Below are 57,671 nucleotides of genomic sequence, written 5' to 3' on the forward strand. Positions count from 1 at the left end.
AGGCGGCGCAACGTCTGCGCAAGGAATTGCAGGCTGGCAATGAGCGGACGGCGACGCTCGAGGCCGAATTCCGGGCGCAGCGCGATGCCTTGCGCGATGAACTTGCCGTGGCGAAAGCCGGGTTGGTCGCGTCCAATACACGGCATGCGGCAACCAGCGCGCAACTCGCGGAAAAGGACGCGTTGCTGGCCGAACGCGTGGCCGCAACGGATCTGCTTCGTCAGCGCATCGAAACGATATCGCGGCAGTTGGAAACGGCGCGAACGGCAAGAACGCCGGCGCGCCCTGCCCGCCGCTCGCGTGAAAAAGCCGCCTCGCAAAGCCGCGCGGCGGCAGGCTTTTCCGGCGCGCCGTTTATCTGGCGAAAGTTGAATCCAAAGAAGTGACGGCGCGTGATGGCGGCAGTGTTCACTGCTACCTGAAACCGCCTGCGCTTCGATGCGCGTGCAACGATGTGCGTTTGCGCGTCAGCGCGCGCATTTTAAAACCGCGGATGACACTCGAAATCGACCGACGAACCGTGTTCGCTCATCCCGCTTACACCGCTGACGGTTTCCATCGTCACGCTGCTTTGCATGCCGCGGCGCTCGCAGTAGTCGCGCGCTTCGTTCATCGCGTGTTCGTGCGCGCGGGCCCATGCCATCCGGCCGCCTGTCGCGCTCGCCGCGACCGTGTAGGTGCCGGGTTTGCCGGTGGCGGCTACATCGGTGCTCGACGCGCATCCGACGAGACTCGCGCACGCGAGCACCGCCGCGGCGAAACCGCGCATGCGGATCACGAGCGGCGCACTCTTCTTTCCCGCCACGCGTTCGCGCGCCAACCCAATAGATGAAACGCCCCGCGCATGCCCTCTTGCGAGCCTGCCGCGAATACCGTCCGAATCCAGATCAACCATAGCGCAACACCTGCATTTTTAACCGATTACAAGCCCTCAATTATCCGTAATCATTCGCGCGAGATCAGCCGCTCCATCCGAAAACACTGTTGCGTGCACCTTAACAATGCCGCCATGCAAGGCGCGGATGAGCGGACCCTACCGTTGACAAAAGAGCTTCCGGAATCGCATTTCAGCGTCTAGTCTGTAACGACGCTTTTTCAATGCACCGGCAAACATACCGGCATGCGCCGGACGCCGAACCGGAGGAGACATCGATGGATCTCGAGGCACGCACCCTGCGACGCGTCACGGCCCGGCTCGTGCCGTTCCTGATTCTTTGCTATTTCATCGCCTATCTCGATCGCGTGAACGTCGGCTTCGCGGCACTGCAGATGAACAAGGCGCTCGACCTGTCCGCGAGCGCGTTCGGTTTCGGCGCGGGCGTGTTCTTCATCGCCTACTTCTTTTTCGAAGTGCCGTCGAACCTGCTGCTCGAACGCTTCGGCGCGCGCCGCTGGATCGCGCGAATCATGTTTACGTGGGGCATCCTCGCGGGCGCCATGGCGTTCATCCCCGACATCGCGCGCTTCACGGGTTTCTCGCCCGCACATGTGTTCTTCGGTCTGCGCATCCTGCTCGGGGTGGCCGAGGCCGGCTTCTTCCCCGGCATCATCTTTCTGCTCACATTGTGGTTTCCGGCCGCCTATCGCGGCCGCGTGGTCGGCTACTTCATGGCGGCGATTCCGCTGTCGACGGTAATCGGCGCCCCGATCTCGGGCGCGCTGCTCTCGCTCGACGGCCGCGGCGGTCTCGGCGGCTGGCAGTGGGTGTATCTGATCGAGGCGCTGCCCGCGGTGCTGCTGTCGTTCGTGGTGCTGTTCTATCTGACCGACAAGCCCGCCGACGCCACGTGGCTCGCCGCCGAAGAACGCGACTGGCTGATCGCGCGCCAGAAGCAGGAGCGCGAGCATCGCGAGGCGGTGCGCAGCTTCAGCGTGAAGGAAGCGCTGATCAATCCGCGCGTGCTCGCGATCGCGCTGATTTATTTCGGCGCGAACGCGACCAACTACGGGTTGAGCTTCTTTCTGCCGCAGATCGTCAAGTCCTTCGGCCTGACCAATCTGCAGACGGGCTTCGTGACCTCGCTGCCGTATGTGGTCGGCGTCATCAGCATGGTCCTGTGGGGACAGCATTCGGACCGCAAGCTCGAGCGCCGCTGGCATGTGGCGATCGCGCTGCTGGTTGCGGCCGGCGGTATCGCGGCGGCGGCCGGGCTCGACAATCCGGTGCTGAAGATGATCGCGCTATCGATTGCCGGGTTCGGCATTTTCGGCTGCCTGCCGGTGATCTGGACCTTGCCGGCCGCGTTCCTGTCGGGCGCGGCGGCTGCGGGCGGCATCGCCGCGATCAATTCGCTCGGCAATCTGGCGGGATTTTTCGGACCGTTCGCGATGGGCTGGATCAAGGACAGCACCGGCGGCTTCGGCGCGGGGCTGCTGTGCCTCGCGGGCGCGGGGCTGGTCGGCGTCGCCGCGGTGTTGCTGCTGCATCACGATGCGTCGCTCGAAACGACGCATGGGCATCCGGATGCCCATGCGGCGGGTGACGCGGGCGTCGCGCGGTATTAGCACTGGCTGCGTGAAGAGCTTGCGCCCGCATTCGAGGCGCCCCAGATCCGGTATCGACGCGCCCCCCATGCCGGCGTACCGTACTGCGAGGCCCCGTCAGTTCGACGCACCGCCGTTGGCCGTCCCTTCCCCACCCTGACCTGCATCCGGCGGCGCGGCGTCGTCCGGCGTTGGGGTCGGCGCGAGGGCCGGTGCGCCGCCGCCATGCGTTTCACCGTCGACCGCATCGCCCACGGCGGGTGCCGCCGCCGATCCTGGCGCCGATCCGGACACTGAGCCCGGCACCGGCAGCAGCGGCGGCAACGCGCGCGGTTCGGCAAGCACGGCTGAAGCGCCAGCCGCCTCCGGCACCTCGGACACAGGAGCCGCCGTGCCAGCCGTCTCAGCCGGCTTGACCGACGCCACCGGCGAGCGCCGCGTCTGCCCGCGCGCCACGACCGGCTTCTGCGGCTGCACGGGCGCCGGCGCAAACAGATGCTGGAACCAGTCGCTCAAGCGCGCCGAGCGCTCGGCGAACCAGCCCGGCTGCTGCTCGGTGTCGAACTTCACGTGCGTGTCGACGAGCCGCGAGCGCTGCGCGCGCTGGAAGAAATCGCCGACGATCGGCAGCGCGCTATGCGCCCCCTGCCCCCAGTAATCGCTGCGCAGCGTCACGCGGCTGTCGTTGAAGCCGACCCACGCGCCCGCCACCAGTTGCGGATGAATCAGGATGAACCAGCCGTCCGCGTTGCCCTGGGTCGTGCCGGTCTTGCCGGCGACGTCGCCGCGCACGCCGAAGCGCGTGCGGATGCTCGCGCCCGTGCCGCGGCTGACGACGTCGCGCATCACGTCGACGAGCGTGCGCGCGGTGTCGGCGGGCAGCTCTCGTTTTGGCGTGGCCGGCGCGAATTGCGCGAGCACGTTGCCGTTGCGGTCCTCGATGCGCGTGACCATCAGCGGTTCGACGTAAGTGCCGAGGTTCGCGATCGTGCCGTAGGCGGAGACCATTTCCTTCAGCGTCACCGGGCTCGTGCCGAGCGCGAGCGACGGCACCGGATCGAGTTCGCTGTCGCGCACGCCCATCGCACGCGCGAGCTTCGCGACCCGGTTCGGGCCGACCTTCTCCATCACCTGCGCGGTGATGCGGTTGCGCGAATACGCGAGCGCGTCGCGCAGGCTGATCGAGCGCCCGCTCGGCTCGTCCTCGTCGCTCGGCTTCCAGATTTCGCCGCCCGTGAGCTGGATTTCGACGGGGTTGTCGGGCAGCTTGTCGTCCGGCTTCGCGCCTGCCTCGAACGCGGCCGCGTAGACGAACGGCTTGAAGGTCGAGCCCGGCTGACGGCGCGCCTGCTGCACGTGGTCGAACGGGTCCTCGCTGAAGTCGCGGCTGCCCACCCACGCCTTGATCTCGCCAGTGCGCGGGTTCATCGCGAGGAAGTCCGCCTGCACGCGTGTCTTCGTGTTGCAGACGTTCTGCACGAGCTGGCGGTCGGCGAGAAGGCGCTTCAATGCATCGTCGTCGGAAAGGCCCGTGTCTTTCGCGGCGCGGAAGTCGGGCGTTTCGCGCAGGAACGTGCGCAGCAGATCCTTGTCCGCCGAGCAGCCCGCGCGCGTGCCCCACGCCGAGTTCGCAATGCCCTGCAACTGGTTGCCCTGTAGCGTCACCGCCTGGGTCGCCATGGTTTGCAGACGCGAATCGATCGTGGTGCGCACGACGAGGCCGTCCGAATAGATGTTGTAGTCGTTGCGGTCGGCCCACGCGACGAGCCACTTGCGCAACTGCTGCGTGAAGTGCGGCGCGGGTCCGGGCGGCTCGACCTGGCGCTCGAAATCGAGCCGCAGCGGCTTGCGGCTCAGCGTGTCGTATGCGGCGGGCGTGAGCTTGCCGTACTTGACCATCTGCGCGAGCACCGTGTTGCGCCGCTGCAGCGCGCGCTCGGGATTGAGCACCGGGTTGTAGTAGCTGTTGCCCTTGAGCATGCCCGTGAGCGTCGCGCTTTCGAGCACGTTCAGGTCGGACGCCGACTTGTCGAAATAGGTGCGCGCGGCCATCTCGATGCCGTACGCGTTATAGAGGAACGGCACCGTGTTCAGGTAGGTTTCGAGAATCTCGGGCTTCGTGTAGAGCATCTCGATCTTGACCGCGGTGATCGCCTCCTTGAGCTTGCGCGTGAGTGTCGGCGCGCGGCCGATTTCGTCGGGATAGAGATTGCGCGCGAGCTGCTGCGTGATCGTCGAGCCGCCCTGGCGGTCGCCGGAAAACGTGTGCAGCGCGGCCGACGCGGTGCGCCGCCAGTCGAGGCCGAAATGCTGGTAGAAGCGGTGATCTTCGGTCGCGATCAGCGCGTTCACGACGTTCGGCGAGATGTCCTTGAGGCTCACCCACTCGCGGTTGGATGGCTTGAATTCGGCGAGCAGCTTGCCGTCCGCGGAGAGAATCCGCGCGGGCTGCTCGATTTTCGCCTTGCGGATGTCGCGGATGCCGGGCGTGAACGGAATCAGCAGCAGCACGTACAGCACGAACAGCACCGGCAGCGCGGCGAACCCCCACGCCACGGTGCGGCGGGTCGGATGGCGCAGATGCCGCCAGAGCTTTGCGACGAGCGGGTTCGCGAGAGTCAGCCCTTTGTCGAGGGCCGCCAGAAGTGAGGAGATGAGGCGATTCACGCTTGCTGTCGTCTGCGGGGAAAGGCGCAATCGTACCAAGATGTGGGGCGGGCGCCGATTTTTGCGGTGCCTGTGCCGGGTGCGGCGGGCGTGGCGGGCGCAGCGGGGCCACTATAATGTCGGCAATTCCGACAAGAGGTGCTTCATGATCATCAAACCGCGTGTGCGTGGCTTCATCTGTGTATCGACTCATCCGACCGGCTGCGAGGCCAACGTCAAGGAACAGATCGAGTATGTGAAGGCACGCGGCCCCATCGCCAACGGCCCGAAGAAGGTGCTCGTGATCGGCGCATCCACCGGCTACGGTCTGGCCGCCCGCATCAGCGCCGCGTTCGGCTCGGGCGCCGCCACCCTCGGCGTGTTCTTCGAGCGCGCCGGCAGCGAAACCAAGTCCGGCACGGCCGGCTGGTACAACACCGCCGCATTCGAGAAATTCGCCACGGCCGAAGGCCTGTACGCGAGCAGCATCAACGGCGACGCATTCTCCGACGAAGTCAAGGCGCGCACGATCGAAGTCATCAAGCGCGATCTCGGCCAGGTCGATCTCGTCGTCTATAGCCTTGCCGCGCCGAAGCGCCAGCATCCGAAGACCGGCGAGGTGTTCAGCTCGGTATTGAAGCCGATCGGCAAGTCCGTCAATCTGCGCGGCATCGACACCGACAAGGAAGTCATCAAGGAAACCGTGCTCGAACCGGCCACGCCGGAAGAAATCGCACACACGGTCGCGGTGATGGGCGGCGAGGACTGGCAGATGTGGATCGACGCCCTCGCCGACGCCGGCGTGCTCGCCGACGGCGCGAAGACCACCGCGTTCACCTACCTCGGCGAGAAGATCACGCACGACATCTACTGGAACGGCTCGATCGGCGCGGCCAAGAAGGACCTCGACCAGAAGGTGCTCGGCATCCGCGCGAAGCTCGCGGCCAAAGGCGGCGATGCGCGCGTCGCGGTGCTGAAGGCGGTCGTCACGCAGGCGAGTTCCGCGATCCCGATGATGCCGCTCTATCTTTCGCTGCTCTTCAAGGTGATGAAGGAGAAAGGCACGCACGAAGGCTGCATCGAGCAGGTCTACGGCCTGTACAAGGACAGCCTCTACGGCAGCCAGCCCCATCTCGACGCCGACGGCCGCCTGCGCGCCGACTACAAGGAGCTCGATGCGCAGGTGCAGGCCCGCGTGCAGGAACTGTGGAACCAGGTGACCAACGACAACCTCTACGAACTCACCGATTTCGCGGGCTACAAGACCGATTTCCTGCGTCTGTTCGGCTTCGAGATGAAGGGTGTGGATTACGACGCGGACGTCAATCCGGACGTGCGGATTGCGAATCTCATGCAGGTTTGATGGTTTCTGTTTGACGAGGAGCGGGTTCGCCCGCCTCTCGCCCCTGCTACACCCGGCCGTCGCAGGGATTGAATGCACGCGGGCGGTTCATCCCTTCGCCTCCGGCTTCAGCACGGATACGCCCCCTGCAGCGCACGAAGAATCGCAAGGCCGATCGGGAAATCGTCCGAAATACCCGGATGGTTTGCAAAAAATGCGTCGAGCAACGGATAAACCGTCTGGTTGCCGATCGCGAGCGTTGGCGGCGGGCAGAACAGCGCTGGACGCTTCTGCGATACCAGGTCCCCGTTCGCCCAGCCGAACGCGTTGATCGTGCCGGTGATGTACGCCGCGTAGATCGAGTCGTTGTCGGCGTGCGCCCATTTCTTGTACTGCGCGGCCGTCATCTCGGCGTGCGCGCTCAAGGTGAAGAGCGCTGTCAGCGCAGCCAGCGCGAATTTCGGTACCCGCATCGTCAAACCTTCAAGATTGCAAAAATCCGCCATTGTAGGGGACGTGGAGTGCGCCGCGCAGAAGCGCGGCGCGTGTACGAATTCGTCAGGATTGTTGAGGGATTTTTGTAAGGGTTGCGCCCCTCAACGTGCCCCTCAGCGAGCCCAAATCAGGGCGTCCCGTTGCGGCAATACTCGCGGTATCCATCGCGTCCCGCGAGCCGCGTCATATACGCGGCGAGCGCCGGAAAATCGTCGTGCTGCAGCGGCGTTTCGAGCCAGCGGTTCGCCGACAGCGCAATCGGAATATCGGCGAGCGAGAACGCCTCGCCCGCGATGAACGCGCCGGTATGCGCAAGCTGCTGTTCGACGATCGCCATGTGCTTCGCCCAGTTCACGCGCGACAGTTCGATCTGCCGCGGGTCCTGATGCGCGGGCGAATGCCGCACCAGCGCGAGAAACGCGTAGCTCCACGAGCGATTCAGCTCGCTCGCCTGCCAGTCGATCCACTGATCGCAACGCGCGCGCTCGCACGGATCGGCGGGATAAAGCCACTCGCCGCGATAGCGGCCCGCGAGATAGCGGATGATTGAGTTCGACTCCCACAGCACGAAGTCGCCGTCGCGAATCACGGGGACTGTCGCATTCGGATTGAGCGCGCGGAACGCCGCGACGTCGGTCGTGCGAAAGCCCGCGCCCCAGTCTTCCTGTTCGAACGAAAGTCCGAGTTCCGCGCAGGTCCACAGCACCTTGCGGACGTTGATCGAGGTGGTCTTGCCGAGTATCTGCAGCATGAGGTGTCTTGTATCGGGTGGGTTGAATGGAGCAAAGACAAGAAGTAAAGACTAGGAGTAAAGGCAGCAAGTAACGACAACGGGAAAGGCAAGGCAGCAAAGACGCCGGCAGCAGCCAGTTTGCCTCGCGCGCGGCATGGCGTCATCAGACTTTGAGCGTCGCCTGCTCGCGGATCATGTCGTAAAGCGCCTGCGCCGCGGGAGACAACTGCGCGGTCTTGCGCGCGACGAGCACGAGCGTGCGCGACACGGTCGGCTGGATCAGCGCGACGGTGCGCACGCCCGGATACGCGCCCTTCTGCAGCGCGAGCGCCGGCACGACCGCCGCGCCCACGCCCTGCGCGACGAGTCCGACCGCGGTCGAACTGCGCTGCACCTCGTAGAACGAGCGCAGCGCGAGTTCGCTCGATTCCAGCGCGACGTCGAGCAGCGCGCGGTTGCCGCTGACCTCGCCGGCAAAAATCAGCGGAAACGGCTGCAGTTGCCGCCACGCGATGCGCCGCCGCTTCGCGAGCGGATGATCCTCGCGGCAGATCAGCACGTAGCGGTCTTCGGTGAGCGGCACACTCGCGAGATCGGGGTGATGCTCGCGCGCGATGTTGATGCCGAATTCGACCTCGCGGCGCAGCACGGCCTCTTCCACGGCCGACGACGCGTGATCGAGAATCTTGATGCGGTTATGCGGATAGCGCGCGGAATACGCCTGCAAAATACGCGGCAGATACTGGACACCGACGGTCGGCACGCACGCGATCGACACGTCGCCGCGCTGAGCCATGCCCGTTTCGCGAATTTCGACGAGCGCGTCGGCGAGTTCGCCGAGCAGACGCCGCGCCTGCGGCAGAAAACTGCGGCCGATTTCGGTGAGCGCCATCGAGCGCGTGGTCCGCTCGATCAGCGTGACGCCGAGAAACGTTTCGAGCTTGCGCAGCCGCTGCGTGATGGCCGTTTGCGTGACGTGCAGCGAATCGGCCGCGCCCTGGAAGCTGCCGCGATCGGCGATCGCGACGAAAGCCTGCACGCCGAGAGTATCGATTTTCATTAGAAAAATGCAGGAATCGGAATCATAAATTCATTTTACTCTGCGATCAGTGACGCCGAGAATGGACGCACCGAATCCCGCGAAGGAGCGAAGCATGACGGAAAAAACCACGGCTGCATCAACGGATAAAGACGCGAACAGACACGCGGATAACCACGCCGACTGGCACGCAAAGCAGTACATGCTGTTCGAAAACGAGCGCACGCGCCCGGTCAGGGATCTGCTCGCGGCAGTACCGGCGGAGGGTGCGCGGCTCGCGGTGGACATCGGCTGCGGACCGGGCAACTCCACCGAGGTGCTTGCCGCGCGTCTGCCGGGCGCGACGGTGAGCGGCATCGACAGTTCCGCCGACATGATCGCGGCCGCCCGTCAGCGCCTGCCGCAATACCGCTTCGACGTGAGCGATATTTCGACGTGGGATGCGCGCGGCCCGTACGACGTGATCCTCGCCAACGCGGTGCTGCAATGGGTGCCGGACCACGAGCGGCTGTTTCCCGCGCTGATCGGAAAACTCGCGCAAGGCGGCAGCCTCGCCGTACAGATGCCCGACAACCTCGACGAACCGGCGCACCGGCTGCTGCGCGAAGTTGCCGCTGACGGACCGTGGGCGCACAAGCTCAAGGGTGTCGAGCGCACCACGCGCCACGGCCCCGGCTGGTACTACGCGCTGCTGAAGCCGCTGTGCGCGCGCGTCGACGTGTGGCGCACGGTCTATCACCATCCGCTCGCGGGCGGCGCGGATGCGGTGGTCGAATGGTTCAAGGGCAGCGCGCTGCGGCCGTTCCTCGCCGCGCTCGACGACACCGAACGGCAGGCGTTCCTGCAACGCTACCGCGACGAGATCGCCAAAGCCTATCCGGCGCTCGCCGACGGCACGGTGCTGCTGCCGTTTCCGCGGCTTTTCATCGTCGCGACGCGCGAGGTTCGCTGAAGCCGCCAGAGGGCTGCGGCACGGGCGTTTGGCGTCTCCTTGCCGCCTCTTTGGCGTCTCCTTTACCGCCCCCGTCCGGCAAGCGCTGGCGACTGCGCCGGTGCTTGCCCCGCGCTTGCCCTCCGTACCGCCCGTACCCCGCTCGCTCCCGCTCACGGCCACGCCGCGCGCCAGGGTACGTCAGGCATTGCCGCCCGGGAATGGAGCGTGCTAATGTTTGATGAAAGCGGAGGATGGCGCACCGCCGTCCTCACCGGGAAGCCATTTACTGCAGCGAGCGTCGCCATGAGTGATGTACGCCAACATCTGAGTCCCCGTGACCGCCTTGAGCTGTTGTGCTGGCTCACATGCGGAAGCCTCGGCGCCTATTACCTGAACGAAGACTGGCCCGACGCGGCGTTTCACGTGCAGGCCGCGCATAAGTGGCTCGATCGCCGCGCGCGCGAGGCCGACTGGCTCTGCATCGCGAAGCTGTCGGCCACCGCGGTGGAAATCGCCCGGCGTCACGCGAAGTTCGTCGAGACCGACTGGGCGCGCGACGCGGTCGAAGAAATCCTCGATACCGACGAAATCGACCCGCAAGCCCGCTTGCTCAAGCAGGTGCTGGCCGACTGCCAGAACGCGCTCGCGGACAAGCGGCTCGCGGATTAAGAGCTCACCACGCCCATCGCACGCCAGCGTCGCCGCCAATCACGCGCTGATGCTGACCGCCGAAGTTCGTCAGGTAGCTCGCAGTAGCGAATACGCTGCCGCGCTTCGTCAGTTGCGCGACGATTCCCACGCCTACCTGCCCCATCGTCTGGCCCACCGGGGTACCTAGCGTCGTCACTCCGCCGAAGGTGGTCTCGTCGTCGGCGCCGAACGAGCGCAGCACGTTCACGCGCAGGTACGGCTTCCAGGCCACGCCGCTCGCATCGAATGCCCACTGCAGGCGCGCGCCTATGCGGCCGAGAAACGTGTTGCCGTTATTCCAGTTCACCTCCGAGATGCCGTCGCTGAACTTGTCCAGCGCGAGCCATTGCCACACGAGCTGCGCCTGCGGCTCCAGCGTCAGTCCGTATGCCAGAGCAATCGGCAAACCCGCTTCGATCGAGCCCGTAAACGCGTTGCCATCCGTCGAGCCGCCCACGTTGTCGTTCGAGTGGGTGCGTACCGTGAGCGCGCTGCCCATCGCGACCGCATCGGTGTACCAGCCGCCCGCGCCGATGTGCGTCCAGTAGGCGCCGAGGTTGTACGAGTTGACCTGGAGCGAGCCGGCGCCGTAGTCGTACTGCCCCATCGCCAGGCCGTTCACGTCACCCACCGCGCGCGCGAAGCCGAGGAAGAAGCCATAGTGATTGCGCGCGCCGCCCGGCTGGTTGTCGGCGTACAGGTCCTGGCCGACCTGCATGCCCCACACCGTGCCGTCGAACGACGGCTTCACGTCGCCGCCTTGCGCGATGTTGCTGTTCGCGCCCCAGGCGCGCGCCCATGAGGCGGGGACGCGGCCGCTTTCGGTCAGCAGGCCCTGCTCGCCCTGGCGGTCATGGAACGTGTCGATCTGCAGCAGACCCAATTGACGCGCAACGCTTGGCGCCTCCGTATAGAGCGGTACTTCGGGACGATAAACCGGCACGCCGGACGTGCTCACGCTCTCAGTGGCCGTCGGGCCAGTGCCGGCTTCCGCGCTCTCGAGCGCCTGGACGATCGACTCCGGCGTGCCGGGGGCCGCGACGATCGGCGCATGCGTGGAAGGCGAGCCCGGCGACGATGGGCTCGTCGGCGAAGTTGGCGTGGACGTACCGGGTGACGACGGATTCGTCGGCGCGGTTGGCGTGGACGTTTCCGGCGTTTGCGTCTCCGCCGGAATCGTATTGCGCAGATACCAGCTGTCGCTCGTCCCGGCGCTGACTCCACCCTTTGCGAGGAAATACGTGTAGGCGCCCGCCTTGATCGTCCCGCCCGCGAGCGTGAACGCGCTCGCGCTTGTCGTCGCCCCGTTCGCGGCCTGCACCACCTGAATGCCGTCGATGAGCGTCGTCGCGCCCGGGCCGCCCATGTTCGTCACATGCAACGTGCTCGTGCCGCTCGCCGTGCCACCGCTGACGACCAGCTTGTCCGATGGCGCGCCGTCGCCCGCCAGATACGTGTTCAGCGCGATCGCCGCGTTCTGGCCGACGTAGTTGCCCGCCACCGTCAGCGTATTGCCCACGCCGCTGCCGCCGAGCTGCACGAGCCCCGCGTTGGTGAGATTGCCGTTGATCTGGAAGTTGCCGGTGGGGCCGCTCGCGAGACTGGCGAGCGCGTTCGCCGCCGCGATCGTGCCATTATTCGTGACCTCGCCGGTCACGCTGCCATAGCCGCCGAGCGTCGCGCCCGCCGCGACCGCGACCGGCCCGCCGCCGGACAGCGCGGCCGGATCCGCGACGCTGCCCACGATCAGCGTGCCCGCGTCGACATTGGTGCCGCCCGCGTAGCTGTTGTCGGCGCCATTCAGCGCAAGCGTGCCGGAACCGAGCTTCGTGAGCGAACCCGCGCCCGTGATGTTCTGCGCGAACGTGGAATCGAAGCCCTGGGTGTCGATGGTGCCGTTGTTCGCGGTGATGGACACCGCGCGGCCGGACGCGGGATCGAAGCTGCTGCCGAGTTGCAGCGTGCCGCCGTTGAACGTCAGCGCGCCCGTCGGCGTGCCCAGCGCATTGTCGGCCGCGACGGAAAGCGTGCCCTGCGTGATCGTCGTGCCGCCCGAGTACGCGTTGCCGCCCGACGCGGCGGGCGCGAGTGTCAGCGTTCCAGCGCCTGTCTTCTCCACCGCGCCCGCGCCGGAGATGAGCCCGGTGTAGGCGCCGTCGCTGTCCTGCTGGAAGCGCACGAGCCCATTGTCGGTCACGGAAAGCGGCAGGTTCGACGCATTCGCCTGCAAGGTCGCGCCGCTATTGACGGTCGCGACGACCGTGGCGGTCGTCGTGCCGAGCGTGCCGGTGAGGTTCAGCGTGCCGCTCTGCACGAGCGCGGTCGAAAACGTGCCGGTGCCGGCCCACGTCCAGTAGTCGCCCTGCATCGTCAGACTCTGGTAATTCACGAACGCATTCGACGCCGTGCCGCTGCCTTGCAAGCGCACGACATTGGCGCCGCCGCCGCCATCGGCCGTGCCGATGATCTGCGAGCCCGTTTGCAGGATCAGCGTGTCGTTGCCGTTGCCGTTCTTGATCGCCGTGCCGCCGCCGCCCTGAATCAGACCCGCGTTAGTGATCGTCGTATTGCCGTTGGTCGAGCGCACGCCGATGCCGTTGTTGCTGATGATCCTGCCGCCCGCCTGATTCGTGATGGTCGCCGTGAACGAGCTGCCGAGCGTGTTCGACACCACGGCGTCGACGCTGCCGCTACTCGATGCCGTGCCGGTGGTCTGAATCGTGCCGCTGTTGACGAGCGTATCGTTGTTGCCCTGCAGGTAGACCGCCGGACTGTCCCTGCCCGCCGAAGTCAGCGTGCCGCTATTGTTGATGGTGCCGCTGCCGCCGAGCAGCGACGCCGCGCGCGCATTGCTGCCCGAGGTCGAGACGGTGCCCGTATTGACGAGCGTATTGCCCGATGCGCCGGCATTGCTTTGCCCCCACGCGGCCGTCATGCCATACGAGTTCGCGCCGGTTGTGGTGATCCGGCCGTTGTTGACGAGTGTGTTGTTGTTGCCGTTCGCGGCGAGACCGTCGTTGTAGGCACCCGTCGTCGAGATGACGCCCGTGGCGCCGTTGGTGATCGTGTTGCCGTTGTTCACGCCGATCAGCATCGCGCCGCGGTTCGCGACGCCCGTGCCGTTGCCCGACAAGGAGAGACTGCCGTTATTGGTGATCGCGCTCGACGTGTCGACGGAAAACGGCGTTGGCGTGCCGGGGAGCGCATAGCTGCCCGTGGCGGTGCTATCGAGATTGATCGTGACATTGGTGCTGCCCGTCACCGCCACGACGGACGGCACGCCCGTGCCGGTGCAGGTCACGGCGGTATTGCTGGCTGGTGCCGTGGACGAGCACGCTGCCCACGCACACACCGGCATGCTGCCGGTCAGGACAGCCCCTCCCCACACGCTCGCGCTCCACATGCTTCTTTTCATTCTCTCGTCCTCGACGTTGAGCGATCCGGTTGCAATCTGGCACGTGTTCGGGTTATAGCATCCCTTTACGCGATCGCAAAACGGCTCCGGCGCGCCGTGCAGGGGCAATCGACGACCACCGGTAAAATAGACCGCCCTTGCCATCGCGCGTCATTTTTTCCTCGACCCCATACCTTGAAACGTAAAATGCCGGCGCTCAACGCGCTGAAAGCCTTCGAAGTGGCGGGCCGCACAGGCAGCTTCACGCGCGCCGCGGAACTGCTGAACGTCACGCAAAGCGCGGTCAGCCGGCAAGTCCGGCAACTCGAGGCGCAACTGGGCGAGACGCTGCTGCTGCGTCACCATCATCATCTGGAACTGTCGGCGGCCGGCCGCGTTCTGCTGCAGGCGCTGCAGCAGTCGTTCGACCGCATCGAACTCACGGTGCGCGGCCTGCAGGAGAAAACCCACCGCAACCGGCTACGCCTGAATGCGCCGCCGACCTTCACGAGCCGCTGGTTGATGCCTCGCCTCGGGCGTCTGCGCGATGCGCATCCGCATCTCGAACTGAGCTTGTCCACGCGGCTCGACGACAAGCTTGCCGAGTCCGGTGTGCTCGACTGCGCGATCCGTTTCGGCAATGGGGAATGGGAAGACGTCGACAGCCAGTTGCTGATGCACGAACGACACATTGCCGTGTGCGCGCCCGCGCTGCTCGCGCGCGAATCCGGACGCGCGGGCATCGATCTGAACCAGTTCACGCTGCTGCACGTGCTCGCGAGCGCCGATCAGCGCTATCTGACCTGGCAGCACTGGCTGAAGGCGGCGGGCATCGAAAACGTCGACACAGACGGCGGCTATGAATTCGACCTGCTCGATCATGCGATCCGCGCGGCGGTCGACGGGCTCGGCGTGACGATCGCCGATCGTCACATGATCGCGCACGAACTCGCGACGGGCCAGCTCGTGCAGGTGCTCAACGTGCACGTCGACGGACATCAGTCGTACTGGTTCGTCACGCGCGACAAGCAGGACGTGCTGCCGCACGTCGCGCTGTTTCGCGACTGGCTGCGCCAGGAGATCTGGCTCACCACGCGCTCGCTCGATGTGTCGGAGCCGGCGCCGCTCGGGGTGGTGAAGTGAGGTGAAGTGAAGCCCGCTAGGCGGCCGCGGCCGCGGCCAGCTCCGCCGCGCTCGCCTCGCGCGCGGCTTCGGCTGCCACATCCTCGAGAATCATGTCGGCGCCCTTCTCCGCGACCATCATCGTCGGCGCATTGATATTGCCCGACGTGATGTTCGGGAAGATCGACGCGTCGACGACCCGCAGCCCCGCGATGCCGTGCACGCGCAAACGCGCGTCGACGACCGAGGTGCGCGGATCGTCGCCCATCGCGCAAGAGCCGCACAGGTGGTAAATCGATCCCGACTGCTCGCGGAAATACTGCAGAAAACCTTCGCGCGTATTCACCTGCGGCCCCGGCGAAATTTCCTCGAGCGTAATCGCCTGCAAGGCCGGCGACGCCATGATCTTGCGCACCAGTTCGCAGCCCTGAACGACCTCATCGAGATCCTTCTGCGTCGTCAACGCGTTGATGCGGATTTTCGCGGCGTCTTCCGCGCGATTCGACGCGATCTCGATCGAACCGCGGCTCGTCGGCCGGCACGGGTTGAAGGCCAGCAGAAAGCCCGAGTACGGCTCGGGTTCGAGGCTCGCCTTGCTGCTCTTCGGAATCCGGTAGGACAACGGATTGAAATACAACTGCAGGTTCGGCAACGCCTCGCCTTCGCTGCCCTTGAAGAAGCCGCCCGACTGGTTCACGCTCATCGCGAGCGGTCCCTTGCGGGTCAGCAGATATTGCAGACCGAGCTTGAGCTTGCCGAGAAGCGGCCGCATCTCGTCGTTCAGCGTCTTCACGCTCGAGCGGTAGTAGAAGCTCACGCACAGATGGTCCTGCAGGTTCTGACCGACCGCCGGCAGTTCCTTCACGAGCGCGATGCGATGCTGCGTGAGCAGTTCGCTCGCGCCGACGCCCGACAGTTGCAGCAGCTTCGGCGAATCGACCGCGCCCGCCGCGAGGATCACTTCGCGGTTCGCCATGAATTGCCGTGCAACGCCGTTCTGCGTCACGCTCACGCCGATCGCTCGCTGCTGTCCGTCGAACAGCACGCGCTGCACGAGCACCTCGCGCTCGACGCTCAGATTGCGGCGCGACAGCACCGGATGCAGATATTCGAAGCTGCTCGACGAACGCTGCCCGTTGCGCGTATTCACGTCGTAGATGCCGGCGCCTTCGAATTGCGCGCCGTTGAAATCGTCGTTGCGCTGGTAGCCGGCCTGGTCACAGCCTTTCAGGAACACGCGACAGATCGGATGCACGGTGTCCTTCATCGGCGAAATGCGGATCGGACCGTCCGCGCCGTGATGGTCCGTGTTGCCGAGCGGATGCGATTCGAGCTTGCGGAAGTACGGCAGCACGTCGCGAAACGCCCAGCCCGCATTGCCGGCGGCGGCCCAGTCGTCGAAATCGCGCGGCTGGCCGCGCACGAAGATCATCGCGTTGATCGAGCCCGAGCCGCCCTGCACCTTGCCGCGCGGGCAATAGATCGGCCGGTTGGCGAGTTCCTTTTCGGGCTCGCTGTAGTACATCCAGTTATAGGTCTCGTTGTAGTAGGTCTTCGTGAAGCCCACCGGAATCCTGAACCAGAACGAGTCGTCCTTGCCGCCCGCTTCGAGCAGCAGCACTGAATACTGGCCCGACGCCGACAGGCGATTCGCGAGAATGCAGCCCGCCGAACCCGCGCCGACGATGATGTAGTCGTAATTCATGCTCTATGTCGCCACACGGCGCTCTATCGATTGAATGGGTTTGCACGCGTGCGAACGCGGGCAGGAGAAATCCTCACCCCCTCGCCGGCGCGAGGTCTTTCACGTCGGCCGGTTGCGCGGCCATCTGCAGATGCAGCCGCTCGCCCGTGTACGGCGTGTGCTGCCTGACGACTTCCATGTTCAGTTCGACGCCGAGCCCCGGTTCGCGCGACGGAATGATGTAGCCGTCTTCCCATTGAATCGGCTTTTTCAGCACGGCCGCGTGAAAGCCGTCCCACGTGCCGATGCTTTCCTGAATCAGGAAGTTCGGCGTGCAGGCCGCGAGCTGGATGCTGGCCGCCGCGCCGACCGGCCCGTTGTACAGATGCGGCGCGATCTGCGCGTAATAGACTTCGGCCAGCGTCGCGACTTTCTTCGCTTCGAGCAGGCCGCCCACGCGCGCGACGTTCAGTTGCAGGATCGAGGCGGCGCCCGCTTCGAGCAGCTTGAAGAATTCGTACTTGGTGGTGAGGCGCTCGCCCGCCGCGACCGGAATGCTCGTGTGCCGCGCGACCTGCGCCATCGCGCCTTCCTGCCCCGGCGGCACCGGCTCCTCGAACCAGAGTGGATCGTATTTCTCGAGCCGCTTCGCGAGCCGGATCGCCGAGGACGGCGCCATCTGCCCATGCGTGCCGAACAGCAGGTCGGCCTTGCTGCCGACGGCCTCGCGCACGCGGCGGCAGAACGTCTCGCAGCGATCGAGCACGTCGAGCGAAAGCTGATGGCCGGAATACGCGGTGTACGGCCCCGCCGGATCGAACTTCACCGCGGTGAAGCCGAGCTTGACGTTTTGCGCCGCGCATTCGGCGGCGAGATCGGGGTCGTCGTAGTCGTATTCGCCGCGGCTGTTCTTCGGATACAGGTAGGTGTAAGAACGCAGGCGCGGATTCACGATGCCGCCCAGCAACTCATACACAGGCTTGCCGGCCGCCTTGCCGATGATGTCCCAGCACGCCATTTCGAGGCCGCTCACGACGCCCATCATGGTCAGATCGGGGCGCTGCGTGAAGCCGCTCGAATACGCTTCGCGCCACAGACGCTCGACATGATGCGGATCGTGGTCGAGCAGGTAGCGGCTGAACACGTCGTCGATGATGTGGACCATCGCTTTCGGATGGAACGTCGCCGAATAGATTTCGCCGACGCCTTCGATGCCGCAATCGGTCTTGAGCGTGACGAAGATCCAGTACATGCCGCCGACGTGCGGCGGCGGTACGGCGACGATATGCGTTTCAAGCGAGACGACTTTCATTTACACACCTTCCTTTCGTTTGAGCATGTTTCTGAGCGCGAGCCCGGCCACACCGCCCGCCGCCGCCATGACGGCCACATAGCCGAAGTACAGCTGGTAGCCGAAGACGCCCGGGAACGTTTGCGTCAGATAGCCGTTGATGAGCGGCAGGAACACGTCCGGCGAATAGCCGAGCACCGAGATCAGACCGATCGCGAGCCCCATGGTCGCGGCCGGAACATTGCAGCGATCGAGCAGCGACCAGTAGAGGCCGCGAATCGCGTACGTCAGGATGCCGATGAACAGCACGAGCACAACCAGCAGCACGTGGCTCGCGATACGCGGCGCCGCCATCAGGCCGACGAGCGACAGCGCGGCGAGAAAGAGCGCGATCACGAGCACCGAGATTTTCGAATAACGGTCGCCGAGAAAACCGCCGCCAATGCCGCCGATGGGCCGCATCCACAGCTTGAGCGTGGTGATCGTGCCGGCCATCACGACGGAGAGCCCCACTTCGCCTTCATGCAGATAGGCCGAGAAGCTGTAGGTCGCCCAGAACACCTGATAGCCGCAGAACACGATTGCGGCGACGAGCCACAGTTCGGGAATCTTCGCGAGCGTCGCGAGATCGACGAGCACGTTGTTGCGCTGGCGCGTGGCGCCGCCAGGTTCGCCATGACCCGGGGCATCATCTGCGGCATGACCTGTAGCCTCTTGCGCGCCTGACTGATCCTTGACGAGCGCCAGCAGCACGCCGAGCGCGATGCACAGAAACGCGTACAGATAGACCACCATCCTGAAGCCGACCGCCACCGGTTCGCCGCGCGTCTGCGTGATCCATGCGAACAGCGTGATCGCGATCGTCGCGAGCATCGCTTCGATCAGGCCGCGCCCGCCGTCGAGCAGGCCGAAGAAGCGGCCCTGCTCGTCCTTGCCCGCGATCATGTTGACGCGTTTGATGACGGCGGCCCAGAACGTCAAGCCGGTCGACAAACCCCAGCCGCCGAAGATCAGCATCAGCATGGAGAACGACGGCGCGGTCGAATACCAGAGCCCTAGCGCGCCGGTCGCGATCAGCGAAAAGCAGATCAGAAGACGCGGTGCGATCCTGTCGGCGAGCCAGCCGCTCGGCAGATAGCTGAGCAGAAAGATCGTGCCGAGCGACGAGTACAGATAGCCGAGCTGACTATCGGTGATGTGGAACACTTCGAGCATCGTCGGCTGATAAACCTGCCGCAGATACAGGATCGGATAGATCGCGCCGGCGGCGAGCACCAGCAACGCGAGTTGCAGATAGCGCCGCCCTTTGCTGTTTTGCGCGGCGGCCAAGGCGTCGTTCGATGCGAGCGGCGCGGCGGTTTGAACAGACTGGGATGACACGTGAGCGCTCCTCGGAGACGCAGCACCGGTCCGCCGGACCGCCGGGTCTCCATCATGTTGTTATGGGTTGTGATGAATCGGGCAAAGACGCGTGTTGCGCGCGTCCTCAATACTTCATGACCACGAGACGGGTCTGCGTGAATTCGAGCATGCCGTGCTTGCCGTCGTCGCCGCCGAGCCCCGAGCGTTTCCAGCCGGCATGAAAGCCCTGATACGGATCGGCCGGCGTGCGGTTCACGTACAGCTCGCCCGCTTCGATGCCGTTGGCGATCTTCATCGCGGCGCGATAGTTCTCGGTGTACAGCACCGACGACAAACCGAACTGATGATCGTTAGCCATCTCGAGCGCTTCGTCGAGCGTGCGGTATTTGACGACCGGCATGATCGGGCCGAAGGTTTCTTCCTGGATGATTTCCATGTCCTGACGGCAGTTCGTGAGCAGCGTCGGCGGATAGAAGAAGCCGTCGCCAGCGGGCACCTTGCCGCCGGTTTCGAGCGTGGCGCCATCGGCCACCGCGCGCTCGACCATCGCGTGAATCGACTGGCGCGATGCTTCGTTGACGAGCGGACCCATCAGCGAAGGCTGCGTGCCGCGATCGCCGCACTCGACCGCGCTCATGTGTTTCTTCAGCAACGCGACGAAGCGGTCATGCACGCTCTCCTGCACGTAGACGCGTTCGATCGCGGTGCAAAGCTGGCCGCAGTGGGTGGTTTTCGACGCGACGAGTTCGCGCGCGGCCTTCTCGAGATCGGCGTCGGCTTCGATGATCGCGGGGGTCTTGCCGCCGAGTTCGAGCGACGGCTTAGCGATATTCGCCTTGCAGTAGTCGAGCACCTTGCGGCCCGCGCCGACGCTGCCCGTCAGCGTAATCATGCCGACCTTCGGATGCGTGCAGAACGCCTCGGCGGTGGCGTGGCTCATCGCGAGAATGTTCACGACACCCGCGGGCATGCCGGCCTGCTGCACGGCCTTGGCGATTTCGAACGCCGAGCTCGGCGTGTTGTTGCTCGGCCGCACGACGACGGTGTTGCCGGCGATCAGCGCGGGCGCCACCTTGCGCATGAAGGTATAGACCGGGTAGTTGAACGGAATCAGGCAGGCGACGACACCGATCGGTTCGCGATGCAGCACGAGGTTTTCGTCAGGCGAGTCGCTCGGGATCACTTCGCCTTCGATGCGCCGCGCCCATTCCGCGTGATAGCGCGTGATCTGGCCGGCGTAGATTGCCTCGTTCGTGGCGTCGGCGACGCTCTTGCCCGATTCGAGCGCGAGCGCCGCGCCGATGGCCGGCGCGCATTCGGTCAGCGCGTCGGCGAGCTTGTGCAGGTGGACCGCGCGCTCGACGGCCGGCAGTTTGCGCCACGCTTTCTGCGCGCTGGCCGCGGCGTCGACGGCGGCCAGCGCCTCGGCCTCGGTCGCGCCGCTCACGTGCGCGATCACGGCGCCGGTGGCTGGATTGAGTACGGCAATCCGTTCGTCGCTCGCGGGTTCGATGAAGCGGCCGTTAGCAAAATTCCGGTCGAGTCGCATGCCTGTCTCCTGAATGCCCGGTGCTCGAACCGCAGGTTTGCGGCTATCGCATCGATGCCAAAGTTGCATGAACGGAATTTTTCTCCGGGTCAATATCGGCCGCAAGCGAGGAATTCGCGGGACAAACATGCGAAAAAATCATGTTTATCCAGGGATCAGCCGTATACGCGATCCCCATCCCAAATTGCAGAATCCGGCCTTCTCGCCAACAGTCCGGAGCATCCAATGACAAAAAATCGACTCTCCACCGCCACCTTCGCCGCGTTCTCAGCGTTCGCCGCGCTCACGGCGCCCAGCGCGTTCGCGCAAAGCAGCGTGACGCTATACGGCGTGCTCGACGAGGGCATCAACTACACGAACAACGCCGGGGGCGGCGCGGTCTGGGAAATGGCGAGCGGCTATGCGCAAGGCAGCCGCTGGGGCCTGAAGGGCGAGGAAGATCTGGGCGGCGGCACCAAGGCCGTGTTTCAGCTCGAAAACGGCTTCGACATCAGTTCGGGGCGGCTCGGCCAGGGCGGCCGCATGTTCGGCCGTCAGGCTTTCGTGGGTCTCGCCGATAACCGCTTCGGCACGCTCACGCTCGGCCGCCAGTACGACTCGGTGGTCGACTATCTCGCGCCGACCACGGCGAACGGTAACTGGGCCGGTTACCTTTTCGCGCACCCCTACGACAACGACAACACCGACAACTCGTTTCGTCTCGGCAATAGCGTCAAATACGCGAGCCCGGATCTCGCGGGCCTGCAGTTCGGCGGCGTCTACAGCTTCAGCAACGACACCGGCTTCGCGAACAATCGCGCGTACAGTTTCGGCGGCCAGTATGCGAACGGCGGCCTGCTGATCGCCGCGGCCTATCTGCAGGCGAACAATCCGGGCGCGGGTTCGGTCGGCGCGATCACCGCGAACGACGCGAGCTTCATCGCCGGACGCATGCGGATTTTCGGCGGCGGCATCAACTACACGTTCGGTTCGGCAACCGCGGGCTTCGCGTATACGAACTCGAACTACAAGGACCCGACCGGCAACGGCTATATCGGCTTGCCGCTCGCGGCGCCGGGCGTGAGGCTCGATACGCTGAAGTATCAGAACTTCGAGATCAACGGCAAATACCAGTTCACGCCGGCGTTTTTCGTCGGCGCGCAGTACGTGTACACGATGGTGAATTACGAGGCGTCCTCAGGCAGCGTGACGCCGAAGATTCACTCGGTCGGCCTCATGGCGGATTACAACCTGAGCAAACGCACCGACGTGTATGTGCAGGGCGTGTATCAGAAGGTGGCGGGCGACTCGACGCAGTCGATTCTCGACAACGCGTTCATTCCGGGCGTGCAGGCGCCTTCCTCGACGGATACGCAGGTCGCCGTGCGGGTCGCGTTGCGGCACAGGTTCTGAGTACGTCACTGATAACGTGACTGTGCACTTAAGCTGGGCACCTAAGCTGAGCACGTAACTGGGCACCCAGGCAGCGCAGCGGCGTGGCGGATTCATTCCCGCCGCGCCGTTCACTCCTCCACCACCGCCTTCAGCTTCAGCAACGCCTGGTCCCACTGCTGGGAAATCGCGTCGAGCGCGCGGCGCGCCGCGTCGAGATGCGCGGGCTCGAACGCCCACAGGCGCTCGCGCCCCACCTTCACGTCGCGCACGAGGCCTGCGTCGGCCAGCACCTGCAGATGCTGCGTGACGGACTGCCGCGTGATCTCGGTGCCGGCGGTCAGTTGCGCGATCGACATCGCGCTGCCCGCGCACAATGCCGCGATCAGGCGCAGGCGCGTTTCATCGCCGAGCGCCGCGAAGACCAGCGCGGACCCACGCAGCGTCGCCGCCTTGAGGCCGGCCTTCGCGGGCGCGGCCCTACCTCTCGGTGACATATCGTTCGATGTTGCCCATCTGCTCGGTCCAACCGCCATCGTTCATGCGGAACGCCTCCGTGCGGCGCGCGAGCGGCAGTTGATCGAAGCCCGATTCGACGACGCGCAGCAGCGTGCCCGACTCGACCTCGCTCAAATCGAACTCCACGAGCGTGGTCGGCTCCGGCGTGTAGTCGACCGAGACATCGATCGCGGCCGGATGCCAGCGCCACGACAGATGATGCTCGGGCTCGACGCGCTCGACGAGCACGTCCATGACGAGGTGCTCGTAGCCCGGATAGGTGATGTGCCCCTGCACGGACTGCCCGGCGACGAACTGCTTGCCGGTCAGATTCACGCCGAACCATTTGCCGAACTCCTCGGCGTTGGACAGTGCGCGCCACACGCGCGAGCGCGGCGCGTTCAGCAGAATCTGTTTTTCGATACGATCAGTCGATGTGTTCATATGCAACCTCCTGACTGCATATTAGAGACACCGCCCTCGATATGCAAGCATTCGACTGCACTTTTTTTGCGTCCGCGCAGAGCCCGCTGACGGGCAAGCCCTGCCCGCATCGCACTACTCCGTCGCATGCGCGTGCATGACGCCCGCCTGCATCGACCATGCCATCCACGGCCGGCGCAGCGCGACGATCGCGAGGAACGCACACGCGGACAGCGTGCCGAACGTCGCGAAGCCCATCTGATAGCTGCCCGTGCTTTCCTTCGCGATGCCCATCACGACCGGCAGATAGAAGCCGCCGATACCACCCGCCGCGCCGACGATGCCCGACATCAGTCCCGTGCGGCCCGCCCAGCGATGCGGCACGAGCTGGAACGTCGCGCCGTTGCCGAGACCGAAGGCCACATACAGACACAGCAGCAGCGCGATACCGCCCGTGAGCGACGGCATCGCGGCGGCGAACATGAAGTCGCACACGGCGATGACCGCGAGCAGCACGGTCAGCGCGCGTACGCCGGATACGCGGTCGGCGATCAGGCCGCCGAGCGGACGCACCATTGCGCCGGTGGCGGCGAGCAGCGCCATGAACAGCCCCGCGTCGATCTTCGAGAGCTGATAGAGGTTCGTCAGCAGCAGCGATACATATGAGGACATGCCGACGAAGCCGCCGAAAGTGATGCTGTAGACCAGCATGATGACCCACGTATCGCGCTCGCCGAGCACGGAGCGATAGCGTTTGGGCAGCACCGCGATCGCGAGCAGCGCGCCGATCACCGGCAACAGCAGCACACCCGTCTTGCCCGCGCCGAACAGACCCGCTTCGACGAGCAGCACGAGCACGATCAGACCCGCGAGCGTTGCCGCGAAGCTGCCGGAGGCGCGCAGCACGCTGCCCGTTTTGAGGCCGGCGTCGTTGGCCCAGAAATACAGCGTGATCGCGGCAATCGCGAGCAGCGGCAAGGCGCCGCCCGCGGCCATCTGCCACCCATAGCGCGCGGCCAGTTGCGGAAACAGGAAGCCGTCGAGCACCGCGCCGATATTGCCGGCGGCCGCGAGACCCAGGACGAGCCCCTGCACTTTCGGCGGATAGTTGCTGCCAGCCATCGGCAAGGCCACCGCGAAACTCGCGCCGCCGACGCCGAGAAATACGCCGAGCACCAGCAGCATCTCGTACGACGGCACGGAGCGCATCAACGGCAACACGATAGTCGGCACCGCGGACAGCAGCACGCCCATCAACGCGATGCGCTTGCCATGCGCGGATTGATACAGATTGCCGAGCGTCACGCGCAAAATCGCCGCCGACAACACCGGCACCGCGACGAGCAAACCCTGTTGCGCGGGCGTCATCGCAATGCTCTTGCTGATGAACGGCGCGAGCGGTCCGTAGAGCACCCAGACGGTAAAGCCCGTGTCGAAATAGAGAAAACAGGCGACGAGTGCGCGCCAGTCTCCGCTTGCAAGAGAGTTCATCACTTTTTTCATCAGAGATCCTTATTAAGCTGATTGCCCGCCATCGAATTCATTGCACTGCGTACAGCTTCACCTGCATGTCGCCAGCGTTGAAAATCAATACACATCACGCGCATAACGCTTTTCGCGCGCGAGACGGCTCACGTATTCGAGCGCCCTCTCCTCGCTCATGCCGCCGTGCGTTGTGATCACGTCCTTGAGTGCCGCATCGACATCGCGTGCCATCCGGCTCGCGTCGCCGCACACGTAGAAATGCGCACCTTCTTCGAGCCATGCCCACAGTTGCGCACCGTGTTCGCGCATACGGTCCTGCACGTAGATCTTGTCGGCCTGATCGCGCGAGAACGCGACGTCGAGCCGCGTCAGCACGCCGCTCGCGCGCATCGCCTCGAGTTCGTCGCGATAGTAGAAATCGGTTGCGGCATGCTGCTCGCCGAAGAACAGCCAGTTGCGTCCACGGTCGCCGCGCGCGCGGCGCTCGTGCAGAAAACCGCGAAACGGCGCGATGCCGGTGCCGGGACCAACCATGATCGCCGGTGCGCCAGCGTCGCGAGGCGCACGGAAATGCGCGGACGTCTGCACGAAAACAGGCACATCGACTTGCGCGGCACGGTCCGCGAGAAACGTCGACGACACGCCTTTGCGATGACGCCGCCCGTTGCTGTAGCGCACCGCCGACACCGTCAGATGCACTTCGCCCGGATGCGCTTTCGGGCTCGACGCGATCGAATAGAGACGCGGTTGCAGGCGCTTGAGCACGCCGGTCAGCTCGGTTGCGGTGAGGCTCACCGGAAATTCGTGCAGCACGTCGGCAAGCTGCTGTCCCCACAGCCATTGCTTCAGATCGGCCTTGCGCGCCGGCGCGAGCAGATCGCGCAGCGCGCCGTTGCGGCTGCGTGCGGCGACGAACGCGAGCGCTTCCGCGCTCGGCCGCGCGATCTCGTAGTGTTGGCCGAGCGCATCGGCAAGCCGTATCTCGCCGACACCGGAGACGTGCACCGGCGCCTCCGCGGAGAGACCGCTCAGCGTAATCAGTTCGTCGACGAGTTCGGGGCAGTTGCTCGGCCACACGCCGAGCGCATCGCCGGCTTCGTATTCGAGCCCGGCGTCGGCGGTATGCAGCGAAACGTAGCGCGTGTCTTTCGCGGCGCCCTGCCGGTTCAGACGCAGGTTGCCGGCGAGGCGCGACGCGGCCGGCCGCGCTTTGGTCGGCACGGCGCCGGGCACCACCGCGTGGATCATGCCGCCGGGCGGCACGGCATGCAGCGCCGCATCTTCTTCCTTGATGCGCACGATCACACGTTCGAGCCATGCATCGGCAACCGGCGGGTAGTCGGTATCGCAATCGACGCGCTCGGCAAGGCGCCGCGCGCCCCGCTCGGCGAGCCGTTCATCGAGACGGCGGCCGTGGCCGCAGAACTGATCGTAGTTGGGGTCTCCGAGCGCGAGCACCGCGAAACGCACACCGTCGAGGCGAGGCGCCGTGTCCGCGCGCAGTTGCGTCCAGAAATCCTGCGCGTTGTCGGGCGGATCGCCGTCGCCGAACGTGCTCGTCATCAGCAGCACGTATTGTGCTTTCGCGAGCGTCGCGAGCGGATAGTCCGCCATGCACGCGGTGCGGATCTCGAAGCCCGATTCCATCAGACGCGTGGCGTAACGCTCGGTCAGCGATTCGGTGTTGCCGGTTTGCGAAGCCCACAGCAGCGTGACCTTGGGACGCGCGCGCACGATACGTACGTTGGGCACGTTCGGCACGCTGGACATGCCCGCTTCGCGTACCTGCGCCGCCTGCGCGATGTCGGGTAAAGCCGCAAATGAAGCCATGCCCGTCTTGCTGCGGCTATAGAGACCCGCGAGCAATCCATCGACGTAAAGGCGCTTCACGCTATCGAACGGCGCGCTGTGCGGCAGCACCGGCACGGAATCGATGCCCTGCGCCTCGGCGGAGCGCAAGCCGCTGACGAAGCCGGCCAGATACGCATGCTCGGCGTCGCTCAGCGGCGGCACGGGCTCGGGCCGAAGTTGCAGCAGGCTCGTGAGGGCGTCGATACGGGGCATGGGTTGATCCTTGGCGCTGGCGCCGGGCGTCGCAGCGGGGATGTCCGCGTGGGTGCCGGCAGCGACGGCGGCGGCGTGATTGAAGGCATCTGCAACGTCATCGGCCATCGCCGGGAATGCCACCGGACTCAGCGCGACCGCGCAGAATTTCAGTTCGGGCTGCTGGGAAATGGGATCGGTCGCGTCGTTCGTTACCGCGTTGATGCAGAGGTCGTCGCCGAATACATCGTTCCAGTGCATCGGCGCGAAGCAGTTGCCCGCGCTCACGCGCTCGGTCACCACGGCGGGCAGGATCGCGCGGCCGCGGCGCGAACGGATCTCGACCGGGTCTTTCGCGCGGATGCCGAGCGCGGCCGCATCGTCCGGATGAATCTCGACGAACGGCCCCGGGTTCAGCTTGTTGAGCATCGCGACCTTGCCGGTCTTCGTCAGCGTGTGCCATTGATGCTGCACACGGCCCGTGTTCAGCACGATCGGAAATTCGTGGTCGGGCAATTCGGCGGCGGGCGCATACGCGCGCGCGAAAAACATCGCCTTGCCGCTCGCCGTCGGAAAAGCCAGTCGCGCATGGCTGCCGTCGGCTGACTGTCTGAGCGTCTGGCTCACGCCATCATTCAGATAGCGAACCGGATTGCGATCGGCCGAGTCCGCGCAGGCAAGCGGCCATTGCAGCGGCGTGTCCTTCAGGCGGCGATGGCTCGCACCACGCAGGTCGTAACCGGTCGCCGGGTTCGAGGCGCGCGTGATCTCAGCGAACACTTCGTCGGCGCTCGCATAGGTGAACGCATCGGCGAAGCCCATTTCGCACGCGATACGCGCGATGATCCGCCAGTCGGGCAAGGCCGCGCCCGGCGGTTCGATCGCCTTTTGCATCAGCGTCAGATTGCGCTCGGAGTTGATCATCACGCCTTCGGCTTCGGCCCACAACGCGCCGGGCAGCAGCACGTCGGCGTAACGGTTGGTCTCCGTGTCGAGGAACGCGTCCTGCGCGATCACGAGTTCGGCCGCGCGCAAACCGGCGATCGCGCTTTGCCGGTTCGCGACGCTCGCCACCGGATTCGTGCAGATGATCCAGCAGGCCTTGATCTCGCCCGCGGCCATTCGCTCGAACATGCCGATCGTGCCGGTCGTGCCGTTACCTGCGTCCGGTTTCAGCGTGCCCGGCGCAATACCCCAGAGTTCTTCGACAAACGCGCGGTCTTGCGCGACGAGCGCCGAGCGCTGCCCCGGCAAACCCGGTCCCATGTAGCCCATTTCGCGGCCGCCCATCGCGTTGGGCTGCCCTGTCAGCGAGAACGGTCCGCTGCCGCGCCGGCAGATGCGCCCCGTCGCCAGATGCAGATTGCAGATCGCGTTCGTGTGCCACGTGCCGTGCGTGCTCTGGTTGAGGCCCATCGTCCAGCAGCTCATCCACTCCTGCGCCGCGCCGATCATCCGCGCGGCGTGGCGGATGTCGTCGGCGGCAAGGCCTGTGATGCGCGCGACGTTTTCCGGCGTGTAGTCCGCGAGAAACGCGGGCATCGCGTCCCAGCCTTCGGTGAACTCGTCGATAAAAGCGGCATTCGTCGCGCCATTTTCGTGCAGCAGATGCAGCAGCCCGTTGAGCAATGCGAGATCGGTGCCGGGTTTGATCCGCAGGAACAGATCGGCCTTTTCGGCCGTCGCGTTGCAGCGCGGATCGACGACGATCAGCTTCGCGCCCGCCTTCACGCGGTCCATCATGCGCAGGAACAGAACCGGATGGCAGTCGGCCATATTCGCGCCGCTCACGAAGAACAGGTCCGCGTGATCGAAGTCCTCGTACGAGCCGGGCGGCCCGTCCGCGCCGAGCGAGAGCTTGTAGCCGCTACTCGCGCTCGCCATGCACAGGCGCGAGTTCGATTCGATGTTGTTCGTGCCGATAAAGCCCTTCGCGAGCTTGTTGACGAGGTACTGCGCTTCGAGCGACATCTGCCCGGACACGTAAAACGACAACGCATCCGGACCGTGTTCGTCGAGGATCCGCCGCAAACGCGCCGCGGTGCTGCTGAGCGCCTGCGCCATCGGCAACGGCGCCGGGTCTTCATCGCGCGTATGGCGCACGAACGCGCCTTCGAGACGGCCGGACTTGCGCAATGCGACGTGCGCCGACTGCCCTTTCGTGCACAGCCTGCCGAAGTTGGCCGGATGCTCGCGGTCGCCGGAGATCTTCACGACCTGGCCGTCCTCGACATGCAGCACCATGCCGCAACCGACGCCGCAATACGGACACACGGTTTTTACGTTCGTGGAAGACATGCGCGGATGACGTGGCCCTGAAGTCAAGCCGCGACCCACACCTGGCCGTTTTCCACGCGCGCGGCAAACGCGCTGACGGAAAACGACGGCGTCTCGATGCACTCGCCGGTGCGCAGATCGAAGTGATGCTTGTAGATCGGCGAGGCGACCACGATGCGTTCGCCGAGACTGCCCACCAGTCCGCGCGAGAGCACCGCCGCGTGCGAGCCCGGATCGAAGTTTTCGATGGCGTAGACGGTGCTATCGGTCGCGCCGCCATCCACGTGAAAAACCGCCACCTGTTCGCCGTTAATCAAGGCGCAAACACCGGTGTTCGGCACGATGTCGTCGAGCGCGCAAATGGCGGTCCAGGCGCGCGGCAAGCGTTCGTTTTTCATGGCTCGGGTCCTCGTTAAATAAGCGGAAAAAATCGGCGTCAAGGTGGACGACATCAAAGCGGGTGGCCTCAACCCGTCTCGACAACAACCGGAATCCCGACGACCTTCGTCTGCCGCTCGGCCTGCGTCGCCGGGCGGATCTGGCCGCGTTGCTCGACGAACGCGACGTTGCCGTCGGACTCGCCGCTGTTGACGAAATGGCGAAAACGCTTGCGCGTCTCGGGGTCGGTGACGGCCTTCTTCCATTCGCACTCGTAGGTGTCGACCACGTGCCGCATCTCCGCTTCGAGTTCGGCGGCGACACCGAGGCGGTCGTTGACGATCACGTCGATCAGATAATCGAGCCCGCCCTCGAGGTTGTCGCGCCACACGCTCGTGCGTTGCAGGCGGTCGGCGGTGCGCACGTAGAACATCAGGAAGCGGTCGATGTAGCGCACGAGCGTCGCGCGATCGAGGTCGGCCGCGAGCAGTTCCGCGTGCCGCGGCTTCATGCCGCCATTGCCGCACACGTAGAGATTCCAGCCCTTCTCGGTCGCGATCACGCCGACGTCCTTGCCTTGCGCTTCCGCGCATTCGCGCGTGCAACCCGATACGCCGAACTTGATCTTGTGCGGCGTGCGCAGCCCCTTGTAGCGATTCTCGAGTTCGACCGCGAGGCCCACCGAATCGCCGACGCCATAGCGGCACCACGTCGAGCCCACGCACGACTTCACGGTGCGCAGCGATTTGCCGTATGCGTGCCCCGATTCGAAACCCGCTGCGATCAGTTCTTCCCAGATGAGCGGCAGTTGCTCGACACGCGCGCCGAACAGATCGACGCGCTGACCACCGGTGATCTTCGTGTAGAGGCCGTATTTCTTCGCGACCTGCGCGACCGCGATCAGACCGTCGGGTGTCACTTCGCCGCCCGCCATGCGCGGCACGACCGAATAGGTGCCATCGCGCTGGATGTTCGCGAGGTGGTAGTCGTTGGTGTCCTGCAGCGACGCGTGCTCTTTCTTCAGCACGAATTCATTCCAGCACGACGCGAGAATGCTCGCGATCGCAGGCTTGCAGATATCGCAGCCGAGGCCGCGCCCATGCTTCGCGAGCAGCGTGCCGAAACTGCGCAGACCCTCGACGCGCACGAGGTGGTACAGCTCCTGGCGCGAATACGGAAAGTGTTCGCAGACGTGATTGTTGACCGCGAGCCCCTGCTTCTTCATCTCGGCCTTCATCACCTGCGTGACGAGCGGCACGCAGCCGCCGCACGAGGTGCCCGCGCCGGTCGCGCCCTTCAATGCGCCGAGATCGGTCGCGCCCGCGCAGACCGCCGCGCACAGCTCGCCCTTCGACACGCTGTTGCACGAGCAGATCTGCGCGGCGGCGGGCAAGGCCTCGACGCCGAGCGCGGGTTTCGCCTTGCCGTCCGCTTGCGGCAGGATCAGGAATTCGGGCGCTTCGGGCAGCGCGATGCGGTTGAGCATCATCTGCAGCAGCGTGCCGTATTCGCTTGCATCGCCGACCATCACCGCGCCGAGCAGATACTTGCCGCAACCGGACACGACGAGCTTCTTGTAGATCTGTTTGCGCTCGTCGCTGAACTGGTAGGCGCGGCTCTCCGGCGTGTTGCCGTGCGCGTCGCCGATGCTCGCGACGTCGACGCCCATGAGCTTCAGTTTGGTGCTCATGTCGGCACCCGCGAATGCGGCCGCGCTGCCGCGCAACTGCTTCGCGGCCACGCGCGCCATCTCGTAGCCGGGCGCGACGAGCCCGAACAACTGGCCGTTCCACAGCGCGCATTCGCCGATCGCGTAGATGTGCGGGTCGCTCGTGCGGCATGCGTCGTCGATCACGATGCCACCGCGCGCGCCGAGTTCGAGCCCGCAGGCGCGCGCGAGATCGTCGCGCGGACGGATGCCCGCGGAGAACACGATCATGTCGGTGTCGAGATGGCTGCCGTCCGCAAACTGCATGCGATGCGTGCCCGCTTCGCCGTCGACGATCATGGCTGTGTTCTTCTGCGTGTGGACCGTCACACCGAGTTCTTCGATCCGGCGGCGCAACACGCGAGCGCCGCCCTCGTCCACCTGCACCGCCATCAGGCGCGGCGCGAATTCGACCACGTGCGTTTGCAGGCCCATGTCGCGCAGCGCCTTCGCGCATTCGAGACCGAGCAGGCCGCCGCCGACCACGGTCCCGGTCCTCGCGCGCGCACCGCATTCGCGCATGGCTTCGAGATCCTCAATCGTTCGGTAGACGAAGCAATCGGCGCGCTCGCGGCCCGGCACCGGAGGCACGAACGGATAGGAGCCGGTCGCGAACACGAGCCTGTCGTAGGGCAGCGTTTCCCCGCTCGCCACCGTCACCGTGCGCGCCTCGCGATCGATAGTGAGGACTCGCGCGTTGAGCTTCAGCCGCACGCCGTGGCGCTCGAAGAAACCGGGCTCGACGAGCGAGAGATCGTCGGCGGTCTTGCCTGCGAAAAATTCGGACAGATGCACGCGATCGTAGGCCGGCCGGGATTCTTCGCCCAGCACCGTGATGTCGAGGCCGTGCGCGCCATCCTGCGCGAGGCATTCGACCAGCTTGTGGCCGACCATCCCGTGACCGATAACGATGATTTTCATGAACGCGATGTCCTCTGGTATCCGGCGAAAGCGGTTGCGGAAACAAAAACGGCGTCCCGCGAATCCAGTCGATGACTGAATCCAGGGGACGCCGTTGTCCTGACCCGTGCTGCTAAAACGCTGCTGGAACGCACGCTGTCGTGCCGCATGCGCCGCGGACCCACGCTGGTCCGTTGGCGGTGCTTAACGCAAAGGCTGTGCCAGTCGCGCGAAATGTGCCGTCAAGCGCTGTGTAGTATGGCTTTGCGGCGGATGAACCATGCGTGAGCCGCCGCGATCTCGCGACGCGTTTTGATGCGGCGAAGCACAGCGATGGTGCGACGCAGCACTGTGCGCGTGCGAAATGCGCACGCCGTTCTCAATCACCAAACCCCAACTCCGCCTCGATCTCCTGCCCGACCCGCAGCCACGCCCCCGTGCCGCTCGCGACGAGCGCGTTGTTGCCGAACGTGACCGCGCCGTCGAACCGCGCGTTGACGCGATAGCCGAGCATCGTGTCGGTCGGCTCGTTCGGCCATTCGGGATCGGGCGCGCCGCGCGCCTGATCGATGGTCGGCATCGGGCAACGCGTGCACAGCTTGACGAGCCGCAACTCGACGCGCGGCGCGCCGCTCGTCGGTGCATCGATGCTCAGCGTCTCCATGTAGTCCTCTTCGTAGGCATCGAGACCGTCCAGCACGAGGTTCGGGCGAAAGCGGTCGATCCCGATGGCCGGCGCGCCCTTGCCGTTCAGGCGCGTGTTGAGGTCGTCGAGCGAGGCCTGGCCGATCACGAGCAGCGGAAAGCCATCGGCGAAAAACGTCGTGGCGCCGCCGGTGCTCGCGGTGTAATCACGATCGACGATGCGCTCGCGCTGCGGATCGAAGCGCAGCAGGCGCACAGGCACGCCGAGAAACGCCGTGAACCATGCGGCGGTCTCGGCGCCCGTATCGAGTCCATAAGCCGCATCGCGCCAGACCGCGGTATTCACCCGCGGCGCCGCGGCGAGCCGCGTGGCATCGAGCGGCGTGCGCAGCTCGCTCATGTCGGGCGCGCGAATCACGAGGTCCTGCTCGCCGATCTCGACGCGAATCAGCGCCATGCGCGGATACGCGCGCTGCGTGAGCATCGCGCCATGCGGATCGGTGAGCATCCAGTAGCGGTCGTATTCGAGGCCCGTCGCCAGCAGACGCGCCTCGGTCAGCGCGATGCCCGCGCAGGATTTGATCGGATAAACAAACAGCTCGCGGATGGTAGGCATGATCGGGGCGGCGCATTGGCAGCGCATTTTCTATGGTCAAGCCGCGATTGTAAGGCGCTTCGCGCCGCGGCCCAGGGAAGCCGCCGTATCGTCCTCACGCGCTTGGACGTAAAATCCCAAGGGATAGCACCTGCCATTACCGCGCGCACGAACGGCGCCGCCGCGGCACCCGTCGCTGGATAAAAACTGTAGAAACCTTCCAACCATCACCGAGACAGGACATTCATTATGCTGAGCAAACTCGTGTTGACCGTGGCTGAAACGACCCGCATTCTCGACGCCGCGCGCGCGGAAGCCGAGAAAAACAAGTGGGCCGTCGCGATCGTGGTCGCCGACGACGGCGGCCATCCGCTCGCGATGCTGCGCCTCGACGGCAGCGCGCCGTCGAGTGCGTACATCGCCACGGAAAAGGCACGCACCGCGGCGATCGGTCGGCGCGAAACCAAGGTGTATGAAGACATGATCAACAACGGCCGCACCGCGTTCCTGAGCGCGCCGTTGCTCGGCACGCTCGAAGGCGGCGTGCCGGTGATCGTCGAGGGCCAGGTGATCGGCGCGGTCGGCGTGTCGGGCGTCAAGTCGGAACAGGACGCGCAGATCGCGAAGGTCGGCATTCAGGCGCTCGCGATCTGAATGGCCGAGGCGGCCTGCCGGGTTGCGCAGGCCGCGGTGAAGCAAGTATTTGAAGCAGGCCTTTGAAGTACCGCTTTGAAGCAACCCGTAGCGCAACTTTATCAAGCACGGACCGGTGCCCCCTCACCGGTCCCATTCAAACTGATGGAGCAGTCGATGACTCAGATGAACCCGCGCGGCGGACTGCAAGTCGCCGCCAACCTCGACCACTTCGTCGAAACCGAAGCCCTGCCCGGCACCGGAATCGACAGCGCCGCATTCTGGTCGGGTTTCGACGCCCTCGTGCACGAGCTGGCGCCGAAAAACCGTGCGCTGCTTGCCGAGCGCGACCGCCTGCAAACCGAACTGGACCACTGGCATCGCGCCAATCCGGGTCCGGTGCGCGACCTGCGCGCGTACCGCGCGTTTCTCGAAGGCATCGGCTATATCGTGCCGCCGCCCGCGCGCGTCCAGGCCACGACCGACCACGTGGACACCGAAATCGCCGAGCAGGCCGGCCCGCAACTCGTCGTGCCGTTGTCGAATCAGCGTTATGCGCTGAACGCGGCGAACGCGCGCTGGGGCAGTCTCTACGATGCGCTGTACGGCACCGATGCGATTCCCGAAACGAACGGCGCCGAAAAACGCAAGGACTTCAACCCGGTGCGCGGCGCGGCGGTCATCGCCTATGCACGCAGGTTTCTCGACCAAGCCGCACCGCTCGCGAACGGCTCGCATGCCGACGCGACGCGCTATAGCGTCGAGGGCGGCAAGCTCGTCGTCACGTTGAAGAACGGCACGAGCGCGCTGCAAACGCCCGCGCAATTCATCGGCTATCAGGGCGAGCCGGGCGCGCCGTCGGCCGTGCTGCTCAAGCACAACGGCCTGCACTTCGAGATCCAGATCGATGCCAACGATCCGATCGGCAAGACCGATGCCGCGCATGTGAAAGACGTCGTGGTCGAAGCGGCGGTGAGCACGATCATCGATTGCGAAGACTCGGTCGCGGCCGTCGATGCGGACGACAAGGTGCAGCTCTACCGCAACTGGCTCGGCCTGATGAACGGCGATCTGACCGAAGAGGTCACGAAGAACGGCAAGACCTTCACGCGCCGCCTGAACGAAGACCGTGTGTATACCGCCGCGAACGGCGCGGCGCCGGTCGTGCTGCATGGCCGCTCGCTGCTGTTCATTCGCAACGTCGGTCATTTGATGACCAACCCGGCCGTGCTCATGAAAGACGGCCAGGAAATTCCGGAAGGCATTCTCGACGCGGTCATCACGACGCTGTGCGCGCTGCGCGACCGCAAAAACAGGCTGAATTCGCGTACTGGCTCGATCTATATCGTCAAGCCGAAGATGCACGGCCCGGCCGAAGTCGCGTTCGCGAGCGAGCTGTTCGCGCGCGTCGAAGACCTGCTCGAACTGCCGCGCAACACGATCAAGATGGGCATCATGGACGAGGAGCGCCGCACGAGCGTGAACCTGCTCGCGTGTATCGCCGAAGCGTCGGAGCGCGTCGCGTTCATCAACACCGGCTTCCTCGATCGCACCGGCGACGAGATGCACTCCGCGATGGAAGCGGGCCCGATGATGCGCAAGGGCGACATGAAGTCGAGCAAGTGGATCACCGCCTACGAGCGCAGCAACGTGCTCGTCGGTCTGAACGCGGGCCTGCGCGGCCGCTCGCAGATCGGCAAGGGCATGTGGGCGATGCCTGACCTCATGCACGCGATGCTCGAACAGAAGATCGCGCATCCAAAGGCCGGCGCGAACACCGCATGGGTGCCCTCGCCGACCGCCGCGACGCTGCATGCGCTGCACTATCACCAGGTCGACGTGCAGGCGATTCAGCAGGAACTCGAACGCACGGACTACGCGACGGTGCGCGACGAACTGCTCGACGGCCTGCTGACGATTCCAGTCGTCGAGAAGGCGCAATGGAGCGACGAGGAAATCCGCAGCGAGGTCGACAACAACGCGCAGGGCATTCTCGGCTACGTGGTGCGCTGGATCGACCAGGGCGTCGGCTGCTCGAAGGTGCCGGACATCCACGATGTCGGCCTGATGGAAGACCGCGCGACGCTGCGCATTTCGAGCCAGCACATCGCCAACTGGCTGTATCACGGCGTGATCAAACGCGAACTCGTCGAAGAGACGTTCAGACGAATGGCGAAGGTCGTCGACGGGCAGAACGCGGGCGATCCGCACTACAAGCCGATGGCGCCGGGCTATGACACGATCGCGTTCAAGGCCGCCCAGGCGCTCGTGTTCGAAGGACGCCAGCAGCCGAGCGGCTACACGGAGCCGCTTCTGCACAAGTTCCGGCTCGAGGTGAAGCAGCAAGGTTGAGGCTTTCTGCTGTCACCTCGCTGCTGTCGCCTCGCCGGGCCTCGCATGAATGACGCGCGGCCCGGCTGAAACGTCAACGGGCGCCGCATGATGCGGCGCCCGTTTTTCATTCAGCTTTTATGCGAGGCCCCTCGCTTGACACCTGCAAGGGCCTGCTGAGGCCACTCAGGCGGCCTGTGCCGTGTACTGCACCGCCGCGCTGCTTTGCGCATCGTTCTGCTGCATATAGGCATGCAGATACGCTTCGAAATCCGCCTTCACCTCGGGATGGCGCAGCGCGAATTCGACCGTCGCTTTCAGATAGCCGAGCTTGCTGCCGCAATCGAAACGCGTGCCGAAGTAGCGATATGCGAGCACCTGCTCCTCGGTCAGCAGCGACTGGACCGCGTCGGTCAGTTGCAGTTCGCCGCCCGCGCCCGGCTTGAGCGCGCGGATGTGCTTGAAGATGGTCGGCATCAGCACGTAGCGGCCCACCACGCCGAGGTTCGACGGCGCCTTGTCCGGCGCCGGCTTCTCGACGATGCCCGACATCTTGATGACGTTATCTTCCCACTCGCGGCCGTCCACGACGCCGTACGAGCGGCTGTCTTCGCGCGCGATCGTTTCGACGCCGATCACCGAGCTGTGATAGTGGTTGAACGTATCGACGAGCTGGCTCATCACCGGCTTCGAGCTGTGCAGCAGGTCGTCCGCGAGAATCACCGCGAACGGGCTTTCACCCACGAGCTTTTCGGCGCACAGCACCGCATGGCCGAGGCCGAGCGCTTCGGCCTGGCGCACGTAGAAACAGTCGACGTTGGCCGGCTTGATGCTGCGCACGAGATCGAGCAGCTTCTGCTTGTTGCGCGCTTCGAGTTCGGATTCGATCTCGTAGGATTTGTCGAAGTGATCTTCGATCGCGCGCTTGCTGCGGCCCGTCACGAAGATCATCTCGGTGATGCCAGCGGCAATCGCTTCCTCGACCGCGTACTGGATCAGCGGCTTGTCGACGATAGGCAGCATTTCCTTGGGGCTTGCTTTGGTAGCCGGCAGGAATCGTGTCCCGAGGCCCGCAACGGGAAACACGGCTTTGGTGACTTTCAGCATGGTAGGCATTCCCACATCGGTTAGAAGTTGGTGTGTTCGCGGACCTGGCGGCCAATCGATGTCGGCGCAAGACTAGCAAAAAAACCTGCGAAGTTCACGGGCGAATTTTTCTCCAATTAAATTAAATAATCCGGCCAATTATCGATATGTCATATAGTGGAAACAATCAGGAAACTATTACGTATTCCACTTGGGGAGATAGCCGGATAAAGCCGAAAATTTTACACGCCCGCGCCGTGTCACTCCGTCTCGTCGACCGGCGGCAGCTTGCCGGGGTTCGTCCGGTAGCGGCGGATAGGCTCATTGCGCAGGGCGTCACGATAAGCGGAGGCGGCGACCAGGATCAGCAGCACGGCAATGCCGGCGAGTAAATGCAGGTTCATGACTTCACCTCGGGTCAGAAAATCCGTACTTCAAATTAGCATGACAAAAGCGGTAAATAATTCGAATTCGTATATTCATATACTCAATTACAATTCGTCACAAAATGAAAGTCTCATTTAATCCGAAATGCAATTTTTTATCGATTTTTTGACGCCGCCGTGCTCTAGCATGTGATGTATCGCGGGCGCTCGCAGGTGCACTCACAGGTGCACGAAGCGCCCGGCTATCTTCCGTTCAGCTTTTCCTGCTTCAGCTTCAGATAAGGACCACGCATGAGCGACCCAGCACTGGATGCCGCCGGCTCATCCCTGCCCCTCTCTTCCACGCTTGCTCCCGCGAAAGCCGCGGCCGCGCCGCCTGCACGCGGCGTGCTGCACAACGAGGCGCACGATGAGGCGCGTGCCGAACGCGCCGGCAAGGAGCACGCAATCGACGCATGGCGCGGCTTCGCGGCGCTGCTCGTCGCGTATTTTCATTGCCGCCAGGTCGTGTGGGTCGGGATGCAGGCGTTTCATCAGAGCGTCGGCCACTCGTTGAGCCCCAACGCGCTTGCGGCCTATCTGACGTTTCCCATTGCATGGGGTTCGGCGGGCGTGCCGATTTTCTTCGTGATCAGCGGCTACTGCATTCATCGCGGCGGCGCGCTGCGGCTCGCGGGCAATCCCGCTTACCGGCTCGATACGGGCAATTTCTGGCTGCGGCGCTTCGCGCGCATTTATCCGGTGCTGCTCGCGGCGCTCGTGCTGACATTCGCGCTCGATTCGCTGAGCCTGCAATTTCCGCCGGTCAGCCACAAGATTCGCGAGATCGGCCTGCACGCGTTTCTCGTCAACCTGTTTTCGTTGCAGAGCGTGGCGGGCAAGACCTATGGATCGAACGGCGCGCTGTGGACGCTCTCGCTCGAAGTACAGTTCTATGCGATCTATCCGCTGCTGTTTGCGCTGCGGCGGCGCATCGGCATGACGGCCGTGCTGGCGATCGTCGCGGCGATCAACGTCGTGTCCGCGTACGTGCTCGAGAGGCACGACATCCAGTTCTTCACGTCGTACTGGTTTTCGTGGACGCTCGGCGCGTGGATCGCCGATGCGAGAGCCCGCGCGACCGATGCGCGCGCGCCGGGATGGCTTTATGGACTCGCTGCCGCCTTTGTCGCAGCCGGTTGTGCGGCGTTCCATTTCGGCCAGTACGGTGCGTTCCAGTTGTGGGCGCTCGGCTTCGCGGTCTATCTGTACAAGGTGCTGGAGCCGCGCGATCCGGCGCGGCGCGAGGCGGCTGGCATGCCTGCGTTGCCTCGGACGTCGCTGCAGACCTTGCTTCATGGCGTGTTTCGCCCACTGTCCCGCGCGCTGTCCTTCTTCGGCGACTTCAGTTTCTCGCTCTACCTGATCCATCTGCCGATCTTCGTGCTGCTGTCGTCGTGGCTGTTCCGCTCGTCGCTGCAAATGTCGATCTGGCCGTCGTTCGGCTACATGCTGGTGGCCGTGCCGGCCGCCTATCTGTTCTACCGGCTCGTCGAGTTGCCGGCGATGAGGTGGTCGGCGAGTTTTAAACCTAAAACCGCACCTAAGACCTCGCTCACGCCGCGATGAAAACGGCACGAAATAAGAAGCGGAGGGAAGGCTGTTCGGCCTTCGCTCCGTTATGCCAACGACTGAGGTTGGCCTAGGGGCATAGCGTTAGCGTGAACGGCCCCTAGTCACTCAGGAGGCGCTTCAACTCGTCAAGAAATGAGGCTGTCGTGTGGCCCCATAGTGGCGGATCGAGGCAAAGCCCGTAGGCAGCCTCAAAGGCAGCATCCAGATCGCTGGCGTTGTCACGGCGGAATCTGTCAATTTCGCTCACCAGTGTTGAACGCTCGGCCGGATTACTTTCGCTTCTGTACAAAGCAAGGATGTCCGCCATGGTGTTTCCCCATAGCGCGAAGTCCTCTCCGAAATAGACCTGAATGAATTCAGTTAGTCCAGGGTACTGGTCTGTCTGCTCCATGAAGGTCTAATCAATCAGATAAGCGGTAACGATGTAATACGGCACGCCGTCTGATTCCCGTTGATACGACATTCCGAACTCCTCTGTAGTTGTTGAGGCCAGCTAACCTAGCAGGCCACTACAGGGATATGGAATGGGCGATGGATGATTTTGGACGATTTCAGGCTTTGCAGCGCTGCGACTCACGCGCCTTGATACGCCCGCAGCGTATCTGCCTTTTCGCGGGGCCGCCCGGCTATGGGGAAGGCAGCCGCCAGCGCGTTCATCTGTTGGACGCGCTCGGCACACATGAGGTTGCGCCCTGATTTCGTGATCGCCGAGCCGCGTTTGCGCGCGCAGGTTGGCCCCTGCAAACGCATAGGCACCCACACATCCCCATCGAGCCGCGCTTCAACGCCCCGCCACCCCCTTCAGAATCCGCGCAACCCCCTCCACATAGCTCTGCGTGCCGAAGCGGCTCAGCGCGGTCTGATAGCCATTCCTGACGAGTCTTTCGCGCAGTTCGTCGTTCGAGCGCAGTTCGGCGAGCGTATCGGCGAGCATATGCGCGTCGCCGGGCGTGCACAGCACGCCGTTTTCGTGATCGTCGATGATCTCGAGCACGCCTCCCGCGCGAGCCGCCACCACCGGCCGGCGCGCGAGCATCCCTTCGACGATCACGCGGCCGAACGGCTCCGGCGTGATCGACGTATGCACGACCGCGTCGACCGCGCACATGCAGGCCGGAATATCGTGCTGAAAACCGAGAAAATGCACGCGCTCGCCGAGATTGTGCGCGGCGACGAACGCGTGCAATTCGATCTCGTACTGGTCCTCGCCGAACAGCGGCGCGCCCACGAGCACCGCATGCATCTGCGGATTGAGCACCATCGCCTCGAGCAGCACGTGCTGGCCCTTCCAGCGCGCAAGGCGGCTGAACGAGCCGACCAGAAACGCATCCTGCGGCAGATTCAGGCGTTCACGCAACGCCGCTCGCGGCACCGCGCGCAGCGCATCGAACGGCTCGGCCGAAATGCCGTTGAACACGACGTCGACACGCTTGCTATCGAACTGCGTCAGATCGGCGAATGCGCGCGCCGACGCCGCCGAATTCGCGATCACGTGCGCGAGACCGAAGCGCGCGCACCATTTGATAATCGCAAGCTGCTTGCCGCCGAAATGTTCAGGACTCACGATATCGCGCAGATGCCAGACCACCGGCCGCCTCGCGAGCTTGCCGGCCAGCGCGCCTATCACCATCGCGCGCTGCGTGTTCGCGTAGATCACGTCGACGTTGCGCGCGCGTTTCGCGGTCGCGCGCACGAGCGAGACGAGTCCCTTCAACGCCTGCCCCTTCGGCAGCGAGCCGCCCTGCTTGCGAACATGACGCAGCGCGCCCGCATCGAGCACGTTGACATCGACGCCGGTCTTCGCGAGCGCGGTGCGAAACGGTCCGTCATCGAACAGCACGACCTCGATGCGCGAGCGCAGCGCCTTCACGATTTCGAGCAGCGACAGTTCGGCGCCGCCGAGCACACCGCTCTGATCGACCGCGAGAATGCGCGGCGCGTCCGCCACGGCCTGCGCGCCGGGTTGCGCCTGATACGGCACATAGGGCGGCAGCTTCGCCGCGCGCAATGCGGGCACCGAGGCACGCACATGCGCGAAGAAACGTTCACGGAAATTCGCAGCGGAAAACTGCTCGGCGTTGCGGCGGCAATGGGCCGGCGAGAACTGGTGCGCGTGATCGTCGAAGCGGCCGACCGCGTCGATGATCGCATCCGCATTCTGTTCGTCGAAGAACATGCCGGTCGGCGCCGACAAGGACAGATCGCGCACGGTTTCGAGCGCGCCGCCCTTGCCGAACGCGATCACCGGCGTGCCGCACGCCTGCGCTTCGACGACCGAGATGCCGAAGTCCTCTTCGGCCGCGAAGATGAACGCCTTCGCGCGGCTCATATGGTCCTTGAGCACCTTGAACGGCTGATAACCCATGATCTCGACGTTCGGCCCCGCCTTCGCGCGGATCTTCTCCATATCGGGACCGTCGCCGATCACGACGAGCCTGCGCTCGGGCATGCGCGCGAATGCCTCGACGATCAGATCGATCTTCTTGTACGGCACCATGCGCGAAGCGGTCAGATAAAAATCCTCTTTCTCCGTGCAAAGCGAAAACGCTTCGACGTCGACCGGCGGAAAGATCACCTGCGCCTCGCGCTGATAAACCTTCTTGATGCGCCGCGCGATGAACTCGGAATTGGCGACGAAGCCGTCGACCGAATTCGACGTGCGGATATCCCAGTTGCGGATGTAATGCAGAATCAGCCGCGCGAGCGCGGACTTCGGACCGCTGGTCAGCTTCGACTGCTGCAGATACTGGTGCTGCAAATCCCACGCATAGCGGATCGGCGAATGCACGTAGCTGACATGCACCTGGTCCGGGCCCGTCAGGATGCCCTTCGCGACCGCGTGGCTGCTCGAGATCACGACGTCGTACGCGGACACGTCGAGCTGCTCGATCGCGAGCGGCATCAACGGCAGATACGAACGGTACTTGCTGCGCGCGAACGGCAGCTTCTGGATGAACGAGGTCGTGACCGGCTTGCCGCGCAGAAAGCTGCGGTCGTCGAGAAAGTCCACGAGGCTGAACAGGTCCGCATCGGGAAAGCACGCGATGATCTGCTCGAGCACTTTCTCCGCGCCCGCATAAGTGACGAGCCAGTCGTGCACGATCGCGATGCGCACCGTCCGGTTCGCGCGCAACGCGGCGGGACGCCGCGCGGGCGGCGCACCGGGAACGCTCGTCAGTTCATCGAGCGCACTGCGCGTCGCGGGTCGCAGCATGTCTTCTTCAAGGACGTCGTGGTTCATGCGCTTTTCCTCGGATTCAGTCGCAACAGCAGTGAACGCGCAAGATTGCGCAAGGCGGGCGTCATCGTGAGCGACCATGCGATGTTCGCGCCGACCATCAGCACGCCGGCCGTGATGGCGAGCGCGAGGCTCGGCAGGAAGCTCGCGAGCCAGAGGCTGGCAAGCAGAAATGCGAGGTGGGCCAGCATGTCGAGCACGATCTGGCGCGCGCGGATCGCGGAGAAATGCAGCAGCACCGCGTAGTCGAACAGCGCCCGGCCCGCGACCGCGACCGCCGCGCCTGTGAGGCCGAAATGCGTGATGCCGAACCACAGGGCGCCCGTGAAAAGCGGCAATTCGACGAGGCCGACGCGCGCGGCGGTGGCCGGATTGACCTGCGACTGGATCAGGATGCGCGTCACGTTCGCCTGACCGACGAGCCACACGGCGACGATCATGATGCGGCCCACCGGCGCCGCGACCGTCGCGATCTCGTTGCCGACCCACAGATGCAGGAACGGTTCGAGCACGAGCATCGCCACGAGCGCGACCGGCGTGAACACGCCGTTGAGAAATTCGAGCGACTGCTGCGTGATCGTGTCGGCATCGGCGCGGCCCACTGCCGATAGGCGCGGGAACAGCGTGCGCACGAGCGCGGTCGGCACGATGTTCAGGCGCGTCACGAGATTCTGCGGCACCGTGTAATAGGTCACGAAACGCGCGCCGAGCCGCGAGCCGAGCATCACGCGGTCGAGCGAATCGGCGACCATCGTCGTCACGCTCGCAATCAGCATCCAGCCGCCGAAGTTGAACAACCCCTTCGCGACACCGAGCCGCGGCGGCAGAATACTGCGTATTTCAAGCACTTTCAGCGCATAGCGGCCAAGCAGCAGCGCCGCGAGAATGCGCGCGATCACCGCCGCGGCGAGCACGTTCTGCAAGGTCGGGCCGAGCCACACCGCGGCGCCGAGCGGCAGCAACTGGAACAGAAACGTGCCGATCGTCTGATTCGTGTTGTAGACGCCGAAGCGTTCCGCGCCATTGATCGCCCCCGCGAACACCCAGGACACGTTCGCAATCGGAATCGCCACCGCGAGCCACGGCAGCGCCATATACACCTCGTGCTGCAGTTCGGGCGACACCTTCGTGAAATACGCGGTGTACAGAAACGCGCCGAAGTAGATGATGAGACCGCCAATCACGCCGGTCGTCAGATTGAGCCACGTCGCGCTCCAGAACACGCGCGCGCTTTCGTCCTGATCGCCCGAGGCGAGCGCCTTCGAAATATGGTTCTGCGCGGCCATGCTCATGCCGAGATCGAGAATCCCGAAGTAGCCGATCAACGTCCACACGAGACTGATCACGCCATAGCGCTCGACGCCGAGCAGCCTGATATACGACGGCACGGTGACGAGCGACACGAATGTCGGCAGCACGAGTCCGAAAAAATTGATCGCTACGTTCCTGAGAATGCCTTTATCCATCGAATGCCCTGGGTTATGCGAATGTTTTGCTGCGTGTCCTGCGTGTCCTGCGTGTCCTGTGCGAGCGGCGCGAGCCGCGCTCAAGGTTTCCAGCGATACATGAGCACCTTGCCGCGCGCGTCCTCTTCGACGAACACGAGGTACTCGCCGTCGCTGCGCTTTGCGGCGCTGATGCCGTTCGGCACATCGACCCAGCCCGACGCGCGCCCCACTTCCGGGCCCGGACGGATCACGCCGAGTTCCTTGCCGCTGTCCTTGTCCCACACGTGCACGGCGCCGACCGGTTCGACGCCGAAGATGTATTGCCCCTCGACCGTCATGCCGATGATCGTGGCGATCGGTTTGCTCTGCGTTTGCCACGGCAGCGTGATCGCGTAGCGCTGCACGGGGTTGCCGCTCGACCATTTGTCGTAGCGCACGAGCACGCGGCCCACTTCCTTCCAGAAGCCGCGATCGAACGGCATGTCGGCCGTATAGCCGCTCACGTACATCGTGTCGGTGGCGGGCTCGTAGATCGCGCGATGCAGTTCGGTGAACGGCTGCGGCACCGGGTAGTGCGTGAGGTTCGAATACGAGTAGACCGGATTGCCCTTCGCATCGAGGCCGCCGAAACGGAAGCGATAGATGCCCTTCGTATCGCGTGTGCGCCAGATATCGCCGGCGGTGTCGACCCACCAGCCCCAGCCGCCCGCGAGCTTCGTGCCGCTCGTGTTGAGCGTGAACTCATCGGCATCGAAGCGGCCGTCGCCATTCGTGTCGCGCCAGATCCAGTCGCCGCCCGGCGGCGCATTCGGCACCTTCGCGACCGCGCGCTCGCGTCCCGCGATAAAACCGGAAGGAATCGCGGTCTCGCCGTCATGCTGCGCATCGAAGCGATAGATCTTCAGATGGTCCGCGTACATGTCCGTCAGGAACAGGAACGTGCGGCCCTTGAGCCTGCGCGCGATCGGCAGGCCCGGATACTGGTCGGTATGAAACACGGGGTCGTCCGGATACTTGAAGCGGTTCGACAGAAAACCCGCGTATTTCCAGTCCTGTCCCGGCGGTTTCGAGAGATCGAGTTCGAAGCGTTTGTTGCCGGTATAGACGCTGTTGGGACGCGCCGGATCGATCCACGCGCCGTCGACGAACAGCAGCCCCTCGACCTGCCAGTTGCGCCTGCCGTCCGGCGCATAGCTTTCGAGCGTGGCGCCAAGACCCGCGCCGATCGGCGCGTAGCGCGGGCCGATGCCGTTGGTCGACACATAGACGTTGCCGCGCGCATCGACGCCCACGCCCGTGAGCCCATTGAAACGCTGCGGCCCCGGCTTGCCCGCGACGCCGCTAAAAATGCCGCCGCGCTCACCGAGCGCGCCCGATTCCGTCCAGCGGCCGTCGCGCTTCGTGAAGAACAGCACCTGCTGGCGCGGACCGTTGTCGGCGATCAGGATGCGGCCTTGCGCATCGACGGCGAGATCGACGGCGACCGTATCGGCCGGCAGCGTGAAGTTCTCGTCGATGCGCTGCCCCGTCGCCGTGTAATGCTCGATGCCCGGCGCGCGTTCGCTGCGCGTGCCGCTCAGCACCCACAGCGTGCCATCGGGCGCGAGCGCGATGCGCCCGGGTTCGTGCACGTCCCACGCCGTTTTCCGTTGCATCGATTCGGCGTCGTACACTTCGATGCGATTGCGTTCGGTGTTGGCTGCGAAGAGCGTGGTGTCGTTCGCGGCAAGCCCGCCGATTTCGGCGCTCGTGCCAGTCGGCACTTCGTTCATCATCAGAAAGCCGGCGGCGAGCTGCGCGTGCGGGTCCGCGTTTTTCACGGCGGGCTGGAACGGCGCAACGCGTTTCGGATCGGCGAGCGTGCGGCGCGAAATGCCGAACCATTGCTTGCCCTTCTCCGGCCATACGCCCGGCTCGACGAGATGTCCCTTTTCATTGCCGACCGCGACCGCGACGAACGCGTACTTGCGATTCACCGCAATCGCGTTGCCGCCGCCATTACCCCAGCCATGCGTGCCGCCCGCGAAGCCGAGCATCTTGCCGTCCTGATAGACGCTGGCTTCGGCGCCGCTCTCATCCCACGGCGTGTTCGTGTACACCTTGCCGTCGGGACTCACCGCGATCGCGGTGATATTGATCTGCGTCCACGTGCCGTCGCCGAAACCGAAGCTATTGCCGATCCATGAGGTTGTCGCATTCAACGCCGTTTCCGCGCGAGCCGGCAAACTGACCGATAGCGTGACCCATGCGGCGGCGCATGCGATCGTGGCAAACCAGCTTCTGAGCGTGAAACGGGGCAAGGCAGATCCTCCAGTCAAGATCCAGTCGATGCGGCGCGCGCGGGCCTGTTACCCGTGCGGTGCGAAATGCAGTGATGTGGCAAGGCGCAATGCCTGAAGCCACGCGGGAGAACGTACGGAGCGCGGCCAATTCATGTGGCGCACGCGTGCGGCAAGGATGGGCGTGGCGCGCTCGGGCTCAGCCGGTACAGGATTCACCGCAAGGCTCACAGCGAGCCGCAGGCGAATCCACGAGCCGCCCTGGACATTCCATCCATACAGCGCACATTACGCGGAAAAAACGCGGCGACGAAAATCGAAAATAATTCAAAAATATTCGATTATTTAAGCCGTGCGAAAGAAAGCAATTTAAAAATACAGAAAAACGGAATCCCGGGGCGATGTATGCGTTCCGGCGCCAGGTCATCCCTTCTTTACCGATGCAATCTCCCGCATCGGGAATTTATTACGCGCGGCACCGATGCCTTCGAATAAGCATATAAACATGCCGGCAATGGTTAAAAGAAATACCCTGTTTCAATCTGATTCACTTATCTAATTCCTTCGCGTTTTTTCGCGATTTTATTTTCCCTAGAATCGATTGCACTTCTGTTGCGACGCGAAGCGCGCGCGCCCCTGCGCCCCAATTCCGGGCGAAGCTCGCGCGACACCGCGCCGCCCGGCCCATCCGCTTCACACCATGGACGGTTCATGACTGCCAGCGCATTGCCCCTCGCGCCCTCTCACTCCCGCATCGTGCAGCTCGACGGCCTGCGCGCGATCGCCGTGCTCGCGGTGTTCGCGCAGCACGCGTTGAAAGCGCCGCTGTGGATGGGCGTCGATCTGTTTTTTGTTCTGAGCGGCTTTCTGATCAGCGGCATCCTGCTCGATCGCAAGACGCGTCAGCAGTCGTATTTCAGGTACTTTTATGCGCGCCGCGCGCGGCGCATCCTGCCGCCCTACATCCTGCTGATGGTCGTCTCGTCGATCCTGTTCGGCCTCGCGTGGGCGCAGCATTGGTACTGGTATGCGTTTTTCGCGACCAATATCGGCGACGCGCTCAATCAGAGCGGCCACGACAGTCTCAACGTGCTGTGGTCGCTCGCGGTCGAAGAGCAGTTCTACATCTTCTGGCCGTTCGTGATCCTGCTCGTGCCCGAGCGTCTGCTCGGCTACGTCGCGGCCGCCCTGATCGTGCTCGTGCCGGTGCTGCGCGCGGTCGCGACGCCGTGGTTCGATTCGTTCTGGCCGATCTACTACCTGACGCCGTTCCGCATGGACCTGCTCGCGGCGGGCGCGCTGCTCGCCGTCGCGCTGCGGCGTGACCGCAATGCGCTCGAACCGTTCAAGGGCCTTGCGGTGCTCGGACTGCTTGCCTCGCTCGCGGTGCTGGCATGGCTGCATCTGCACTTCCCGCGTTTTCGCGCGGCGAACACGCCGCTCTCGAATGCAGGGCTCTACAGCGTGTCGCTGGTGCTGTGCACGTCCATCGTCGTGATCGCGCTGCAAAGCAAGGGCATCGTCAAACGGCTGCTGTGCAATCGCGTGCTCGTTTATATCGGCACGATCAGCTACACGATTTACCTGATTCACCTGAGCGTGCTGTACATGGTGTGGCCGCTGCATCTGAATCGCTATCTGAGCGCGGCGGTTGCACTCGCGATCACGCTCGTGTACGCGAGCGTGACCTGGTTCGCGTTCGAGAAGCGGCTGATTTTCGGTGCGCGCGGCAAGGCGAACCTGCAGAGCCAGCAGACGCAGACGCACGCGCATGTGTCCACCGCGGCAATGAGCGGTGGCGCGAAGGCCAGCGCCAACGTCGTGCGGCAGGCGCCGCAAAGCCGCGCGTGAGGTCGCTCATGAAGTCGCTCACGACCCGCCGGCACCGCATCGCCGCCTGCGTGCTGGGCGCTGTGTCGACGCTGGCGACTCTGGCGATGCTTGCACCCGCAAGCTGCGAGGCCAATGCGGATGCCCGGCCGCTGATGCAGCCGCAAGCGCGGGAACAAGCTCAGCAACAAGCGCAAGTGCTGATCGACGCCTACGGCGATTCGACCACGCTCGGCATTACCTGCAGCGACGGCCATTGCGGTCCGCAAGCGCGCAACGCGGTGACCTATCTGCAGGACGACTTGCAGGCGCATTACGGCGAGCGCGTGCGCGTCGCGAACTACGGCGTCGGCGGCACGATGGCAACGCAACTGCGCGACGGCAACGGCCATCGCCAAACCAGCCGCAAACCGGAATCCACCGCCGGTCTGCCCTGGCGCGAACGCCTCGCCGCGTCGCCCGCGCAGATCGTGTTGATCAACTACGGCATCAACGAAGTGATGCAGAACCAGACGCCCGAGCAGTTCTACGCGGCCGAAACGGCGCTCGTGCAAACCGCGCGCGCACTCGGCAAGGAGCCTGTTTTGCAGACCTCGAACCCGATGCCCGACAACCGCCTCAACGCGCGGCTCGCCACGATGGTCGCGATGACGCGGCGTGTCGCTGCCGAGCAGCAGGTACCGCTCGTCGATCAATTCGCTTATGTGAGCAGCGTGCCGGACTGGAAGACGCTGATGTCCGACGGCGCGCATCCGAAGCCCGATCTCTACCGGTTGAAGGCCGCCCAGGATTATCAGGTCGTCGAACCGATGGTGCAGCGGCTACTCGATGGCGTGCATTGAAACGTTTTTTTTCGCGCGCTTCGCAGAACCCGGCTCATGCAGCCGGCGCGCAGTTTTTTCTTTTGACAAACTAGAAGGCAAGCTATGAGCCAACCACGCAAAGCGATCATCACCGGTGTATCCGGACAGGACGGCGCCTATCTGGCCCGGCTGCTGCTCGACAAGGGCTATCACGTGACCGGCACCTATCGCCGCACGAGCTCGGTCAATTTCTGGCGCATGCGTGAGCTTGGCGTGCTCGATCATCCGAATCTGCGCCTCGTCGAGCACGACCTCACCGACCTGGGCTCGACGCTTCGCCTGCTCGAGCAAGCTCAGGCCGACGAACTGTACAACCTCGCCGCGCAGAGCTTCGTCGGCGTGTCGTTCGATCAGCCCGTGACCACCGCCGAAGTGACCGGCATCGGCGCGCTGAATCTGCTCGAAGGCCTGCGCATTCTGAGCCCGAAAACGCGCTACTACCAGGCGTCGACTTCCGAAATGTTCGGTCTCGTGCAGGCGGTGCCGCAACGCGAGAGCACGCCCTTCTATCCGCGCAGCCCGTATGGCGTCGCGAAGCTGTTCGCGCACTGGTCGACGATCAACTATCGCGAGTCGTACAACCTGTTCGCGAGCAGCGGGATTCTGTTCAATCACGAATCGCCGCTACGTGGCCGCGAATTCGTCACGCGCAAGATCACCGACACGGTGGCGAAGATCAAGCTCGGCAAGCAGGACGTGCTCGAACTCGGCAACCTGGGCGCGCAGCGCGACTGGGGCTTCGCGCTCGAATACGTCGAAGGCATGTGGCGCATGCTGCAGGCCGATACGCCCGACACCTTCGTGCTCGCCACGGGCCGTACCGAGACCGTGCGCGACTTCGTGCGCATGGCTTTCATGGCCGCCGGCTACCAGCTCGAATGGTCGGGCAAGGACGAGCGCGAAACCGGCATCGATGTCGCCACCGGCAAGACGCTCGTGCGCGTGAATCCGAAGTTCTATCGCCCGGCCGAAGTGGATCTGCTGATCGGCTGCGCGGACAAGGCACGCGACACGCTCGGCTGGCAGCCGCAAACCACGCTCGAACAACTGTGCCAAATGATGGTTCAGGCGGATATCGCCCGCAACGAGCATCACGAGACGCTCTGATACGGCATGGGTGTGCGGCGGCGCTTAACGCGGGCCGCACAGAGGGTGCGGCTGTCTGGAACTTCAATCAGTGAGCGGCCTTTGCTGCTCTTTGCCTGAAGACCATCAAACTGGTCAGGATGAAGCCGAGAAGCGCAATCGAAGCGGCATAACGGTTCATCGCCAGACCGCCATGGTCGATTGGCTTGTCGAGGAAGTCTCCCAGCGCCGCCCCGAGCGGACGAGTCAGAATGAACGCGGCCCAGAAGAGTATCGTCGATGAGATGTTGGTCCAATAGTGCGCAACAACGAGCACCAGCAGCAGGCCACCGAAAACAATGGCTGCGCCGCTGTAGCCGAGCGCAACCGTGTCAGCAGTCCAGTCGCCCAGCGCGGTGCCGAGCGTCTGGGAAAACATGATCGTCACCCAGTAAAACATCTCGGCCTTGGGCGAAGATACAGTGGTCACCGATACCGAACCCATCACCTTGTACCAGGTGAAGAGCGAGCCCAGCAGCAATACGAGAAGGATCGTACTTCCGCCCGCGTAGCCGATCCCGAGAGACCGGTCGGCAAAGTCGGCGAGCGTCGTACCGACTGTCGTTGTGGAGACGATGGTTACCCAGTAAAGAAGCGGATTAAACCGGTTCGCCCGAATCTGGGCGCTGACAGCGACGACGAATATCACCGCGAAAATGATCGTGGCGACAAGGTAGCCCAGATTCATCGACATCGAGACTGCATCTCCGCCAGTCTCGCCTAGTGTCGTCGCTGCGATCTTGACGATCCAGAAACCAAGCGTGACCTCGGGCACCTTGGTCATCGCCATGTGTTTGGTTGTGTCCATATTCCCTCATGCAGGCAGTCCAGGAGTCCCGTCACCGTCATGCAGAGACGCGGCGCTGAAAGCGCAAACATCGCGTCTTCGTCGCAATGTGGGACATCCCGTTAAGAAAAGTAAGCCAACGTTGGGTTTTAGTGTGCAGGACGCGTCCTTAAGAAAACCTTACGCGCGACCGTGCTTTCCTGCGAAAGCGCACGCGGGCGGCCTATGAACCTGGATCCGGCAGTTGAGACGCGCAAAATCGTTCGAGACTCAGACGTCCACCTACCATTGTCATTGAACGCTCATCGTCCTAGTATTTGACGCGATTGCCGCGCAACTCTCGGGAGAGATGACGATGAAGTGGAAACCTGAAAACTATCCGTCGATGAGCCCGTATCTCATCTGCTCAGACGGGGACGCGTTGATTGGGTTTGTCGAACAGGTGTTCGGCGGGGTGCTCGTGCGCCGCTTTGATCGGCCGGATGGCTCGCTGATGCACGCGGAGCTCAGGATCGATGACAGCGTATTGATGCTGGGTGGTGGCGCCACATCCGCTCACTCGGCCGCGCCGCATATCCACCTCTATGTGCCGGATGTCATGGCGGCCTTCGATCGTGCTGTCGCGGCCGGGGCGACTGTCGTCCAGGAGCCGCAGCGAAAGCGGGCGGACGACGATTTGCGTGGCGGCGTTCAGGACTCGTCGGGAACGACCTGGTGGATTGCCTCGCAGTAGCTGTGGCGAATCCCAAGGGGACCGAGCGCGAACGACCGCCTCGCGGTCATTCGCACAAGCCTGTCGCGGAGATTGAGCGTCGGAGTACGTAAAAGTCCGAATCTCGAGGACACCCCGCGTCGCCTCAGTGCATTGCGTCGCCCGCAATCGCCTCTGCATACACGGCCGCGACGCGCTTCGCGATCACCGAGTTGTCGAAATTCTCGCGCGCGTAGCGGCGGCACGCATCCGCGTCCGGCAATTTCAGCGTGCCGTTCAACGCGCGGGAGAGTCCGTCGGCAATCGCCTGCGCGCCCGTCTGCGGCAGCACCAGATCCGGCGACAGCCCCGCCACCGCCTCGGGCAAGCCGCCCACGGGCGTGACCAGCACCGGCGTGCCCGAGGCCAGCGACTCCACCGTAATCAGCCCGAAGCCTTCGAGCGCGACCGTCGGCACGATGCTGATATTGGCCGCGCGGTACAACGCGGCGAGATGCTGATCGGGCACGAAGCCGAGCAGCTTCACGTTGTGTTCCAGCCCCGCCTCGCTGATGCGCGCCTGCAACTCGGCTTCGAGCCGCCCCTTGCCCGCGATCAGCAGCAGCACGTCGGGAGCCTCGCGCTTGATGAGCTTCACCGCATCGATCAGGTCCTCCAGCCCCATGCGGCGCACGAGACGCCGCACCGCGAGCACGATCGGCCGGTCCTGCGGCAACTGCAGCCGCAGGCGCGCTTCGGCCTGCGTGATCGGCAGATTGAACTGCTCGACGTCGACACAGCCCGGCACCACGCGTACGCGCTCCGGCGAGATCCGGTAGCGCGACGTGAGAATCTTGCCGAATGCCTCGGACAGCACGATGAGCCGCGACGAGCGCGCATAGACCGATTGCTCGAGATAGCGCTTCGCGCGCTGGCCGAGCGAATCGGCGCCTTCGACGTGGCTCTCGTCGGCCCACGGCCCCTGAAAATGCGAGACCTGCGGAATGCCGCGCGTCACGTCGAGCCCCGGAAACGTATAGAGCGCGAAGTGCGATGAAATCACGTCCGGCCGCGACGCGCGGATTTCCTGGCGCAACGCGCGGCGTGCCGCCATGAGCCGCAGCGGCAGCGATTGCGCGGCGGAGCCGAAACCGTTGATGGCGCCATCCGTGTCGGCGGCGACTTTCGGCGAACCGGCCACGACGCCGCGCACCGCGACGCCCGCGCCGGGCAGCGCGCCGACCAGCGAGTAGTACATGCGGTCGAGGCCGCCCGCGCGTTCCGGGAACCAGTGCATCCCGATCTGGAGTGATTTGATTGAACCTGTCGTCATGATTGTTTGCCCCTGTGCGTTGCCTGGCGAATGTTTCGAATGCCGCGATCTCATTCCACGCTTTTCTGCCCGGCCAGATGGTTCAGTGTGAGCGCGTCGTTCTGCGAGACGGCCGATGTTTCCGCCTGGCTGAGCCGGCGGTTTTCCTGCTGCCCGGCCAGTTGCCGGTACAGCGCGATGTATTGCGCGGCCATCCGCGCCCAGCCGAAGCCGGTCGCGAGCTCGCTCGCGGCGCGGCCCATCGCGCGGCGCCTGGTGTCGTCGGAGGCGAGTTGCGTGACCGCGCCGGCGAGCGCCTTCGGATCGTCGGGATCGTCGAGCACGATGCCGCAATCGGGCGTGATGATCTCGGCGCCGCCCGCAGTACGCGCGGTCACGACCGGCAGGCCCGCGGCCATCGCTTCGAGCAGCGACAGGCTCATTGCTTCGTAGCGCGAAGGAAATACGAATGCATCGACCGAATGCATCAGTACCGGCATCTCCTTCACGAGCCCGAGAAAATGCACACGATGCGCGATGCCGAGCGCCTTTGCTTCGTCCGGATACGGGCTGCCCGGCAGAAAGCCCGCCACCGCGATCTGCACGTGTTCGGGCAGGTGCTTGAGCGCGGCGAGCACGGTGCCGAGATTCTTGCGCGGCGTGCGCAGATCGCCGACGAACAGCAGCAGAAACGCGTCCGCAGGCAGGCCAAAGCGCTGGCGATCGCCGCTCGCCGCCGCGAAGCCCTGCGTATCGACGCCGTTGTAGATCACGTCGACGCGGTTTTCCGGCGTAAGACCGATCGCGAGGATTTCGTCGGCGACCTTCTGCGACACGGCGGTTATCACCTTCGAGCGCCGGTACGCCCAGCGTTCGAGCAGCGCATTGCAGCGCGTATAGACCGACTGATACGCGGACCACACACCCTTCGTGAGTCCGAACGGATAGTACTTGCTGCCGAACCAGCCGCTATGCACGAAGTGCGACGTGTTGACGTCCGCCGGCATCCACGTGATGAAGCCGTTCACGTGCAGCACGTCGTATTCGCGGCGATGCGCGCGCAGCCACAGCGCGCTCTTGAATGCGAACACCTGCTGGCGCAGCAGATTGGTCGGCCACCAGTGGCCGATTTTCACCGGCGCCCATTGCACGTTCGGATGCGCGAGCAGGTCAGGCGCAACGTGCGACGCCACCAGCGTCACGCCGATGTTCTCGGCGAGCGCCGCGCTCGCGATCTCGTGGTTGACGCGCCCCTGGCCGTCGTTATGGCGCACTACGTGCGTGACAATGGCGACTCTCAATGCGTGCCTCCGTGACTAAATAGCGTGCGTCTGCGGCTCATCTTCTTGTAGTGGGCCGCGGAAAGAATCGAAAAAACACCCATGAAAAGCAGCAGGCCGCCGGTGCCGACCAGTGAGTTCGTGAACACGAGCATCGCGAAGGTCGCGAGACTGAGACTCAGGCACGCGGACACGAACTTGTCGTCCTTCAGCCGGAACGACGCGAGCACGGCGCGCACCAGCAGCCACACGATGCCGGACATATAGAGCAGCGTGCCGGGCCAGCCGAGCACGAACGGAATGTTCATCACGCCGCTGTCGAAGTTGCCGTACTGACCGAGCTGGCCGCCGTCGCTCGAGAGCTTGGTCGAGGTGCCGGTCGCGCCCATGCCTTCGCCGGACACATCGGTAAACGCGGTCTTCGCGAAGGTCGCGTAGAACTCGTTGCGCGCCGCGTAGCTCTGGTCGTCATGCAGGTTGACGATCGTGTCGAGGCGCGCCTGCATGCGCTCGGCCACCGGCCCGACCGCGAGCAGCGGCACGCACAGGCCGGCGAGCAGCACCGCGCTCGCGACGATGCGCACGCGCACCTTGTTGTTCGACTTCACCAGTTGAATCAGCAGCGCGATGACCCAGCCGCCCCACGTCGAGCGCACGAGGCTCAAGGCGAACGCGAAGAAGCCGAGCGCGGCGGCGATCCAGCGCACGCGATGCGTCGCCGCCATCACGAAGACCATCGCGCCCATCATCGCGAACGCGAACGGCCCCGACGAATTCATCGTGCTGAACACGCGCACGCCCATCGGCACGGGGTCGCCCTGCGAGTTCATCTGCGAGCCGAGCATCCATAGCGCGTCCCACTGCGGCATGATGAAAAACTGGATCAGGCCGTAGCCGCCCATCACGAGCATGCCCCAGATGAAGGTGTTGACGATCGTGTCGCGATACTGCGGATACTGGCGCGTGTTCGCCATGATGTGAAAGCCGATCAGGATCGGATAGAGCCAGTTCGCGAGGTCGTAGGTCGCCGCGAGCGGCCCGCTCGACATCACGCCGATCAGGAACGCGTAGATGAGGCCGAGCAGGATCAGCAGCACCGGCAAGCCGCGACGCTGCGCAAGCAGCCGGTAGTAGCGCAGCAGCGACAGTCCGCTGATCATCGTGACCGCGAGCGGCGCGACCTGGATCAGGCTCGTCGGCGTGAACGCGCCTTTGGACCAGTCGGCGAGACGCCGCACTTCGGGGCTCAGGAACCACAGCCACCACATGAAGCCGACATAGCGCGCCGGGCTCTTGAAGTAGAGCCACAGGCCCGTGAGCACCGCGAGCACCGGAAACGCGAGGGTGAGCACGGTGCCCTGATGCGCGATGATCAGGACCGCCGTGATGAGCCACAGCAGCAGCGGCGGCAGCCATTCCTGCGGACTGCTGGAGAAGAGCCCCCCTGCAGCGCGTTTTGCGGCGCGAGCGTTGCTTGCGCCGTTGGGCTGCACGGGGCTCGCGCGCGGAATCGTCGACATCGTTTACAGACCTCCGCGCGATTCGCGCGCGTTCGCGCCGTGTTGGCCGTCGCGCTGTTGCTGCGCGCGGGCAGGCGCCTGCGCCTGCCCGCGCTCCTGCAGCATTTCCTGCGTGATTCTCACGTGCTGCATCGCATAGTGCTGCGTGGTCAGATCGCGCGCGAGCAAGCCAGCGGCGGCGGCCTGCGCCTGGCGCAGCGCCTGCGCCGGATTCGCGGCAAGCTGATCGATTGCGTCGCGCAGCGCCTGCGGGTCGAACGGCGGCACATAAGCGGCTTCGTCGGCGGGAAAGTAGTCCTGTAGCGCGCCGACGTCGGTCACCACCATCGGCTTGCCGACCGCCGCCGCTTCGAGCATCACGGTAATGCCCGACGCGTGCGAGTTCGGCCGCAGCGGCACGACGATCACATCGGCCCAGTCGTACAGCTCGTGCTGCTTCTTGATGCCCGAGAACAACGCGATCTCGACATTCGCCGCGCGCAGCGACGCGGGAATGCGCCGCCGCGTCGCGAGCTTCACGGTGTAGCGCGGATCGTTGCCGAATGCCCTGATGAGCGTCTCCCAGTCGCGGTCGCGATCGTTGCCGATCGCCGCGATGCGCAGCGGCGTGCGCGGCACCCATTGCGTCGGCGCCTGCACGGGAAAATCGCGCGTGTTCAGGCCGTAGAGCAGCGGCGTCGCGTCGCGATTGAAGTAGCGCCGGCACAGTTCGGCGTTTTCGCTCGCGAGCGTGGTCAGACGATCCGCGCGCGTCATCAGCTTGCGGTAAAACCAGCTGCGCACGATGCCGTACGAAGGCCACTTGTCGAGCAGCCACACGCTTTGCGCGAGCAGCAATGGTGACGCGCCCGCCCCCGCCTTGCGGCCGCACAGCAGCAGCATGAGCGCGGCGGACAGCCACTCCTGTTCGGTGTGCGTCCAGATCACGTCCGAGCGCAGCATCTGCGCGCGATTGCGCCACGTGTGAATGAAATCGAAGCCGAGCGCGGCTTTCAGCGCGCGGCGCACGAGCCGCACCGGCCGGCTTTCGCGCGCGTCCTGCGAATAGCTCAGCGCAAACGCGTCGGACTCGGCATGATGATAGCCGTACAGGCAGCCGATGTCGTCGCCCTGGCGATAAAAGCGCGGATCGGCGCCGTAAAACAGATGAACGTGAACTTTCGTACTCATGTGGACACTCCGCTTCGCGACAGCGCGCGACGCGCTTCATGCCGAGCCTCATGCGCGCCCGCGCGAACCTCGCGCCAACGAGACAGCTTCAGGCGCGCCTGTTTCGACAGCAGCGCGAGCGCCGCATGCGTGAGCCCCGGATAGACCCGCGTGCCGACCAGCGTCCACCACCACCATGCGGTTTCACGGCGCAGCGGCGGCAACTGGTCGCGCAGGATCAGATGGAAGTTGAACGCCGCATTGCGCAGCGCGGCCATCGTCTGCGCGTCGCGCCTGTCGTCGTCGAAACGCTCGGCCGGAAAATGATCGACGGCGACCTGCGGGTCATACACGAGCTTCCAGCCGGCGTTCCTGACCGCGAGGCTGAACGCCATGTCGTTATGCACCTGTGCGCCCGCGCCGCGCAGGCGCGTATCGAAACGGATCGTGCGCACCGCGTCGCGCCGGTAGCTCATGTTGGCGCCTTTGAGGATGTCGACCGCGCGCGCACTGCCGGCACCGAGATGATGATTGCCGATGATCCTGCCGTGCGCGGTCACCTTGCCGACGAGCGGCCGCATGCCGTCCAGCACACGGCCTTTTTCGTGTACCCAGTCGCGTCCGCCGAGTGCGCCGAGGCGTGCGTCCGCTTCGAACGCAGCCGCGATTCGCTCGACCCAGTCGACGCGCGGCGCGGCGTCGTCGTCGGTGATCGCGATCACGTCGCCGCTTGCCGCATCGAGCCCGCGATTGAGCGCCGCGACCTGGCCGGGTACGTCGATCGGCGCGATCACGAGCGGCAGGCTGCCCGCCACGGCCGGATCGCGCAGACACCCATGCGTCGCGTCGTCGTCGACGCGCGCGACCACCACCACTTCGTCGGGCGCGCGCGACTGCCGCCCGAGCGCCGCGAGGCAGCGCACGAGGTCGGCCGGGCGGCGATAAGTCGGAACCAGTACCGTCACTTTCATCGTGATGTCCTCCGTTGATGTCGTGTTCGTGCCGGGGGCC

The 57,671-nt window shown here is 64.6% G+C and carries 43 protein-coding genes (1 of these 43 running past the window's edge); 14 read left to right on the forward strand and 29 right to left on the reverse strand.

Annotation, left to right across the window (positions count from 1 at the left end):
- Nucleotides 1–386, forward strand: partial view of a DNA-binding protein gene (locus tag B9Z01_RS05670; protein ID WP_085481284.1) — the end only. 676 nt of this gene lie to the left of the window's left edge; only the last 386 of its 1,062 coding nucleotides appear in the window; the start codon falls outside the window, past its left edge; its stop codon occupies nucleotides 384–386.
- Between the two features lie 95 nt (nucleotides 387–481).
- Here the strand turns inward: B9Z01_RS05670 and B9Z01_RS05675 are convergent, their stop codons facing one another.
- Entirely contained in the window at nucleotides 482–769 is a 288-nt protein-coding gene (locus tag B9Z01_RS05675; RefSeq protein WP_143808871.1) for a hypothetical protein, read from the reverse strand.
- A gap of 383 nt (nucleotides 770–1,152) precedes the next feature.
- Here B9Z01_RS05675 and B9Z01_RS05680 point away from each other — a divergent pair, with 383 nt between their 5' ends.
- Nucleotides 1,153–2,505, forward strand: coding sequence for an MFS transporter (locus tag B9Z01_RS05680; protein WP_085481285.1), 1,353 nt, complete (start codon nucleotides 1,153–1,155; stop codon nucleotides 2,503–2,505).
- 96 nt (nucleotides 2,506–2,601) lie between these two features.
- Here B9Z01_RS05680 and B9Z01_RS05685 read toward each other — a convergent pair whose 3' ends face one another.
- Nucleotides 2,602–5,151, reverse strand: coding sequence for a penicillin-binding protein 1A (locus B9Z01_RS05685; protein WP_085481286.1), 2,550 nt, complete (start codon nucleotides 5,149–5,151; stop codon nucleotides 2,602–2,604).
- A 145-nt stretch (nucleotides 5,152–5,296) separates the two neighbouring features.
- Here B9Z01_RS05685 and fabV point away from each other — a divergent pair, with 145 nt between their 5' ends.
- On the forward strand, nucleotides 5,297–6,493 hold the full coding sequence (fabV, locus tag B9Z01_RS05690) for an enoyl-ACP reductase FabV (protein ID WP_085481287.1): 1,197 nt from the start codon (nucleotides 5,297–5,299) through the stop codon (nucleotides 6,491–6,493).
- 107 nt (nucleotides 6,494–6,600) lie between these two features.
- Here fabV and B9Z01_RS05695 read toward each other — a convergent pair whose 3' ends face one another.
- The 3 genes from B9Z01_RS05695 to B9Z01_RS05705 all read right to left on the reverse strand — a co-directional run bounded on the left by B9Z01_RS05695 (nucleotide 6,601) and on the right by B9Z01_RS05705 (nucleotide 8,760).
- The gene (locus B9Z01_RS05695; protein ID WP_085481288.1) at nucleotides 6,601–6,945 is read right to left on the reverse strand and encodes a Rap1a family protein; all 345 of its coding nucleotides are present in this window, start codon (nucleotides 6,943–6,945) and stop codon (nucleotides 6,601–6,603) included.
- A gap of 149 nt (nucleotides 6,946–7,094) precedes the next feature.
- Nucleotides 7,095–7,718, reverse strand: a complete 624-nt coding sequence (locus tag B9Z01_RS05700; RefSeq protein ID WP_085481289.1) for a glutathione S-transferase family protein — start codon at nucleotides 7,716–7,718, stop codon at nucleotides 7,095–7,097.
- 145 nt (nucleotides 7,719–7,863) lie between these two features.
- Nucleotides 7,864–8,760 (reverse strand): LysR family transcriptional regulator, encoded by an 897-nt coding sequence (locus B9Z01_RS05705; protein ID WP_085481290.1) that lies wholly within the window; start codon nucleotides 8,758–8,760, stop codon nucleotides 7,864–7,866.
- Between the two features lie 94 nt (nucleotides 8,761–8,854).
- On the opposite strand from B9Z01_RS05705, the gene tam reads away from it, so the two are divergent.
- Both tam and B9Z01_RS05715 read left to right on the forward strand, forming a co-directional pair.
- Complete coding sequence (tam, locus tag B9Z01_RS05710; RefSeq protein ID WP_085481291.1) at nucleotides 8,855–9,691, forward strand: trans-aconitate 2-methyltransferase; 837 nt, start codon at nucleotides 8,855–8,857, stop codon at nucleotides 9,689–9,691.
- Between the two features lie 285 nt (nucleotides 9,692–9,976).
- Nucleotides 9,977–10,342 (forward strand): hypothetical protein, encoded by a 366-nt coding sequence (locus tag B9Z01_RS05715; protein ID WP_085482010.1) that lies wholly within the window; start codon nucleotides 9,977–9,979, stop codon nucleotides 10,340–10,342.
- A gap of 4 nt (nucleotides 10,343–10,346) precedes the next feature.
- Here the strand turns inward: B9Z01_RS05715 and B9Z01_RS05720 are convergent, their stop codons facing one another.
- Nucleotides 10,347–13,778 (reverse strand): autotransporter family protein, encoded by a 3,432-nt coding sequence (locus B9Z01_RS05720; RefSeq protein ID WP_085481292.1) that lies wholly within the window; start codon nucleotides 13,776–13,778, stop codon nucleotides 10,347–10,349.
- Nucleotides 13,779–13,964: 186 nt separating this feature from the next.
- Here B9Z01_RS05720 and B9Z01_RS05725 point away from each other — a divergent pair, with 186 nt between their 5' ends.
- On the forward strand, nucleotides 13,965–14,900 hold the full coding sequence (locus B9Z01_RS05725; protein ID WP_085481293.1) for a LysR substrate-binding domain-containing protein: 936 nt from the start codon (nucleotides 13,965–13,967) through the stop codon (nucleotides 14,898–14,900).
- Between the two features lie 16 nt (nucleotides 14,901–14,916).
- Here B9Z01_RS05725 and B9Z01_RS05730 read toward each other — a convergent pair whose 3' ends face one another.
- The 4 genes from B9Z01_RS05730 to aldA all read right to left on the reverse strand — a co-directional run bounded on the left by B9Z01_RS05730 (nucleotide 14,917) and on the right by aldA (nucleotide 20,765).
- A complete protein-coding gene (locus B9Z01_RS05730; protein ID WP_085481294.1) occupies nucleotides 14,917–16,584 on the reverse strand; it encodes a GMC family oxidoreductase in 1,668 nt (555 codons plus the stop codon).
- 73 nt (nucleotides 16,585–16,657) lie between these two features.
- Nucleotides 16,658–17,875, reverse strand: coding sequence for a mandelate racemase/muconate lactonizing enzyme family protein (locus B9Z01_RS05735; protein ID WP_085481295.1), 1,218 nt, complete (start codon nucleotides 17,873–17,875; stop codon nucleotides 16,658–16,660).
- Entirely contained in the window at nucleotides 17,876–19,234 is a 1,359-nt protein-coding gene (locus B9Z01_RS05740) for an MFS transporter (protein ID WP_085481296.1), read from the reverse strand.
- Nucleotides 19,235–19,340: 106 nt separating this feature from the next.
- Nucleotides 19,341–20,765 carry an aldehyde dehydrogenase gene (gene aldA / locus B9Z01_RS05745; RefSeq protein ID WP_085481297.1) on the reverse strand — a complete coding sequence of 475 codons (1,425 nt, stop codon included), beginning with the start codon at nucleotides 20,763–20,765 and terminating at the stop codon, nucleotides 19,341–19,343.
- Nucleotides 20,766–20,990: 225 nt separating this feature from the next.
- Between aldA and B9Z01_RS05750 the strand changes: the two genes are divergently transcribed.
- Nucleotides 20,991–22,157, forward strand: coding sequence for a porin (locus B9Z01_RS05750; protein ID WP_085481298.1), 1,167 nt, complete (start codon nucleotides 20,991–20,993; stop codon nucleotides 22,155–22,157).
- A 110-nt stretch (nucleotides 22,158–22,267) separates the two neighbouring features.
- Here B9Z01_RS05750 and B9Z01_RS05755 read toward each other — a convergent pair whose 3' ends face one another.
- The 7 genes from B9Z01_RS05755 to B9Z01_RS05785 form a co-directional block, all read right to left on the reverse strand.
- Nucleotides 22,268–22,633, reverse strand: coding sequence for an ArsR/SmtB family transcription factor (locus tag B9Z01_RS05755; protein ID WP_085481299.1), 366 nt, complete (start codon nucleotides 22,631–22,633; stop codon nucleotides 22,268–22,270).
- The gene (locus B9Z01_RS05760) at nucleotides 22,617–23,078 is read right to left on the reverse strand and encodes an SRPBCC family protein (protein ID WP_085481300.1); all 462 of its coding nucleotides are present in this window, start codon (nucleotides 23,076–23,078) and stop codon (nucleotides 22,617–22,619) included. Before B9Z01_RS05760 ends, B9Z01_RS05755 begins: the two co-directional genes overlap by 17 nt.
- A gap of 114 nt (nucleotides 23,079–23,192) precedes the next feature.
- Entirely contained in the window at nucleotides 23,193–24,560 is a 1,368-nt protein-coding gene (locus B9Z01_RS05765; RefSeq protein ID WP_085481301.1) for an MFS transporter, read from the reverse strand.
- Between the two features lie 84 nt (nucleotides 24,561–24,644).
- The gene (locus B9Z01_RS05770) at nucleotides 24,645–28,883 is read right to left on the reverse strand and encodes a bifunctional nitrate reductase/sulfite reductase flavoprotein subunit alpha (RefSeq protein ID WP_085481302.1); all 4,239 of its coding nucleotides are present in this window, start codon (nucleotides 28,881–28,883) and stop codon (nucleotides 24,645–24,647) included.
- A gap of 23 nt (nucleotides 28,884–28,906) precedes the next feature.
- Nucleotides 28,907–29,260 carry a nitrite reductase small subunit NirD gene (nirD, locus tag B9Z01_RS05775; RefSeq protein WP_085481303.1) on the reverse strand — a complete coding sequence of 118 codons (354 nt, stop codon included), beginning with the start codon at nucleotides 29,258–29,260 and terminating at the stop codon, nucleotides 28,907–28,909.
- Between the two features lie 68 nt (nucleotides 29,261–29,328).
- The gene (gene nirB, locus B9Z01_RS05780) at nucleotides 29,329–31,869 is read right to left on the reverse strand and encodes a nitrite reductase large subunit NirB (RefSeq protein WP_085481304.1); all 2,541 of its coding nucleotides are present in this window, start codon (nucleotides 31,867–31,869) and stop codon (nucleotides 29,329–29,331) included.
- A 358-nt stretch (nucleotides 31,870–32,227) separates the two neighbouring features.
- A complete protein-coding gene (locus tag B9Z01_RS05785; RefSeq protein ID WP_085482012.1) occupies nucleotides 32,228–33,109 on the reverse strand; it encodes an MOSC domain-containing protein in 882 nt (293 codons plus the stop codon).
- Nucleotides 33,110–33,337: 228 nt separating this feature from the next.
- Between B9Z01_RS05785 and B9Z01_RS05790 the strand changes: the two genes are divergently transcribed.
- Both B9Z01_RS05790 and B9Z01_RS05795 read left to right on the forward strand, forming a co-directional pair.
- Nucleotides 33,338–33,742 carry a heme-binding protein gene (locus B9Z01_RS05790; RefSeq protein WP_085481305.1) on the forward strand — a complete coding sequence of 135 codons (405 nt, stop codon included), beginning with the start codon at nucleotides 33,338–33,340 and terminating at the stop codon, nucleotides 33,740–33,742.
- A 156-nt stretch (nucleotides 33,743–33,898) separates the two neighbouring features.
- Nucleotides 33,899–36,073 carry a malate synthase G gene (locus B9Z01_RS05795; protein WP_085481306.1) on the forward strand — a complete coding sequence of 725 codons (2,175 nt, stop codon included), beginning with the start codon at nucleotides 33,899–33,901 and terminating at the stop codon, nucleotides 36,071–36,073.
- Between the two features lie 165 nt (nucleotides 36,074–36,238).
- Here the strand turns inward: B9Z01_RS05795 and galU are convergent, their stop codons facing one another.
- Together galU and B9Z01_RS35440 are read right to left on the reverse strand one after the other, a co-directional pair.
- The gene (galU, locus tag B9Z01_RS05800; protein WP_085481307.1) at nucleotides 36,239–37,159 is read right to left on the reverse strand and encodes a UTP--glucose-1-phosphate uridylyltransferase GalU; all 921 of its coding nucleotides are present in this window, start codon (nucleotides 37,157–37,159) and stop codon (nucleotides 36,239–36,241) included.
- 239 nt (nucleotides 37,160–37,398) lie between these two features.
- The gene (locus tag B9Z01_RS35440; RefSeq protein WP_167387442.1) at nucleotides 37,399–37,542 is read right to left on the reverse strand and encodes a hypothetical protein; all 144 of its coding nucleotides are present in this window, start codon (nucleotides 37,540–37,542) and stop codon (nucleotides 37,399–37,401) included.
- Between the two features lie 273 nt (nucleotides 37,543–37,815).
- Here B9Z01_RS35440 and B9Z01_RS05805 point away from each other — a divergent pair, with 273 nt between their 5' ends.
- Nucleotides 37,816–39,132 carry an acyltransferase family protein gene (locus tag B9Z01_RS05805; protein ID WP_085481308.1) on the forward strand — a complete coding sequence of 439 codons (1,317 nt, stop codon included), beginning with the start codon at nucleotides 37,816–37,818 and terminating at the stop codon, nucleotides 39,130–39,132.
- 103 nt (nucleotides 39,133–39,235) lie between these two features.
- Here the strand turns inward: B9Z01_RS05805 and B9Z01_RS05810 are convergent, their stop codons facing one another.
- The 4 genes from B9Z01_RS05810 to B9Z01_RS05825 form a co-directional block, all read right to left on the reverse strand.
- Complete coding sequence (locus tag B9Z01_RS05810) at nucleotides 39,236–39,529, reverse strand: contact-dependent growth inhibition system immunity protein (RefSeq protein WP_085481309.1); 294 nt, start codon at nucleotides 39,527–39,529, stop codon at nucleotides 39,236–39,238.
- 390 nt (nucleotides 39,530–39,919) lie between these two features.
- The gene (locus tag B9Z01_RS05815) at nucleotides 39,920–42,379 is read right to left on the reverse strand and encodes a glycosyltransferase family 4 protein (RefSeq protein WP_085481310.1); all 2,460 of its coding nucleotides are present in this window, start codon (nucleotides 42,377–42,379) and stop codon (nucleotides 39,920–39,922) included.
- Nucleotides 42,376–43,842 (reverse strand): flippase, encoded by a 1,467-nt coding sequence (locus B9Z01_RS05820; protein ID WP_085481311.1) that lies wholly within the window; start codon nucleotides 43,840–43,842, stop codon nucleotides 42,376–42,378. The genes B9Z01_RS05815 and B9Z01_RS05820 overlap by 4 nt, the downstream gene beginning before the upstream one ends.
- An 80-nt stretch (nucleotides 43,843–43,922) precedes the next feature.
- Complete coding sequence (locus B9Z01_RS05825) at nucleotides 43,923–46,124, reverse strand: NHL repeat-containing protein (protein ID WP_085481312.1); 2,202 nt, start codon at nucleotides 46,122–46,124, stop codon at nucleotides 43,923–43,925.
- A gap of 690 nt (nucleotides 46,125–46,814) precedes the next feature.
- On the opposite strand from B9Z01_RS05825, the gene B9Z01_RS05830 reads away from it, so the two are divergent.
- The 3 genes from B9Z01_RS05830 (at nucleotide 46,815) to gmd (ending at nucleotide 49,903) form a co-directional block, all read left to right on the forward strand.
- Complete coding sequence (locus B9Z01_RS05830) at nucleotides 46,815–47,954, forward strand: acyltransferase family protein (protein ID WP_085481313.1); 1,140 nt, start codon at nucleotides 46,815–46,817, stop codon at nucleotides 47,952–47,954.
- A gap of 134 nt (nucleotides 47,955–48,088) precedes the next feature.
- The gene (locus tag B9Z01_RS05835; RefSeq protein ID WP_244195965.1) at nucleotides 48,089–48,775 is read left to right on the forward strand and encodes an SGNH/GDSL hydrolase family protein; all 687 of its coding nucleotides are present in this window, start codon (nucleotides 48,089–48,091) and stop codon (nucleotides 48,773–48,775) included.
- A gap of 84 nt (nucleotides 48,776–48,859) precedes the next feature.
- Nucleotides 48,860–49,903 (forward strand): GDP-mannose 4,6-dehydratase, encoded by a 1,044-nt coding sequence (gene gmd / locus B9Z01_RS05840; RefSeq protein ID WP_085481315.1) that lies wholly within the window; start codon nucleotides 48,860–48,862, stop codon nucleotides 49,901–49,903.
- Nucleotides 49,904–49,970: 67 nt separating this feature from the next.
- Here gmd and B9Z01_RS05845 read toward each other — a convergent pair whose 3' ends face one another.
- Complete coding sequence (locus tag B9Z01_RS05845; protein ID WP_085481316.1) at nucleotides 49,971–50,729, reverse strand: COG4705 family protein; 759 nt, start codon at nucleotides 50,727–50,729, stop codon at nucleotides 49,971–49,973.
- A gap of 334 nt (nucleotides 50,730–51,063) precedes the next feature.
- Between B9Z01_RS05845 and B9Z01_RS05850 the strand changes: the two genes are divergently transcribed.
- Nucleotides 51,064–51,441 (forward strand): VOC family protein, encoded by a 378-nt coding sequence (locus B9Z01_RS05850; RefSeq protein WP_208625895.1) that lies wholly within the window; start codon nucleotides 51,064–51,066, stop codon nucleotides 51,439–51,441.
- A 124-nt stretch (nucleotides 51,442–51,565) separates the two neighbouring features.
- On the opposite strand, the gene B9Z01_RS05855 is transcribed toward B9Z01_RS05850, so the two are convergent.
- The 5 genes from B9Z01_RS05855 to B9Z01_RS05875 are packed head-to-tail and all read right to left on the reverse strand — an operon-like array spanning nucleotide 51,566 to nucleotide 57,631.
- Nucleotides 51,566–52,732, reverse strand: a complete 1,167-nt coding sequence (locus tag B9Z01_RS05855; protein ID WP_085481318.1) for a glycosyltransferase family 4 protein — start codon at nucleotides 52,730–52,732, stop codon at nucleotides 51,566–51,568.
- Nucleotides 52,733–52,782: 50 nt separating this feature from the next.
- On the reverse strand, nucleotides 52,783–54,012 hold the full coding sequence (locus tag B9Z01_RS05860; protein ID WP_085481319.1) for a glycosyltransferase family 4 protein: 1,230 nt from the start codon (nucleotides 54,010–54,012) through the stop codon (nucleotides 52,783–52,785).
- Nucleotides 54,009–55,511, reverse strand: a complete 1,503-nt coding sequence (locus B9Z01_RS05865) for a glucose-6-phosphate isomerase (protein WP_085481320.1) — start codon at nucleotides 55,509–55,511, stop codon at nucleotides 54,009–54,011. The genes B9Z01_RS05860 and B9Z01_RS05865 overlap by 4 nt, the downstream gene beginning before the upstream one ends.
- Before the next feature lie 3 nt (nucleotides 55,512–55,514).
- Complete coding sequence (locus tag B9Z01_RS05870) at nucleotides 55,515–56,681, reverse strand: glycosyltransferase family 4 protein (RefSeq protein WP_085481321.1); 1,167 nt, start codon at nucleotides 56,679–56,681, stop codon at nucleotides 55,515–55,517.
- Nucleotides 56,678–57,631: a glycosyltransferase family 2 protein gene (locus B9Z01_RS05875; RefSeq protein WP_085481322.1), complete on the reverse strand. Its 954-nt coding sequence runs from the start codon at nucleotides 57,629–57,631 to the stop codon at nucleotides 56,678–56,680. The genes B9Z01_RS05870 and B9Z01_RS05875 overlap by 4 nt, the downstream gene beginning before the upstream one ends.
- Between the last annotated feature and the right edge of the window lie 40 nt (nucleotides 57,632–57,671).

Origin of the sequence: Paraburkholderia susongensis, from assembly GCF_900177725.1 — a bacterium.
In the GTDB taxonomy this organism is placed as follows: Bacteria; Pseudomonadota; Gammaproteobacteria; order Burkholderiales; family Burkholderiaceae; genus Paraburkholderia; species Paraburkholderia susongensis.

Coding starts and splice junctions, on each gene's coding strand:
- B9Z01_RS05750 (WP_085481298.1), top strand. CDS start 20,991: ATGACAAAAAATCGACTCTCCACCGCCACCTTCGCCGCGTTCTCAGCG.
- B9Z01_RS05865 (WP_085481320.1), bottom strand. CDS start 55,511: ATGTCGACGATTCCGCGCGCGAGCCCCGTGCAGCCCAACGGCGCAAGC.
- B9Z01_RS05820 (WP_085481311.1), bottom strand. CDS start 43,842: ATGGATAAAGGCATTCTCAGGAACGTAGCGATCAATTTTTTCGGACTC.
- fabV (WP_085481287.1), top strand. CDS start 5,297: ATGATCATCAAACCGCGTGTGCGTGGCTTCATCTGTGTATCGACTCAT.
- B9Z01_RS05700 (WP_085481289.1), bottom strand. CDS start 7,718: ATGCTGCAGATACTCGGCAAGACCACCTCGATCAACGTCCGCAAGGTG.
- B9Z01_RS05790 (WP_085481305.1), top strand. CDS start 33,338: ATGCTGAGCAAACTCGTGTTGACCGTGGCTGAAACGACCCGCATTCTC.
- B9Z01_RS05875 (WP_085481322.1), bottom strand. CDS start 57,631: ATGAAAGTGACGGTACTGGTTCCGACTTATCGCCGCCCGGCCGACCTC.
- nirD (WP_085481303.1), bottom strand. CDS start 29,260: ATGAAAAACGAACGCTTGCCGCGCGCCTGGACCGCCATTTGCGCGCTC.
- B9Z01_RS05760 (WP_085481300.1), bottom strand. CDS start 23,078: ATGAACACATCGACTGATCGTATCGAAAAACAGATTCTGCTGAACGCG.
- B9Z01_RS05785 (WP_085482012.1), bottom strand. CDS start 33,109: ATGCCTACCATCCGCGAGCTGTTTGTTTATCCGATCAAATCCTGCGCG.
- B9Z01_RS05795 (WP_085481306.1), top strand. CDS start 33,899: ATGACTCAGATGAACCCGCGCGGCGGACTGCAAGTCGCCGCCAACCTC.
- B9Z01_RS05715 (WP_085482010.1), top strand. CDS start 9,977: ATGAGTGATGTACGCCAACATCTGAGTCCCCGTGACCGCCTTGAGCTG.
- B9Z01_RS05680 (WP_085481285.1), top strand. CDS start 1,153: ATGGATCTCGAGGCACGCACCCTGCGACGCGTCACGGCCCGGCTCGTG.
- B9Z01_RS05815 (WP_085481310.1), bottom strand. CDS start 42,379: ATGAACCACGACGTCCTTGAAGAAGACATGCTGCGACCCGCGACGCGC.
- B9Z01_RS05830 (WP_085481313.1), top strand. CDS start 46,815: ATGACTGCCAGCGCATTGCCCCTCGCGCCCTCTCACTCCCGCATCGTG.
- B9Z01_RS05725 (WP_085481293.1), top strand. CDS start 13,965: ATGCCGGCGCTCAACGCGCTGAAAGCCTTCGAAGTGGCGGGCCGCACA.
- B9Z01_RS05720 (WP_085481292.1), bottom strand. CDS start 13,778: ATGAAAAGAAGCATGTGGAGCGCGAGCGTGTGGGGAGGGGCTGTCCTG.
- gmd (WP_085481315.1), top strand. CDS start 48,860: ATGAGCCAACCACGCAAAGCGATCATCACCGGTGTATCCGGACAGGAC.
- nirB (WP_085481304.1), bottom strand. CDS start 31,869: ATGAAAATCATCGTTATCGGTCACGGGATGGTCGGCCACAAGCTGGTC.
- B9Z01_RS05855 (WP_085481318.1), bottom strand. CDS start 52,732: ATGACGACAGGTTCAATCAAATCACTCCAGATCGGGATGCACTGGTTC.
- tam (WP_085481291.1), top strand. CDS start 8,855: ATGACGGAAAAAACCACGGCTGCATCAACGGATAAAGACGCGAACAGA.
- B9Z01_RS05810 (WP_085481309.1), bottom strand. CDS start 39,529: ATGGAGCAGACAGACCAGTACCCTGGACTAACTGAATTCATTCAGGTC.
- B9Z01_RS05695 (WP_085481288.1), bottom strand. CDS start 6,945: ATGCGGGTACCGAAATTCGCGCTGGCTGCGCTGACAGCGCTCTTCACC.
- B9Z01_RS05730 (WP_085481294.1), bottom strand. CDS start 16,584: ATGAATTACGACTACATCATCGTCGGCGCGGGTTCGGCGGGCTGCATT.
- B9Z01_RS35440 (WP_167387442.1), bottom strand. CDS start 37,542: ATGAACCTGCATTTACTCGCCGGCATTGCCGTGCTGCTGATCCTGGTC.
- B9Z01_RS05870 (WP_085481321.1), bottom strand. CDS start 56,681: ATGAGTACGAAAGTTCACGTTCATCTGTTTTACGGCGCCGATCCGCGC.
- B9Z01_RS05735 (WP_085481295.1), bottom strand. CDS start 17,875: ATGAAAGTCGTCTCGCTTGAAACGCATATCGTCGCCGTACCGCCGCCG.
- B9Z01_RS05705 (WP_085481290.1), bottom strand. CDS start 8,760: ATGAAAATCGATACTCTCGGCGTGCAGGCTTTCGTCGCGATCGCCGAT.
- B9Z01_RS05765 (WP_085481301.1), bottom strand. CDS start 24,560: ATGAAAAAAGTGATGAACTCTCTTGCAAGCGGAGACTGGCGCGCACTC.
- B9Z01_RS05835 (WP_244195965.1), top strand. CDS start 48,089: ATGCAGCCGCAAGCGCGGGAACAAGCTCAGCAACAAGCGCAAGTGCTG.
- galU (WP_085481307.1), bottom strand. CDS start 37,159: ATGCTGAAAGTCACCAAAGCCGTGTTTCCCGTTGCGGGCCTCGGGACA.
- B9Z01_RS05850 (WP_208625895.1), top strand. CDS start 51,064: ATGAAGTGGAAACCTGAAAACTATCCGTCGATGAGCCCGTATCTCATC.
- aldA (WP_085481297.1), bottom strand. CDS start 20,765: ATGCGACTCGACCGGAATTTTGCTAACGGCCGCTTCATCGAACCCGCG.
- B9Z01_RS05770 (WP_085481302.1), bottom strand. CDS start 28,883: ATGTCTTCCACGAACGTAAAAACCGTGTGTCCGTATTGCGGCGTCGGT.
- B9Z01_RS05675 (WP_143808871.1), bottom strand. CDS start 769: ATGCGCGGTTTCGCCGCGGCGGTGCTCGCGTGCGCGAGTCTCGTCGGA.
- B9Z01_RS05805 (WP_085481308.1), top strand. CDS start 37,816: ATGAGCGACCCAGCACTGGATGCCGCCGGCTCATCCCTGCCCCTCTCT.
- B9Z01_RS05845 (WP_085481316.1), bottom strand. CDS start 50,729: ATGGACACAACCAAACACATGGCGATGACCAAGGTGCCCGAGGTCACG.
- B9Z01_RS05755 (WP_085481299.1), bottom strand. CDS start 22,633: ATGTCACCGAGAGGTAGGGCCGCGCCCGCGAAGGCCGGCCTCAAGGCG.